This is a genomic window from Halomonas eurihalina (assembly GCF_008274785.1).
GTDB lineage: Bacteria > Pseudomonadota > Gammaproteobacteria > Pseudomonadales > Halomonadaceae > Halomonas > Halomonas eurihalina.
Window position 1 is genome coordinate 1 of the sequence record NZ_VTPU01000021.1, and the last position, 48641, is coordinate 48641.

The 48641-nt window shown below is 61.8% G+C and carries 39 protein-coding genes and 1 pseudogene; 24 read left to right on the forward strand and 16 right to left on the reverse strand.

The window, feature by feature from the left end; all coding sequences use genetic code 11:
* Positions 1-215: 215 nt before the first annotated feature.
* Positions 216-1235, reverse strand: coding sequence for a TRAP transporter substrate-binding protein (locus tag FZZ93_RS16265; protein ID WP_149323351.1), 1020 nt, complete (start codon positions 1233-1235; stop codon positions 216-218).
* A 175-nt stretch (positions 1236-1410) separates the two neighbouring features.
* On the opposite strand from FZZ93_RS16265, the gene FZZ93_RS16270 reads away from it, so the two are divergent.
* From FZZ93_RS16270 to FZZ93_RS16280, 3 genes are all read left to right on the forward strand, one after another.
* Positions 1411-3168 carry an IlvD/Edd family dehydratase gene (locus FZZ93_RS16270; RefSeq protein WP_149323352.1) on the forward strand — a complete coding sequence of 586 codons (1758 nt, stop codon included), beginning with the start codon at positions 1411-1413 and terminating at the stop codon, positions 3166-3168.
* A gap of 14 nt (positions 3169-3182) precedes the next feature.
* Positions 3183-4988, forward strand: coding sequence for an IlvD/Edd family dehydratase (locus FZZ93_RS16275; protein ID WP_149323353.1), 1806 nt, complete (start codon positions 3183-3185; stop codon positions 4986-4988).
* Between the two features lie 195 nt (positions 4989-5183).
* Positions 5184-6107: a Gfo/Idh/MocA family protein gene (locus FZZ93_RS16280; protein WP_149323354.1), complete on the forward strand. Its 924-nt coding sequence runs from the start codon at positions 5184-5186 to the stop codon at positions 6105-6107.
* 200 nt (positions 6108-6307) lie between these two features.
* Here FZZ93_RS16280 and FZZ93_RS16285 read toward each other — a convergent pair whose 3' ends face one another.
* Complete coding sequence (locus tag FZZ93_RS16285) at positions 6308-7264, reverse strand: LysR substrate-binding domain-containing protein (RefSeq protein WP_149323355.1); 957 nt, start codon at positions 7262-7264, stop codon at positions 6308-6310.
* Positions 7265-7527: 263 nt separating this feature from the next.
* Here FZZ93_RS16285 and FZZ93_RS16290 point away from each other — a divergent pair, with 263 nt between their 5' ends.
* The 11 genes from FZZ93_RS16290 (at position 7528) to FZZ93_RS16340 (ending at position 21283) form a co-directional block, all read left to right on the forward strand.
* Positions 7528-8670 carry an aldose epimerase family protein gene (locus FZZ93_RS16290; protein WP_246146244.1) on the forward strand — a complete coding sequence of 381 codons (1143 nt, stop codon included), beginning with the start codon at positions 7528-7530 and terminating at the stop codon, positions 8668-8670.
* Positions 8671-8942: 272 nt separating this feature from the next.
* Complete coding sequence (locus tag FZZ93_RS16295; protein ID WP_149323357.1) at positions 8943-10085, forward strand: carbohydrate porin; 1143 nt, start codon at positions 8943-8945, stop codon at positions 10083-10085.
* Positions 10086-10511: 426 nt separating this feature from the next.
* Entirely contained in the window at positions 10512-12038 is a 1527-nt protein-coding gene (gene arfA / locus FZZ93_RS16300; RefSeq protein WP_149323358.1) for an arabinosylfuranosidase ArfA, read from the forward strand.
* On the forward strand, positions 12035-13114 hold the full coding sequence (locus tag FZZ93_RS16305; RefSeq protein WP_149323359.1) for an ABC transporter ATP-binding protein: 1080 nt from the start codon (positions 12035-12037) through the stop codon (positions 13112-13114). The genes arfA and FZZ93_RS16305 overlap by 4 nt, the downstream gene beginning before the upstream one ends.
* Positions 13115-13185: 71 nt before the next feature.
* Positions 13186-14463 carry an extracellular solute-binding protein gene (locus FZZ93_RS16310; RefSeq protein WP_149323360.1) on the forward strand — a complete coding sequence of 426 codons (1278 nt, stop codon included), beginning with the start codon at positions 13186-13188 and terminating at the stop codon, positions 14461-14463.
* Positions 14464-14572: 109 nt separating this feature from the next.
* Positions 14573-15415 carry a carbohydrate ABC transporter permease gene (locus FZZ93_RS16315; protein WP_246146245.1) on the forward strand — a complete coding sequence of 281 codons (843 nt, stop codon included), beginning with the start codon at positions 14573-14575 and terminating at the stop codon, positions 15413-15415.
* Positions 15412-16314 carry a carbohydrate ABC transporter permease gene (locus FZZ93_RS16320; protein WP_223111800.1) on the forward strand — a complete coding sequence of 301 codons (903 nt, stop codon included), beginning with the start codon at positions 15412-15414 and terminating at the stop codon, positions 16312-16314. The genes FZZ93_RS16315 and FZZ93_RS16320 overlap by 4 nt, the downstream gene beginning before the upstream one ends.
* A gap of 369 nt (positions 16315-16683) precedes the next feature.
* Positions 16684-17670 carry an arabinose ABC transporter substrate-binding protein gene (locus FZZ93_RS16325; protein WP_149323361.1) on the forward strand — a complete coding sequence of 329 codons (987 nt, stop codon included), beginning with the start codon at positions 16684-16686 and terminating at the stop codon, positions 17668-17670.
* The gene (araG, locus tag FZZ93_RS16330; protein WP_149323362.1) at positions 17654-19201 is read left to right on the forward strand and encodes an L-arabinose ABC transporter ATP-binding protein AraG; all 1548 of its coding nucleotides are present in this window, start codon (positions 17654-17656) and stop codon (positions 19199-19201) included. Before FZZ93_RS16325 ends, araG begins: the two co-directional genes overlap by 17 nt.
* 36 nt (positions 19202-19237) lie before the next feature.
* The gene (araH, locus tag FZZ93_RS16335) at positions 19238-20251 is read left to right on the forward strand and encodes an L-arabinose ABC transporter permease AraH (RefSeq protein WP_149323363.1); all 1014 of its coding nucleotides are present in this window, start codon (positions 19238-19240) and stop codon (positions 20249-20251) included.
* Between the two features lie 147 nt (positions 20252-20398).
* Positions 20399-21283, forward strand: a complete 885-nt coding sequence (locus FZZ93_RS16340) for an SMP-30/gluconolactonase/LRE family protein (protein WP_246146246.1) — start codon at positions 20399-20401, stop codon at positions 21281-21283.
* Between the two features lie 122 nt (positions 21284-21405).
* On the opposite strand, the gene FZZ93_RS16345 is transcribed toward FZZ93_RS16340, so the two are convergent.
* Complete coding sequence (locus FZZ93_RS16345) at positions 21406-22005, reverse strand: NAD(P)H-dependent oxidoreductase (RefSeq protein WP_149323365.1); 600 nt, start codon at positions 22003-22005, stop codon at positions 21406-21408.
* A gap of 298 nt (positions 22006-22303) precedes the next feature.
* Here FZZ93_RS16345 and FZZ93_RS16350 point away from each other — a divergent pair, with 298 nt between their 5' ends.
* From FZZ93_RS16350 to yddG, 3 genes are all read left to right on the forward strand, one after another.
* Positions 22304-23197, forward strand: a complete 894-nt coding sequence (locus FZZ93_RS16350) for a LysR family transcriptional regulator (RefSeq protein WP_149323366.1) — start codon at positions 22304-22306, stop codon at positions 23195-23197.
* Positions 23198-23275: 78 nt separating this feature from the next.
* On the forward strand, positions 23276-23962 hold the full coding sequence (locus FZZ93_RS16355) for an AraC family transcriptional regulator (protein WP_149323367.1): 687 nt from the start codon (positions 23276-23278) through the stop codon (positions 23960-23962).
* Between the two features lie 75 nt (positions 23963-24037).
* Entirely contained in the window at positions 24038-24955 is a 918-nt protein-coding gene (yddG, locus tag FZZ93_RS16360; protein ID WP_149323368.1) for an aromatic amino acid exporter YddG, read from the forward strand.
* On the opposite strand, the gene FZZ93_RS16365 is transcribed toward yddG, so the two are convergent.
* The 10 genes from FZZ93_RS16365 to tmpA form a co-directional block, all read right to left on the reverse strand.
* Positions 24933-26381, reverse strand: a complete 1449-nt coding sequence (locus FZZ93_RS16365) for an aldehyde dehydrogenase family protein (RefSeq protein WP_149323369.1) — start codon at positions 26379-26381, stop codon at positions 24933-24935. The genes yddG and FZZ93_RS16365 overlap by 23 nt on opposite strands.
* Positions 26378-27133, reverse strand: a complete 756-nt coding sequence (locus tag FZZ93_RS16370; RefSeq protein WP_149323370.1) for an ABC transporter permease — start codon at positions 27131-27133, stop codon at positions 26378-26380. Before FZZ93_RS16370 ends, FZZ93_RS16365 begins: the two co-directional genes overlap by 4 nt.
* Position 27134: 1 nt before the next feature.
* Positions 27135-27848, reverse strand: a complete 714-nt coding sequence (locus FZZ93_RS16375; protein WP_149323371.1) for an ABC transporter permease — start codon at positions 27846-27848, stop codon at positions 27135-27137.
* A 165-nt stretch (positions 27849-28013) separates the two neighbouring features.
* A complete protein-coding gene (locus FZZ93_RS16380) occupies positions 28014-28784 on the reverse strand; it encodes a transporter substrate-binding domain-containing protein (RefSeq protein WP_246146249.1) in 771 nt (256 codons plus the stop codon).
* A 37-nt stretch (positions 28785-28821) separates the two neighbouring features.
* A complete protein-coding gene (locus tag FZZ93_RS16385) occupies positions 28822-29616 on the reverse strand; it encodes an ATP-binding cassette domain-containing protein (protein ID WP_223111801.1) in 795 nt (264 codons plus the stop codon).
* A gap of 7 nt (positions 29617-29623) precedes the next feature.
* Complete coding sequence (locus tag FZZ93_RS16390) at positions 29624-30823, reverse strand: pyridoxal phosphate-dependent aminotransferase (protein WP_149323373.1); 1200 nt, start codon at positions 30821-30823, stop codon at positions 29624-29626.
* Positions 30824-30899: 76 nt separating this feature from the next.
* Positions 30900-31838, reverse strand: coding sequence for a glycine betaine ABC transporter substrate-binding protein (locus tag FZZ93_RS16395; protein ID WP_149323374.1), 939 nt, complete (start codon positions 31836-31838; stop codon positions 30900-30902).
* 225 nt (positions 31839-32063) lie between these two features.
* The gene (locus FZZ93_RS16400; protein WP_149323375.1) at positions 32064-33659 is read right to left on the reverse strand and encodes a 5-guanidino-2-oxopentanoate decarboxylase; all 1596 of its coding nucleotides are present in this window, start codon (positions 33657-33659) and stop codon (positions 32064-32066) included.
* Positions 33656-34243 (reverse strand): HD domain-containing protein, encoded by a 588-nt coding sequence (locus tag FZZ93_RS16405; protein WP_149323376.1) that lies wholly within the window; start codon positions 34241-34243, stop codon positions 33656-33658. Before FZZ93_RS16405 ends, FZZ93_RS16400 begins: the two co-directional genes overlap by 4 nt.
* Complete coding sequence (gene tmpA / locus FZZ93_RS16410; protein WP_149323377.1) at positions 34240-35379, reverse strand: 2-trimethylaminoethylphosphonate dioxygenase; 1140 nt, start codon at positions 35377-35379, stop codon at positions 34240-34242. Before tmpA ends, FZZ93_RS16405 begins: the two co-directional genes overlap by 4 nt.
* Positions 35380-35517: 138 nt before the next feature.
* On the opposite strand from tmpA, the gene FZZ93_RS16415 reads away from it, so the two are divergent.
* Positions 35518-36516, forward strand: a complete 999-nt coding sequence (locus tag FZZ93_RS16415; RefSeq protein ID WP_149323378.1) for a GlxA family transcriptional regulator — start codon at positions 35518-35520, stop codon at positions 36514-36516.
* A 114-nt stretch (positions 36517-36630) separates the two neighbouring features.
* On the opposite strand, the gene FZZ93_RS16420 is transcribed toward FZZ93_RS16415, so the two are convergent.
* The 3 genes from FZZ93_RS16420 to FZZ93_RS16430 form a co-directional block, all read right to left on the reverse strand.
* Positions 36631-37821, reverse strand: a complete 1191-nt coding sequence (locus FZZ93_RS16420) for an MFS transporter (protein WP_149323379.1) — start codon at positions 37819-37821, stop codon at positions 36631-36633.
* A gap of 122 nt (positions 37822-37943) precedes the next feature.
* Positions 37944-39128 (reverse strand): acetyl-CoA C-acyltransferase, encoded by a 1185-nt coding sequence (locus tag FZZ93_RS16425; protein ID WP_149323380.1) that lies wholly within the window; start codon positions 39126-39128, stop codon positions 37944-37946.
* A 51-nt stretch (positions 39129-39179) separates the two neighbouring features.
* Positions 39180-41273, reverse strand: coding sequence for a 3-hydroxyacyl-CoA dehydrogenase NAD-binding domain-containing protein (locus tag FZZ93_RS16430; RefSeq protein ID WP_149323381.1), 2094 nt, complete (start codon positions 41271-41273; stop codon positions 39180-39182).
* A gap of 360 nt (positions 41274-41633) precedes the next feature.
* Between FZZ93_RS16430 and FZZ93_RS16435 the strand changes: the two genes are divergently transcribed.
* From FZZ93_RS16435 to FZZ93_RS18445, 6 genes and pseudogenes are all read left to right on the forward strand, one after another.
* The gene (locus FZZ93_RS16435) at positions 41634-43436 is read left to right on the forward strand and encodes an acyl-CoA dehydrogenase (protein ID WP_149323382.1); all 1803 of its coding nucleotides are present in this window, start codon (positions 41634-41636) and stop codon (positions 43434-43436) included.
* A gap of 61 nt (positions 43437-43497) precedes the next feature.
* The gene (locus tag FZZ93_RS16440; RefSeq protein ID WP_149323383.1) at positions 43498-44493 is read left to right on the forward strand and encodes an NADPH:quinone oxidoreductase family protein; all 996 of its coding nucleotides are present in this window, start codon (positions 43498-43500) and stop codon (positions 44491-44493) included.
* Positions 44494-44556: 63 nt separating this feature from the next.
* Positions 44557-45810, forward strand: a complete 1254-nt coding sequence (locus FZZ93_RS16445) for an acyl-CoA dehydrogenase family protein (RefSeq protein WP_149323389.1) — start codon at positions 44557-44559, stop codon at positions 45808-45810.
* A 105-nt stretch (positions 45811-45915) separates the two neighbouring features.
* Positions 45916-47112 (forward strand): acyl-CoA dehydrogenase family protein, encoded by a 1197-nt coding sequence (locus tag FZZ93_RS16450; protein WP_149323384.1) that lies wholly within the window; start codon positions 45916-45918, stop codon positions 47110-47112.
* Between the two features lie 11 nt (positions 47113-47123).
* Positions 47124-48254 (forward strand): acyl-CoA dehydrogenase family protein, encoded by a 1131-nt coding sequence (locus FZZ93_RS16455; RefSeq protein ID WP_149323385.1) that lies wholly within the window; start codon positions 47124-47126, stop codon positions 48252-48254.
* A gap of 292 nt (positions 48255-48546) precedes the next feature.
* A pseudogene (locus FZZ93_RS18445) lies at positions 48547-48641 on the forward strand (electron transfer flavoprotein subunit beta/FixA family protein); the annotation flags it as partial.

Genomic DNA, 48641 nt, shown 5'->3' on the forward strand with positions numbered 1-48641 from the left:
TAGACGCTGATCGCCATGGCGACGAACACCAGCCAGGCGGCAATACGACCGCAGGCCACCACGCCGCGGTCGAAGGCGTTGCGTACCGGGTCGGGGGGCGTCTCGTGGGTGGATGACATCTTGACTCCGTGCCGACGTCGTCGGGCGGTGTGGTGACAATGACAAGGGGCCGGCGAGGCCGGCCCGGAAGTGCGTGGGTTATACCGCGCGAGCCCTTAGAGCTGCCCGCGCGCTTCGAGGAAGCTGGTCGCGGCGTCGTAGACCTTCTGGGTCATCTCGTTGCGACCGGCCCATTCCTTCCATTCCTGTTCGGCGGCTTGTCGGAATTTCTTGCGCTCTTCCGCCGGCAGGTCGAAGGGATGCACATCGGGATTCTCGCGAAGCTTGGCGAGGGTCTCGATGTCCTGCTCCTTGAGGCGGGCGATCAGGTCATACGCCATGGCGTCGAAGGCTGTCTCGAGCGTGGTCTGCAATTCTTCGGGCAGGCCATCCCAGATGTCCTTGTTGATGGAGACGGCGATCATCGGCATGGAATGGAAGCCCGGGTAGAGCGGATAGGGCGCGAAGGCGTGCAGCCCCTGGGCATCGTTGTTGGAGAGTACCGTGGAATCGGCGGCGTCGATCACGCCCTTTTCCAGGCCGGTATAGACCTCGGAGCCGGGCAGGTTGACCGGCGTGGCGCCGATACGCTCGAAGATGTTGTAGACCATGCCCTGGGGCGCGCGGATTTTGAGGCCTTCGAAATCCTCGAGGCTCTCGATGGGCACCGTGGAGGGAACGGACTCGAGCGGAAAGGTGGCAGCACCGATCAAGTGGCTGCCATAGGGCTCGGAGAGCTCGTTGTAGAGTTCTTCGCCGCCGCCCTGTTTCATGAATTCCAGAAAGTCGTAGGGATCGTTCCAGGCGCCGACCAGGTTGCCCAGCATGCCGAAGGCGGGGTTTTGGCCGGAGAAGTAACTCGGATCGGTCATGTGGCCCTGCAGGATGCCGGAGCTGACGGCCTGCAGCGTTTCGGTGGGGCCGACCACGGCATTGATGGGCAGCAATTCGATCTGGACGCGGCCATCGGTCATGGTGCCGATGCGTTCGGCCCACTCCTGCTTGACCTTGAAACTCGGTTCGCCGGCGGTTTCCGAGGCCTGGAAGGTCCACTCGTACTCAGCGGCATGGGCGCAGGTGACGCTCAGCAGCAGGGCGGAGGCGCCCAGGAGCAGTTTAGGGGTCAGGTGTGGCATCGAATCTCTCCGTAAGGGAGTTTGTTGTTGACGAGGGAAATGTTGCTCATTGACTAGATATGTTCAACATATACTTTCGTATGTGTGTACTTTGGGCGCATCTCGTCGTAGTGTCCATGACACATCATCGGTGGGCCTTGCCCATCGCCCAGGAATGCCGCGAGGAGTCACCTCAATGTCGTCATCGAAGACTTCCAGCAAGCCGACGCTGCGCAGTGCCGAGTGGTTCGGTACCGCCGACAAGAATGGCTTCATGTATCGCAGTTGGATGAAGAACCAGGGCATCCCCGACCATGAGTTTCAGGGCAAGCCGATCATCGGCATCTGCAATACCTGGTCGGAGCTGACGCCCTGCAACGCTCACTTCCGCAAGATCGCCGATCACGTGAAGAAGGGGGTTCTCGAGGCGGGCGGTTATCCGGTCGAGTTTCCGGTGTTTTCCAATGGCGAATCCAATCTGCGCCCGACGGCGATGTTCACCCGCAACCTGGCGAGCATGGATGTCGAGGAGGCGATTCGCGGCAATCCGATCGACGCGGTGGTGCTGCTGGTCGGCTGCGACAAGACCACGCCGGCGCTGTTGATGGGCGCGGCGAGCTGTGACATCCCGACGATCGTGGTCACCGGTGGGCCGATGCTCAACGGCAAGCAGGAAGGGCGCGACATCGGCTCGGGCACGGTGGTCTGGCGCCTTTCCGAAGAGGTCAAGGCCGGCAAGATCTCGATGCACGACTTCATGGCCGCCGAGGCGGGCATGTCGCGTTCGGCAGGCACCTGCAACACCATGGGCACGGCTTCGACCATGGCCTGCATGGCCGAGTCGCTGGGCGTGTCGCTGCCGCACAACGCCGCCATTCCGGCGGTGGATTCGCGTCGTTATGTGCTGGCTCACCTGTCGGGCAATCGCATCGTCGAGATGGTCGACGAAGATTTGCGCCTCTCGAAGGTCCTGACGCGAGGAGCCTTCGAGAACGCCATTCGCACCAATGCGGCGATCGGCGGTTCCACCAACGCGGTGATCCACCTCAAGGCCATTGCCGGACGCATCGGCGTCGACCTGGCACTGGACGACTGGACGCGCATCGGTCGTGGCACGCCTACACTGGTGGACTTGCAGCCCTCCGGGCGTTTCCTGATGGAAGAGTTCTACTATGCTGGCGGACTGCCCGCCGTGCTGCGCCGCCTGGGCGAGGCCGATCGCCTGCCGAACAAGGATGCCCTGACCGTCAACGGCAAGACGCTGTGGGACAACGTCGTCGAAGCGCCGCAGTACAACGACGAGGTGATCCGGCCGCTGGACAACCCGCTGGTCGAGGATGGCGGCATGTGCGTGCTGCACGGCAACCTGGCGCCCAAGGGCGCGGTGCTCAAGCCGTCGGCGGCGACCCCCGAGCTGATGACGCACCGTGGGCGTGCCGTGGTGTTCGAGGACTTCGATGACTACAAGGCGCGCATCAATGACCCCGACCTGGACGTGGACGCCGACAGCGTACTGGTGATGAAGCATTGCGGGCCACGTGGTTATCACGGCATGGCCGAAGTGGGCAACATGGGCCTGCCGGCCAAGCTGCTCGAACAGGGCGTCACCGACATGGTGCGGATATCGGACGCGCGAATGAGCGGCACCGCCTACGGCACCGTGGTGCTCCATGTGGCGCCCGAGGCGGCGGCCGGAGGGCCGTTGGCGGCGGTGCGCAACGGCGACTGGATCGAGCTGGATGCCTACGCCGGCAAGCTGCACCTGGACATCGGCGACGAGGAACTCCAGGCGCGCCTGGCCGAGCACGATCCCACCCAGGCCTCGCGACAGATCGCCAGCAGTGGGGGATATCGTCAGCTCTACATCGAGCACGTGCTGCAGGCCGATGAAGGCTGCGATTTCGACTTCCTGGTGGGCTGCCGGGGTGCCGACGTACCGCGCCATTCTCACTGAACACTGGAGATGCCATGACGACCCAGCGACCCCGCATGACGTCCGACCGGCTGCGTTCGCGCGACTGGTTCGACAATCCCGAACATCCGGGCACCACGGCGCTGTGCATCGAGCGCTACATGAACTACGGCATGACGCTGGAGGAATTGACCTCTGGACGGCCGATCATCGGGATCGCCCAGTCGGGCTCCGACCTGACGCCCTGCAATCGCCATCACGTCGAGCTGGTCAAGCGCGTCAAGGACGGGATTCGTGCCGCCGGCGGGGTGCCGTTCGAGTTCCCGTTGCATCCTATCCATGAGAATGTGCGTCGGCCCACGGCCGCGCTGGATCGCAACCTGGCCTATCTCGGGCTGGTCGAGGTGCTGCACGGCTACCCGCTGGACGGCGTGGTGCTGACCACCGGCTGCGACAAGACCACTCCGGCTTGTCTGATGGCGGCGGCCACGGTGAATATCCCGGCCATCGTGCTTTCCGGCGGGCCGATGCTCAATGGCTGGCACGGCGCGGAGCGGGTGGGCTCCGGTACCATTGTCTGGGAGATGCGCAAGCGCCTGGCTGCCGGCGACATCGATTACCCCGAGTTTCTGTCGAGGATTGCCGACTCCGCACCTTCCGTGGGGCACTGCAACACCATGGGCACGGCCTCGACCATGAACTCCATGGCCGAGGCGCTGGGCATGAGTCTGCCCGGTTCGGCGATGATTCCCGGCCCCTACAAGGAACGGGCCATGGTCGCCTATCAGACCGGCGAGCGCGTCGTCGACATGGTCTGGGAGGATCTGCGACCGAGCGACATCCTGACCCGGGAAGCCTTCGAGAACGCCATCGTGACCTGTTCGGCGCTGGGCGGCTCCTCCAATGCGCCCGTGCATGTCAACGCCATCGCACGTCATGCCGGCGTCGCGCTCGACAACGACGACTGGCAACGTCTCGGGCATGCGGTCCCGCTGCTGGCCAACGTGATGCCGGCGGGTGCCTATCTCGGCGAGGAATTCCATCGTGCCGGGGGCGTACCGGCAGTGATCGCCGAACTGCTGGCCAATGGCTTGATTCACGGCCACGCCTTGACCGCCAACGGCCGGTGTCTGGCCGACAACGTGGCGGGACGCGAGACTCAGGATGCCGAGGTCATTCGGCGTTTTGACAATCCGCTGGTAAAGAAGGCGGGCTTTTTGAACCTCAAGGGCAACCTGTTCGACTCGGCGCTGATGAAGACTAGTGTGATTTCCGCCGATTTCCGCCAGCGCTTCCTCGAGGACCCTGACGATCCCGAGGCCTTCGAGGGCAAGGTGGTGGTATTCGACGGTTCGGAGGACTATCACGCACGCATCGACGACCCGGCGCTCGGCATCGACGAGCGCACCATCCTGGTGATGCGCGGGGCCGGGCCGGTGGGCCATCCCGGCGGTGCTGAAGTGGTCAACATGCAGCCGCCGGCGGCCTTGATTCGCCAGGGCATCGAGTCGCTGCCGTGCCTCGGTGACGGTCGTCAGTCGGGCACGTCGGGATCGCCCTCGATCCTCAATGCCTCGCCGGAGGCTGCCACCGGCGGCCCCTTGGCATTGCTCGAGACCGGCGATCGGCTGCGCGTCGACCTGGGGCGCTGCGAAGTGACTCTGCAGATGGACGAGAACGAGCTGGCGAAGCGTCGCGAGCGTCTCGAGGCCGCCGGTGGCTATGACTTCCCGGCGCATCAGACGCCCTGGCAGGAAATCCAGCGCACGCTGGTGGAGCCGCTGGCAGATGGCATGACGCTGCGCGGTGCGCCCGGCTATCGGGATGTGGCGCGGCTCAGCCCGCCCCGCGACAACCACTAGGTCTTTACGAAACTAGGTCTGTACGAAAAGCGACGGCGCCCGGTGATTACGGCGTTAAGCCTCAACTCACAATGCCCATTTACCTCTTGTAAACTGCGCTTCTTCTTCACTGATGTTTGCCCGGTCTGAGCGTCGCTCGTCGACGTTCAGGCCGCATTTGGCAAACCCTACTCCATTCGTCGGTCAGGAGGTTTCATGTCTTCATTTCGCCTGGGGCTGGTCGGTGCCGGCAAGATCGTTCGCGACCAGCACCTCGCCGCCATTCAGGCCACGCCGGGTCTCGAGCTCGTCGCCGCGGCCGATCCACATACGTCGCTCGAGGGTGTGCCCGGTTATGCGTCGCTGGAGGCGATGCTGTTCGGGGAGCCGTCGCTGGATGCCGTGGCGATCTGCACGCCAACCCATCTGCGCCATGGCCTGGCCCGCCAGGCGCTGGAACATGGCAAGGCCGTCTTGCTCGAGAAGCCGCCCGGGGCGACCCTCGCCGAGGTCGAGGACCTGAAGGCCCTGGCCGAAGCGCGTGACAGCGTGCTCTTTGCCGCCTGGCATTCGCGCTTTGCTCCCGCCGTGCCGCTGGCCCGGCAGTGGCTGAGCGAGCGTCGGGTCACGGGTATCGAGATCGTCTGGCACGAGGACGTCAGGGTCTGGCATCCCGGTCAGACCTGGCTCTGGGAAGCCGGCGGCATGGGCGTGTTCGATCCCGGTATCAATGCCTTGTCGATCGTCACCCGGCTGTTCGACACCGCTTTCTTCCTGAAGCATGCCAGACTCGAAGTGCCCGACAACTGCCAGACGCCGATTGCCGCCAGGTTGCATCTGCGCGATGGCACGGGGGTGCCTCTCGACGCGGATTTCGACTTCCGCCACGAGGATCCGCCTCGCTGGGAGATGGCCATTACCACCGAAGAAGGGCGGCTCGAACTGTCGGGTGGCGGATGTCGCCTGGTGCTCGATGGCGAGGTGGCGGTCGACGAGCCGGAGCGCGAATATCCGGAGCTTTATGCCCATTTTCACGAACTGCTGACCACGGGGCGCAGCGATGTGGATATCACGCCGCTACGGCATGTGGCGGATGCCATGATGCTGGGGCATCGGGAGTCGGTGGCACCGTTCTCTTGAGAGCCCCTGTACTTTCGTTCGCCGGCCTTCCGTGCAAAGCCTAGGCACTGTCCGAAAAGTGCCTACGCTCGGTTATACGACGTTGAAAATCCGCTCAAATGCTCATTTACTCCTTGTAAACTCCGCATTTTCGCAAATTTTCGCCTTGTCTAACCTTCGCTCGTCGACTTTTCAGACAAGGCCTAGCCAGGCGCTCCGGCCTACCCCTCGGCGATCACCTCGCGCAGCAGGGTGGTCAAGGCGGCGGCACCGGGAGAGAGCCGCTTCTGGCGGAGGGTGATGAGGCCATAGGGCTGGACGCTCAAGGCCTCCTCGGTGGGCAACACTCGAAAACGCTGTGGGTCGCAGAGCAGCTCGGCGACTTCCCGACTGGTGACGGTCAGGGTGTCGGAGTTGGCCACCAGGGCCAGCGATACCAGAACGTCGGAGGTGTTGATGATGCGCGTCGGTGGCGACAGGTCCTGATACATCAGGAGATGGTCGACACGCTGCCGCATCAGGGCCCCCGGTGGCTGGAGCGACCAGGGGTAGGCCGTCATCTCGGCGAGCGTCGGCGAGGCGACATCCGCCAGGGGATGTTCGCGGCGGCACACCACGCTGATGGCTTCCTCGCCGATCTCCTCGAAGACGAAGTGACCGGGGTCGAAGCCCGCGGGAATGCGCGAGATGACCATGTCGAGCTCGCCTTCCAGCAGCCTGGGCACCAGGGCCGGACTGACATCCACATCGACGTTGACCTTGAGCCCCGGCAACTGGCGATGGACGCGCTCCAGGGCCCGGGAGAGCAGTGTCACCGCCGGTGCCATCACGGTGCCCACGGAGACTGCACCGGCATTGCCGGCATTCAGGGCATTGAGTTCATCGCCGGTCTGTTGCAGCGAGGAGAGGATGTTGCGGGCGTGACGCACCGCCACCTCGCCATACCAGTTGGGCTCGACGCCTCGCGAGTGGCGCTCGAACAGGCGCACGCCCAGGCGTTCTTCCAGCTCGCCGAGCAGCTTCGAGGCGGCGGGCTGACTCATGGAGAGGCTGGCGGCCGCGCGGTGCAGGTTGCGGTGATCGTCCAGGGCCAGGAACAACTGCAGGTGGCGTAACTTTAGTCTTACCTTGAGAAACCAGTCGGGTGGTAACTCACCCATGGCGGAGCGACGTGTCATATTGTGATAACCAAATGGGTATGGATAGCTCGATAAGTCATTATTAGCGGTTAATGTCTCGTCTGTCTAATGTGGTCGACATTCAGTGGGATGTTACAGCAAGGAGACAACAACAAATGACGGCATTCGACCTCTTCTCAGGTACCTCGACAGCACGTGGCTCAGGGGCTGAAATTCGAAACAGAGCATGGGCCTTGTTGGCAGCCTTGCCGCTGGTGGCCGGTATCGCTTTCGCTCAGGAGACAAACCAGGACGGAGTGGGAATGGAGCAACAGCGAAGTATCGAGCAAGGTGTTTTCGGCACCCTGCCGGATGGTAGCGAGGTGGCGCTGTACACCTTGACAAATGCTCAGGGAGCGCGTCTATCGGTGACGCCTTACGGAGGGATCATCGTCGCCCTCGAGGTACCGGATGCCGAGGGGGAATTCGAGGATGTCGTGTTGGGATTCGACCGATTGGAGGACTATCTGTCACCGGCCTATCGTCAGGTCAATCCTTATTTCGGGGCTCTGATCGGACGCTATGGGAACCGTATCGCCGGTGGTGAGTTCACCCTCGACGGCAAGGTGCATGCCTTGCCCACCAATGACGGCGACAACCACCTGCATGGTGGAGATCAAGGCTTCGATCGACGCCTCTGGAAGGCCGAAACCGTCGAGGATGAGCGTGGCGTTGGATTGATCCTGACACTGACCAGCCCCGATGGGGACCAGGGCTATCCGGGCGAACTGCAGGCCCGGGTTCGCTATACGCTGAGCGATGACAATGCCGTGATCGTCGATTATCAGGCGACCTCCGACGCCACCACGCCCGTCAATCTCACCCAGCACAGTTACTTCAATCTCGATGGCGTGTCCGGTGGACGGGCCGACGGCGCTGATATTCTCGATCACCGGCTGATGATCAATGCTGATGCCTTCACGCCGGTGGATGAGGGGCTGATCCCGACCGGTGAGCTGCGTTCCGTGGCGCAGACCCCCTTCGATTTCCGGGAGTCCATGGCCATCGGTAAGCGTATCGAGGCCGACAATACCCAACTGGCCAGAGGGCAGGGTTATGATCACAACTTCGTGCTCGACCGGGACGGTCTGGACGAGAACGAACTGGTGACGGCAGCTCGCCTGGAGGCTGGGCATAGTGGCAGAGTAATGGAGGTACTCACCACCGAGCCGGGGCTCCAGTTCTACTCGGGCAATTTCCTCGATGGCTCCTTGACCGGCAAGGGAGGGACGACCTACGGCCATCGCTTTGGCCTGGCCCTGGAAACCCAACATTTCCCGGACTCTCCTAACCAGCCTGATTTCCCTTCGACACTACTGCAGTCAGGGGAAACCTACCAAAGTCAGACCCGGTACGTTTTTTCTACCAACTCGACGACTGATAGTTCAGAGACGACTTTAAACTAACTTTTTAGCTCTGTACTACCCACGAACCAGTACGGTGATGGCGCCTTGAATCGAGAGGTTCAGGGCTAGCCAGCACAGCTGGATAGACTCTCGAGTGTGGTAAGTGCTGATAAAAATAATGTTCTCTTTTTTGAGGGCTTGACTGCCCCTCATGGGGAAGTTGTGTCGTTAATAAGCGTAAGGAGGTATTTGGGACAAATTGGCTGGAATGGATGCGATGCAGATGATCATCCAGGGAATGTAATAAATCCAAACGATGAAAGAGGTATCTAGTGCAAGTACAATTAAAACCATGTGTTGGAGTTCTGGCCGCTCTTTTGGCAAATTCAGCATTTGCTGATGTGGTCCATGAGTATGAGTCGGGAAAATTAACCTTTGGCGGCGATGTTGAGCTTGATGTCAATGCTCAGAACTCCCAGGAGGGGCCGATCTTCCTGGAGGGGGAGTTCGATAGCAACGACGAATACAACCAGACCGGACGTATCCTGCTCGAGGCCGCCGGCGAGCACACCAGCGGCCAGAACTATGCTGGATTCAAGGTACAGCCTCTGGTCGGCACCGACGGCGGGATGGGAGTCGATGATGCCTGGTTGGCCCTTGGTAATCGTGATAATGGCCTCGAGCTCAAAGTGGGGCGCTTCGAAGCCTTCGATCTCTTCCCGCTAGGCCAGGATGTATTCGTCGAATACAGCGGTGATACTGCCAATGACCTCTACTCCGATGGCCACGGTTACATCTATCAGGCCAAGGAAGGGCGGGGCCGTGGCGGAGACTCCGGCCAGGTACTGCTCAGCCAGACGCGCGGAGACTTCTATGCTGAAGTCTCGACTCTGTTTGGTGATCGCACCAACCTTTTTGCAAGCGATACGTATCATGGCTATGCCATCGATCCCGAGAACGAGGCCAAGAACTCCTTCATTGTACGACCGGTAATGGCCTGGACGCCGGGGCCCTGGACATTGGCAGCGGGGGTGGAAACTAACGTTGTCGATGATGCCATCGTCGATGAGCGCGGCGAGGATATTAGTGACCGTACTGGCTACGGCACGCGGCTCTCCTACTCCCTGAATGATTTCAGCGTCAACGCTAATCTGGCTTACCTGGACGCCCACGAGGAGGAGAACCTGACACTGGGGCTCAATACCCTGTGGCATGGCTTCGGTCTGGGGTATATCCATGCTCGCAACGAGATCGACAGTGTCAAGGAAAGCGCTGTAGCAGACGATGTTGTCAGTGTGCCCGGGACCTATACCTCCGACACACTGTACGCTTCTTATCGATTTGCCCAGGTAATGGGTATCGATAACTTTGATATCTACCTTGGAACTTATTATAGCAAAATCGATCAGGAAGATGGCGACAGTGGAGACGCCGATCGCTATGGTGGACGGCTGCGTTTCAAATATTATCTATAACCCTTTGTTGTCAATAAAACACCATGTTGGTCTATAGTATTGACCTGCCAGTAAACGTTAAGTGGTGAGTTAATGCTAACATGATGATTATGGCCCGGTCTCTGTGGTTCACAGGGATCGGGTCTTTTTGTTTTCTGTTCGACAGGCCTCTTAAGTGAGAGTTTTGTAGTCATGGTGGATGATAACAATATGTCGATAAACTTTAGTCGCAGTGTAGCTATTTACATGCTGATGAGGGTCTCATTGATTCGGTGATTTTTGTGCATTTGATATGTGTAAGTATATCGATCACTGACGATAATGGTATTGGATGGTTATGTCGTGGAACTGTAGTAATAGGGGGAGAGGCTAAAAAAGTGCGTAGGTCCGACGGTTTTAATGGGCCACGTGAGACCTGAATTGAATGTTGCCACTGGAGGAGCTTTTATGCTCGTTCGTGCGTCGCTGCACCGGGATTTTAAGATAAGTACTATCGATGATCGGCTTTATTCAGCGTTCATCGAACACATGGGCCGTGCAATCTATTCGGGAATCTATGAGCCCGGACACCCTGAGGCCGATTCGAACGGCTTTCGCCTGGATGTTCTTGATCTCGTGCGCGCTCTCAAGATTCCGGCGATTCGCTACCCGGGGGGGAACTTCGTGTCGGCGTATCGGTGGGAAGACGGTGTGGGCCCCAAGGAGCAGCGCCCCGTCCGTCTCGATCTTGCCTGGCGGTCCAAGGAGACCAACCAGGTTGGTATCAATGAATTTGCGCAATGGGCCGAGATGGCAGATATCGATATGATGCTTGCCGTCAACCTTGGCTCGAGAGGATTGGAAGATGCACGAAATTTTGCCGAATATGTACTCCATCCTTCCGGAACTTACTGGTCAGAACTTCGCCGAAGTCATGACGTAAATAAACCATATGATGTCAAGATGTGGTGCCTGGGTAATGAAATGGATGGCCCCTGGCAGGTCGGTCAAAAGAATGCCAGAGAATACGGCCATCTTGCCAATGAGACGTCCAAGGCGCTCAAGGCAATCAACGGGAACATCGAAGCAATCGTATGTGGCTCATCCAATGATGAGATGCCGACCTATCCCGATTGGGAGCGTGAGGTGCTCGAAGAGTGCTACGAAAATGTGGATTACATATCTCTGCATAAGTACTTCGGTAACTCGAGCAACGATACCCTTAACTACTTCGGGAAGATCGAGGAAACAGGGCGCTATATACAGGCTATCGGTGGCGTCATAGATTTCGTTAAGGCCAAGAAGCGTGCCAAGAACGATATCTATATTTGCTTCGACGAGTGGAATGTCTGGTATCACCAGCGTGAAGAGGATTCAAGACGCTGGAAAACATGGGATTGGCCAGAAGCGCCGGATCTTCTTGAAGAGGACTACAATTTCGAGGACGCATTATTCGTCGCCGGCCTGTTGAATGAATTTATTCGACGCAGTGACCGGGTTCGCATCGCCTGTATCGCCCAGCTCGTCAACGTCATTGCCCCGATTCGAGCTGAAAAGGGTGGGGTGGCCTGGTGTCAGACAATTTATTATCCCTATCAATTTGCATCTCTGTATGGGCGAGGAGTAGCGCTAAACGTCTCCGTCGATGGGCCTACCTATGATTGCAGTGTGGCTGATGATGTGAACTATCTCGATGTTGCCGCAGTGCATGATGAAAAGAATGAGAAGGTTACATTGTTCCTGGTAAATCGCCACCTGGAAGAAACTGCCGAACTCGATTTATCACTCCACGGATTCGATACGGCACAGGTGGTCGAACACAAGGTGATGGAGGGCTTCGGCTTGCGTGATACGAATGGGCCAGACAAGCCGTCTGCCGTTGCGCCCTTTGATGGCGTGGGGGTTGGTGTCGAGGGTTGTCAGGTCAAGGGCAAGCTTTCGCCATTGTCTTATCACGTTGTACGACTCGACGTGGGACGAGGAGTAATATCATGACCGGAGTTCGTCTTCATTCCGTTGATAAGTCATTTGGTGGTGATCAGATTATCGATGATGTGTCGATGAATATCTCCAAGGGGGAGTTTGCCGTCTTTGTCGGACCTTCCGGGTGTGGAAAGTCGACGTTGCTGCGCATGATTGCGGGACTCGAAGAGACAAGTGGAGGTGCCATCGACATAGAAGGGCGGGATATTACTCAGGTTGAACCTGCCAAGCGTGAAGTCTCAATGGTGTTCCAGTCCTATGCGCTATATCCGCACTTGAGCGTCTTTGAGAACATGGCGTTTAGTTTGCGCCTGGCGCGTACTCCCAAACAGAGGGTGGTTGAACAGGTTCGGGCGGCCGCCGATATTCTCAAGCTCGAAGGGCATCTGGACAAGAAACCATCCGCGCTTTCGGGCGGGCAGCGTCAGCGTGTAGCCATTGGACGGGCCATCGTTCGCCAGCCGAAAGTGTTCCTGTTTGATGAGCCACTGTCCAACCTCGATGCTGAGTTGCGAGTCCAGATGCGGCTCGAGCTATCACGACTCCACCAGAAAATCGGGGCGACCATGATCTACGTCACGCATGATCAGGTCGAGGCGATGACATTGGCCGACAAGATTTTCGTTCTGAACGAAGGAGTTGTTCAGCAGGCTGGGCCACCCCTCGAGTTATATGATGATCCTGACAACCAGTTCGTTGCCGGGTTCATCGGCTCTCCCGCCATGAATTTTCTTTCCGCCGTTGTCACCAGAAATACTGTGAAGGGCATCGTGGCCGAAATCGAGGGAACGAACGGTCAGTCGCTCGAAGCAGATATCACGCATAGTGTCATCGAAGAAGGACAGTCGGTGACGTTGGGAATCAGACCCGAGCATTTGTATATGCGTGATGGAGGTTTTACCTCCACTGTCGAGTTGACCGAGAACCTTGGTGGTGTCGCCTACTTGTATACACGACTGGCTGGTGGTCAGGAGGTCGTTATCGAGCGTCGTGGCGAGAGAGTTTTGCATGCCCGAGAGTCCGTTCAGGTCTGGGCTGATTCCAAGGATGTTTTGGTGTTTTCCGAGCGAGGAGAGCGCTTGCGGTAAAAGGCAGCCATATACGCAATATGCATGCCTGGGCTGACCAGGTAGTACGGAACTATTACAACGGAGGACGTATGAAAGCATTTAAATCCATGTTGATTGCCGCGATGGCATCTTCCATTGCCTCTCCAGCGTTTGCGGAAACCGAAGTCGTTTGGTGGGATTTTTTTGCTGGTGGAGATGGTGTGAGGATGAAGGCATTGATCGACCAGTTCAACGACGAGCATCCCGATATCACCATTGACGGTACGACATCTGAATGGGGGGTGCCGTTTTATACCAAGGTGCGTACGGCCGCTGCAGTTGGCCAGGGGCCGGATGTGGTGACCTATCACCTCTCTCGTCTTCCTCGTGCTCTTTCCGAAGGCGTTCTGACGCCGATTACCGATTCCGACCTCGAAGCCGTTGGCCTGTCACGCGGTGATTTCTTCGAGCGGGCGTCAAAGGCAGCATCTGACGAGGAAGGTACCCTTTATGCCGTACCCTTCGATATTCACTCGGTCGTTCTTTACTACAACAAGCGCTATCTCGAGGGCACCAAATATCTCGATGACAATGGAGAACTGACAGGCATCGAGAGTCTCGACGACTTCAATGCCGCTTTGAAAATTGCTCAGGAAAATGGTGCACAGCCTCCACTCTCTTACCAGACCGGGGGGCCTGGTGGTGTCTGGCGTATGTTCTATACGCTTCTCAGCCAGCAAGGAGGCACATTCATCGAGAACGGCGAGGTGTTGCCCGGCGACAACTTCGACAAGGCTGTGCAGGCAATCGAGATCATGCAGGACTGGGGAGATAAAGATTACCAGCCCGAGAATGCCGAGTATGAAGCTTCCGTAGCCCTATTTACATCGGGTAAATCGGCTTTCCAGTTCAATGGCGTGTGGGAGGTACCCACAATGGCCGATATGGAGAAGGCCGGAACACTCGGGTTCGAATGGGGGGCTGTACAGATACCGACCCTGTTGGATGAAGAGTCCGTATGGGCCGATAGCCATGCCTTCGCCATTCCTGTCCAGGGCGATGAAGAGATGTCGGAAGAAAAACGTGAAGCTGTGATGACGGTTATCGCCTGGATGGAAAAGCATGCCATTAGCTGGGCACGTGCCGGTCATATCCCGGCCTACACTCCCGTTGCTGAAAGCGATGAGTTCCGGCAGATGGAGCCCAATGCCACTTATTCCTCGCTCGTGGATATTGCCGCTTATGACCCCCGTTCCACTATCGCGGGTGTTGCTTCGCCGGTCTACGATGCGGCGCTCAACAACATAGCACCGGCGATTCATGGATTTCTCTCGCCTGAACAGGCTGCCGAGCAAATGAAGAGCGAGCTTCAATCATTGCGCGACTGATGAGTGTGGTACGTGTTCCGCGCCGACGTGAATGGCGCGGAACGGATGCTCAAGGGGAGTATTGACATTGGCTATGATAACAAATAGGCGCAGGCACATTGTGGTGGCGATGACACTCATTGCGCCCTTTGTCCTGATCTTTGGTCTTGTGTTTCTCTATCCCATGATCCGTGTGGTGGAGCTTAGCTTCACCAATGCGCCGCTGATCGGCTCTGGCGAGTGGGTAGGGCTGGAAAATTACAGACAACTGCTGACGGACAACCTTTTCTATACGTCACTCAAGAATAATGGCTATTTCGTTCTTCTGACGGTCATTCCCACGACGGTGATCGCACTGGCTATCGCGATAGCTGTTAACCGGCTGTCGGGAAGGATGCAGGCACTCGTCCTAGCGACCTTCTTTCTTCCTTACATTCTCCCAGTCTCGGTGGTAACCCAGATATGGGCATGGATGCTTGATTTTCAGTTCGGTATTTTCCAGCCGGTCATCGAGTATTTTGTCGGCGAACCGGTGGCTGTCTTTAAACAGCCTGCATGGGTGATGCCTACAATTGCAGTCGTCACTATCTGGTGGACCAACGGTTTCAATGTGCTGCTGTTTATCGCGGGACTACGCAACATTCCCAAGGAACTCTATGAAGCTGCGTCGCTTGATGGGGCCTCGCGACGTCAGTTGTTCATGAAAGTTACCTGGCCATTGTTATGGCCGGTTACTGCATTGGTCATGACCCTTCAGCTGATTCTGCAGCTGAAATTATTCGACCAGGTATATCTCCTCAGCGGTGGTGGCCCATTCAATTCATCGTATGTTCTATTGATGATGGTCTATCGCGAGGCCTTTCAGCTCAATAACGGCGGTTATGCTTCAGCAGTGGCGCTAGTGCTGTTCGTCATCATCATGGTTGTGTCGGTTCTACAGTTTCAACTCCTGAGAATGGGAGGGCGTAAATGAATGTCCGAAGGATGCAAGGCAGTGAACGGGCCGGTACGGCGCTGGCAGCTTCCAGAGGATGGAGGGTTAACCTCAATACGCGACGGATAGAGAACAAGATCCTGCTCGCTATTACGCTGATTGGTGCTGCGATCTGGATTTTTCCCCTTTATTGGGCCTTTGTCACATCGATTCGCGATGAAGACCATGTGGTAAGTGAGAACGCCGGCATTCTGCCTGATATGTTCAATCTGACGGCTTATGTCGAGTCGATTTTTAATACCAGTATTCTGAAATGGTACGTCAACTCGATCGGAACCTCGCTTATCATCACTATACTGGTGCTAATTTCGGGGATGATGTGTGCTTATGCGCTTTCACAGATGCGCTTCCCCGGTCGTCGGATACTCTATGCGGTAGTGATGGCCAGCTTCATGATCCCCACCCAGGCACTCGTTGTCACTCAGTTCGTGCTGATGAACGATATGGGGCTTGTCAATACCTGGGCGGGCATCATACTGCCGCAGCTCATCGTTCCGGTCGTTATCATCGTCTACAAGCAGTTCTTCGATGCGGTGCCCAAGGAGATGCGTGAAGCAGTATTACTTGATGGAGGGGGAGAATACACGCTTTTGTTCAAGGTCTATCTGCCACTCAATTGGGGGATCACCACTGCACTGGCAATCATCACCTTCATCATGGCGTGGAACCAGTTCTTCTGGCCTTTTCTTGTCATCACCTCGGAAGACATGATGACGATTCCGGTAGGTATCACCCAGGTCAGGGATACTTTTGGGGTCAGTTACGCGAGGGTCATGGCAGTGGCACTTCTTGGTGCGGCACCTGTCGCGATCGCCTACCTGATCTTTCAGAAGAAGGTGACGGAGGCGGTGATGATCTCCTCGGGGGTCAAGGGGTAGGCGCTGTCTAGCAAACGCTGGACGAAAATCTTCACTCCCTCGATCGTCGACGCCTCGGTAGATCCTTCTACCGGGGCGTCGTCGTATTCGTCATCGGCATATGGCGACACACTTTAGTCGCAGCGTGGTCGGCACCGTGGCGATGACGGCCTTGGTAGTCAGGTCCTTGCCGTGAAAGTGATATATAAATTTATATCGATTTACAACCATAAGCGCATTTGATGGTTATGTTGCAACGACATAGGGTAGTGGACGCACCCGGCACGAGGTAGACACGGCCGGAGACATCTTCCACAGCGCGCCACAACAACATGTCACAACGGCGCGTCACAACAACAAGTGCCCTCCCAGGGCGAAGGAGAGACGTCCATGTCCCGTTTTCCCGTCCTTGCTCCCCTCACGTTCGGTGTCTGCCTGGCACTGTCGCCACTGACGCAGGCTCAGGACGACGTCAAGCTGGGCTTCATCGTCAAGAAGCCCGAACAGGCCTGGTTCATCAACGAACAAGATGCCGCCACCCGGTTGGGTGAAGAGAAGGGCTTCGAGGTGGTCAGGCTGGCCGGTGAGGATGGCCAGGAGGTGCTCAGCGCCATCGACAACCTTAATTCCCAGGGCGCACAGGGGTTCGTCATTTGCCCACCTGATGTGCGTCTGGGGCCAACCATCATGCGTCGCGCCGAGCAATACGGCATGAAGGTGGTGACCGTGGACGATCGCTTCGTCAATGCCGAAGGTGAGCCCATGGAGTCGGTGCCGCATCTTGGCATGTCGGGCTATAAGATCGGTGAGCAGGTCGGTAATGCCATCGCCGACGAGATGGAAGCCCGCGGCTGGGATCCTGAAGAAGTCGCGGCATTGCGCATCACCAACTATGAACTGCCCACGGCCAAGAAACGCACCGACGGTGCCACCGAGGCCCTGCTCGAGCGCGGGTTCCAGGAAGACAACATCCTGGATGCTCCCCAGCAGAACACCGACACTTCCAGTGCCTTCTCGGCGGCCTCGCCAGTCTTCTCCAAGAATGGCGATTACGAGCATTGGGTGATCTATGCCCTCAATGAGGAGAGCGTGCTGGGTGGTGTGCGGGCTTCCGAACAGTATGGTTTGACCGCCGATGACGTGATCGGGGTTGGCATCAATGGTTCCGGCGCAGCCTTTGCTGAATTCTCCCGTGAGAAGCCGACCGGCTTCCATGGCACCGTGGCGGTCAGCTCCACCATGCATGGGCGTGAGACGGCGGAGAATCTCTACACCTGGGTCACCGAGGGTGAGAAGCCGAAGGCCAATACCGAAACCACCGGTACTCTGATGACCCGCGACAACTGGGAGGCGGTGCGCGATGAGCTCGGTCTCTGACAGTGCCGCGGCGGTCGTGCGGGAGGACGTCGGCGAAGCCGCCGACGCCTACCTGAGCGTGGAGAACGTGACGGTCGAGTTCCCCGGGGTCAAGGCGCTGGACGGTGTGAGCTTCTCTGCCCGGGCCGGCGAGGTGCACGCCTTGATGGGGGAGAACGGTGCCGGCAAGTCGACCCTGCTCAAGGTGCTGAGCGGCGTCAATCGGGTCAGCGAGGGTGCCCTATGGCTGGGGGGAGAGCGGCATGTCTTCGCCAATGCCCGCCAGGCACTGGCCGAGGGCATCGCCATCATCTACCAGGAGTTGACCCTGTCGCCCAACCTTTCAGTGGCGGAGAACTTGCTGCTCGGCCAGTTGCCGGAACGACGCGGCATGCTCGATCGTCGCCAACTCTACGCACGTGCCCGGGAGATTCTCGCCGAGCTGGGCGAGACCTCGGTGCATCCCGCTACCAAGGTTCGCGATCTTTCCATCGGCCAGCAGCAGATGATCGAGATCGGTCGGGCGCTGTTGCGCGACGCCCGGGTGATTGCCTTCGACGAGCCCACCAGCAGTCTCTCGGTGCAGGAGACCCGGCAGCTCAAGCGGATCGTCCAGCGGCTGCGTGACGAGGGGCGGGTTGTGCTCTATGTCACGCATCGCATGGAGGAGGTGTTCGAGATGTGCGATGCCGTGACGGTGTTCCGTGATGGCAAGCATATTCGCACCCACGAGAGCATGGCGAAGCTCGATCACGACGCCCTGGTCAGCGAGATGGTCGGCCGCGACATCGATGATGTCTATGGTTACCGGCCGCGAGCCACCGGCGATGTCTTGATGGAGGTCGACAGCCTGCGGGGCCGGGGTGTGAAGGCACCAATCAACTTCACGGTGCACCGTGGTGAGGTGTTCGGCCTGTTCGGGTTGGTCGGCGCCGGGCGCAGCGAGTTGATGCGGCTGGTGTGCGGCGTGGAATCGCCGGATGAGGGACAGGTGAGAATCGACGGCCAAGCGCGGCGTTTCGCGACGCCGGGCGAGGCGATCCGCGCCGGCATCGCCATGTGTCCCGAGGATCGCAAGTCCCAGGGGATCTTTCCCATCGCCAGCGTGACCGACAACCTCAACATCAGCTGTCGGCGTTTCTTCAAGCGGTTAGGTGGCTTTCGCAACCCCCGCCGCGAGTTGGCCAATACCGAGGATTACATCTCTCGGCTCAGCATCAAGACGCCGGGGCCGCGCACGCGCATCAGCAACCTGTCCGGCGGCAACCAGCAGAAGGTGATCCTGGGGCGCTGGCTGTCGGAACGCATCGAACTGTTCGTCATGGACGAGCCGACGCGCGGTATCGATGTCGGCGCCCGCCGCGACATCTACTCACTGCTATACGACCTGGCCGAGGACAACAAGGGCGTGGTGGTGATCTCCAGCGACCTGGCGGAGATCAGCGCCATCTGCGACCGCATCGGTGTGATGCGCGACGGTGAGCTGGTCGACATCGTGCCCCGTGACGAGGCCACGCCGGAACGCTTGCTGGGCCTGGCGCTGCCGGCCTGAGGGCCTTGACGAGAATAACGCTGGAGAGAGACTTCCATGACAACCCAAAAGACTGCCCAGGGCGATAGTGTCCAATCGCCCCTTCCCGAGGGACGCCAGGGGCTGGCCAAGCCATTGCGCACTCTGCTGGATACCTCGGGCCTGTTTGCCATCTTCGCGCTGCTGTTTATCGGTCTCGCGGTGATGATTCCCGACTTCCTGACCGGTCGCAACATGGTCGGGCTGCTGCTGTCGGTAACCCTGATCGGCACGATTTCCACCACCATGATGATGGTGCTGGCGCTCGGCGAGGTCGATCTATCGGTTGCCTCGATCGTGGCCTTTGCCGGGGTGGTGGCCGCCGTGGTCACCAGTGCCTCCGGTAGCGTGGTGATCGGCGTGCTGGGCGGCGTGGCCGCCGGCGGTGCGGTGGGTGCCTTCAACGGCTTCGTGGTGGCGCGTTTCGGCATCAATTCGTTGATCGCTACTCTGGCGGCCATGGAGTTCGTGCGCGGGCTGGCCTACATCACTTCGGGTGGCGACGCGGTAATGATCACCGTGCCGGCCTTCTTCGAGCTCGGCAGCGCCTCCTTCCTCGGCCTCACCCTGCCGGTGTGGACCATGATCGGCTGCTTCGTGGTCTTCGGCGTGCTGCTCAACATGACCTCCTTCGGGCGCAATGTGCTTGCTACCGGCGGCAATGCCGAAGCCGCGGCGCTGGCGGGGGTCAATGTGCGGCGTCTGAAGATCATAGTGTTCGGCCTTCAGGGCGTGGTTGCGGGTATCGCCGGCGTCTTGTTGACGTCGCGCATGGGCCTGGGTGATCCCAATACCTCGCTGGGCCTGGAGCTGGCCGTGATTTCGGCCTGTGTGCTCGGCGGCGTGGCGCTTTCCGGCGGGATCGCCTCGATCACCGGCGTGCTGGTTGGGGTGCTGATCATGGGCTGCGTGCAGAATGCCATGGGGCTGCTCAACGTGCCGACCTTCTATCAGTATCTGGTACGTGGCGCCATCCTGCTGCTGGCGGTGCTGTTTGATCGCTGGAAGCAGACGAGACGCAGCCGAGCTTAGTTTCGGACAGCGCCTGGTTTCTGGATCGAGGAGCCACCCCGGCGTTGATGATGCCGGGGTGGTTTTTTGTCGTCGGAGGCGGCCTGGATAGTGCGCTGTCGAGCAAGGATAATCGCCCCACTTTTGATGAGATGAATGGATGAAACGATGACAACGCCAGTGAACGTCGCCGTCGAGCTCGACATGAGCCTGGGCGAGAGCCCGGTCTGGTCCGCCGAGGACCACGTGTTGTACTGGGTCGATATCAATCACGGCCACGTCTATGCCTGGTCGCCGGATTCCCGGCAGGCGCCGCGGCGGCACGATTTCGAGCATACGATCGGTTGCGTGGCACTGACCGGAGAGGGGCTGCTGGTGGCCACCGCTCCCGGCTTGACGCACCTGGCACTGCCGTCCGGTGAGCGCCGGGAGCTGGGGACGCCCAACCCCGAATGGGGCAGCGACCAGGGCAACCGCTTCAACGATGGCCGCTGTGATCCGGCAGGGCGCTTCTGGGTCGGTACGCTGAATCCCGACGAGGGCGGCGCGTCCTTGTACCGTCTCGAAGACGGACGCCTGGTTGCCGCCAAGTGTGATCTGCACATTGCCAATGGTCTGGCCTTCAGCCCGGATGGTCGCTGGCTGTACCACACCGATTCACCGTCGCGCCAGGTAATGCGCCATGCCTTCGATGCCGCGACCGGCGAGATCGGCGTAGGCGAGATCTGGGTCGACCTGGAGGCTCACGACTTGCCCGGTGTGCCCGACGGCGCCGCAGTGGACCGCGACGGTCACTATTGGAGCGCGCTGTATGGAGGCGGCCGGGTGGCGCGTTTCGATCCCGAGGGACGCCTCGTGGCGCAATACCCCGTGCCGTGCCCGAACCCGACGATGGTGGCCTTCGGCGGTGCCGATCTGCAAACCCTCTATATCACCACCGCGACCCAGGACATGGACGAAGACGCGCGTCGCCGCCACCCGCTGGCGGGCAGCCTTCTGGCGCTCGAGGTGGCAACGCCGGGCCTGGCGGAGCCTTGCCTGACCCGGCGATGAGTGTCGTCAGGCAAGTACGCCTTCGAGCTGGAAGGTGCTGAAGCCCGGGGTGAACAGTGTGATGGTCATCATGTTCGCTCCTTGGGTCTTCGGCCCTTGCATGGGGGCTAGGCTCGTCGGGCTCAAGCGCCGGTCGTGGCGACGTCGACGAAGACCCCTTCCAGGTGCGCACGGTACTCGTCCTGATGGGTGTCGATGTCCGGTGCCTTGATCACATCGTTGGCCAGGTAGGTCGGCAGGGCACTCATTCCAAGAAACTCCATGGCCTTGTGCACGGGGAAATAAACGCCGTTGACGCCGCGCCCTTCGAAGAAGTTGCCGGGTTGGTCAAAGGCCTCACGCGGCGCATTCCAGGTCAGCGACAGCAGGTAATGCTTGCCCTGCAACAGGCCCCCGCTGCCGTACTGTAGGCTGGGGTCATGGCGCGAGCGACCGTCGCTGGCGTACAGGCTGCCATGGCCCTGGGTGAGTACCTCGTCCAGGTAGCGCTTGACGGTCCAGGGCGTGCCCATCCACCAGCCGGGCATCTGCAGGATGATGGCGTCGGCCCAGAGCCATTTCTCGACTTCGGCCTCGGTGTCATAGCCGTCATCGATGCGGGTCTCCTGCAGCCGGTGGCCCTGCTCGGCCAGGGTGCGGCGAGCCGTTTCGTGCAGGGTGTCATTGTAGCGACCGCCGGAGTGGGCAAAGGCCTTGGCACCGTTGAGTAGCAGAATATTCATAACATCCATTAAGTGGCTAATGAGTTGCGTGCCCGCTAGATGCGTGCGGAAGCGGTGGCCTTCAATGTTCGTCCAGCGAGAAACACCTTCTCGATGGACGCAAAGGTGTGGCTAAGGACGAGGCCATCACGCGAATATCACGGGCGATGATCGGGTCGTGGGTGGCTTGAGGGAGCGCCACGAAGCCTCGACGGTTGGGCAGTCTGCGCCGACTTTTCTGCATGATAAATGTAGGTAAAATGGAAACACTTTTACGGGAAGTGCAATAGCAAGCCATGCCCGGCGAGGAGAATCAGACTTGCGGAGTCGTACGGAAGATCTCGAGCTGCTCTTGGCGGTCGTCGACAGCGGTGGATTCAGTGCCGCCGCCCGACGGTTGGATATTCCGGTGGCGCGGGTGTCACGCGCCGTGCAGCGACTCGAGCGACGGCTCGATACACCGCTGCTTAATCGCACGACCCGTAGCGTGACGCTGACCAGTGAGGGCCGGGTGTTCGTCGATCAGGTCCGCGAGGGGCTGGGTCGGCTCGCCGAGGCCGAGGAAGCCATGCGCTTAAGCCGCGCTCGGCCGAGCGGGGCGCTGCGTGTCGATGCGGCCACCCCTTTCATGCTGCATCAATTGGTGCCACTGATCGGAGACTTCCGGGACTGCTACCCGGGCATCGAGCTGGAGCTGTCGGCCTCGGACGACATCATCAACCTGCTCGAGCAGCGCACCGACGTGGCGATCCGCATCGGTGGCCTGGAAGATTCCACCCTGCATGCCCGTTCGCTGGGGCGTTCGCCGTTGCAACTGGTGGCCAGTCCGCAGTATCTGGAGCGTCACGGCGTGCCGGTCAGCCCCGCGGCGTTGCGCGACCATCGGCTGCTGGGGTTTCTCAATGTCGACAACCTCAACCACTGGCCCGTGGAGGGCCTGTCCCGTCAGGGGGCCAATATCCAGCCCCAGTTGAGCACGTCCAGCGGTGAGGTCATGCGCCAGCTTTGCCTGGCTGGCGAGGGCATCGCCTGTCTGTCGCGCTTCATGATCCAGGATGATCTAGTCCAGGGGAGGTTGGTCAGCCTGATGGCTGATCGCATCATCAGTCCCAATCCGCGAGAGCAGGTCCAGGCGGTCTATTACCGCAACACGGCCCTGTCGGCTCGGATCAGCGCCTTTCTGGATTTCGTCGCGCCGCGGCTACGGCTGTAGACCGGCCGGTCGGCGGAGGGAAAGCCTATCCCTCACGGGCACTGGCATCCGCGTCGCGGCCCCGGCATCCTGTAGGGCATGACCATCGAGTTTCGCCATTGGCCTGGCAGCGTCGAGCGATGTTACCCGCCCGACTGCCTCAGCGACACCCATGACCACCACCAGTTGCTGGTGGGGCTTGACGGCCGCGTGGACGTCGAGGTGGAGGGGCGCGGTGCGGCCGTGGTACCTGGCGGTGTCTGCGTGATTCCCGCCGCCGCGACTCATCACTACCTGGGGCTGGGTATTGGCAACCGTTGCCGCGTGCTGGACTTGCCGGTCGGAGAGGACGCCGTCGATGCGTTGTTCGAGCGCATCCGTTTCCTGTGCCTGTCGCCGGAGGAGGCTCGCGGCCTGGACGATGATGCCCTGTTGGCACGGCTCGGTGGTGCGCCGCCCTGGTGTGGGCCGCGGCTCAATATGGCGCGGCTGACTCGGTTGGTGCGGGACGATCCGGCCGCGTCCTGGAGCCTGGCACGCCTGGCCGAGGCCGCCAGGCTTTCGGAACGCCAGTTGCGTCGCAGTATTCGCGACGCAACCAGCCAGCCTCCCTGGCAGTGGCTGCAGGGCCAGCGCCTGGCCCGGGCCGAACGTCTGCTGACAACCGGCGATGCCACGATCACCGAGGTCGCCTTGGCCTGCGGCTTTGCCGACGGGGCTCAGTTCAGCCGCCACTTCCGCCGTTGGCGGGGAATGACGCCAAGTGACTTGCGTCGCCGGCCATGATGGCCGAAATCGACAAGCCGTCGTCGTGTCGGGCGGCCACACTCGTCGGTCTATCCCGCGAATGGAGACATCGAGATGTCGGCCGCTTCCACCGCCGAGACGCATCGCGCCACCCTGTGGGGCGCCAGTACCGTTCTCAACTGGGCAACCCTGGCACTTTTCACCCAATGGGCCGGCCCGGTGCCGCCTTTCCTGCTCACCGCGCTGTGCTTCGGCCTGGCTGGCGGCCTGGCGCTGCTGGTATTCCTGGCTCGCGGCGATGGCCCGTCCCTGGCCGAGGCCTTCCGCCAGCCGCCAGCAGGCTGGCTACTGGGCGTCGGGGGGCTGTTCGGCTATCACCTTTGCTATTTCATCGCCCAGCAGAACGCCCCGGCCGCCAACGCCGGGCTTATCAGCTACCTCTGGCCCTTGCTGATCGTCATCCTGGCCGGGCTGGTGCTGCCGGGCGAACGCCTCAAGGCCATCCATCTGCTGGGCGGCATCTGCGGCTTCCTGGGTGCGGCGCTGCTGGTGGGCCCCGACGGTCTCGACTGGGCGGGGGAGTACACGCCGGGCTATCTGGCAGCGTTGCTGGCCGCCTTTATCTGGAGCGGTTATTCGGTGGCCTCGCGGCTGCTGGCGCGCATCCCCACCACGGCGGTGGCATGGAACTGCCTGGGCGCCGCAGCGCTGGCGCTCGCCTGTCACCTTGCCTGGGAACCGGTCGGCTGGCCGGAAGGCGCCAACCTGTGGGCCATCCTGGCCCTGGGGTTGGGCCCGGTGGGCAGCGCTTTCTTTACCTGGGACCTGGGCATGAAGCGCGGTCGGGTGCGCATGCTAGGGCTGCTCTCGTACGCCACGCCGCTGTTTTCCACCTTGGTGCTGATCGCCGCCGGCCTGGCAACGGCCAGCCCGACGCTGCTGCTCGCCGCATTGCTGATCTGCGGTGGCGCCTTGATCGGCAGTGGGGCGTTGGGACGCCGTGCGTCGGCTAGTCGGCACTCGACCGAGTGACGTAGCGGGTCTCCAGGTAGGCGTCGAGCCCCGATCGACCCAGTTCGCGACCGATGCCGCTGCCCTTCATGCCGCCCCAGCCGAGCCCCGGCGGGGCCACCTGATGGGTGTTGCACCAGACGTTGCCGGCGGTGAGTCGCCCGGCCAGCGCGTCGGCACGTGCCGGGTCGCCGGCGACCACGGTGGCGGCCAGGCCGAAGATACTGTCGTTGGCCAACGTTACCGCCTCGTCGTCGTCCTGAACGGTACGGGTGCATAGCACCGGGCCGAAGATCTCTTCTCGCCACAGGCGGCTGGTGACTGGTACGTCCCGATACACCCTGGGGGCAACGAAGTGCCCGTGCTCGGGCAGGGCAATCGGGGCCCTTGCGGTGGGTACGAGCCCTTCCGCTTCGGCCGTAGCCAGGTATTTCTCCACCCGCTCGCGCTGAGCGGCGTTGACCAGCGGACCCAGTGTGGTGGCGTCGTCCAGTGGGTCGCCGGCGACCAGTTCGGCGATGGCGGCGTCCAGCCGGGCATGCAGGTCATCGGCCAGCGATGCGTGTACCAGCAGCCGCGAGGTGGCCGAGCACATCTGGCCGGCGTTGTAGGCAAATCCCGCCAATACCAGCTCGGCGGCCAGCGCCGGATCGGCATCCTCGGTGACCAGGATCGGCGACTTGCCGCCGAGTTCCAGGGAAACGTTGCGCGTTCCCCGGGCGGCAGCGGCCATCACCGCCTCGCCCACGGCGTTGCTGCCGGTGAAGGACAGTTTGTCGACCCCGGGATGGGCTGTGAGCGCTTCGCCGACGTTGCCGCCGTCGCCGTGGACCAGATTGAAGACGCCGGGAGGCAGCTCGATCTCGAGGGCGATCTCGGCCAGTGCCTGCTCGGGCAACGGCGTGACTTCGGAGGGCTTGAAGACCACCGTGCAGCCGGCGGCGAGTGCCGGGGCGAGCTTCCAGGCGCTGCTGACCAGCGGAAAGTTCCAGGGCGTAATCAAGCCGGCCACGCCGACCGGGTCCTGGTAGCGACGCGACACCAGTCCCGTTTCGCCGGTGTCGACCGTCTCGCCCTGACGCGCGTCCAGCGCCCGTGCCTGGCCGGCGTAGTAACGGTAGCAGGCGATGGCGTCGGCCAGGTCCTGGTCGGCCTCGGCTCGTGGCTTGCCGTTGTTGCGGCTGGAAAGCTCGACCAGTGAGGTACGGCGCGCTTCGAGCTCCTCGGCGATGGCGTCGATGAAGGCACCACGACGCTTGCCCGAGAGCTCGCGCCAACCGGTCAGCGCACGACGGGCGGCGGCCACGGCGTCATCCACGTCCGCGGGATCGCCGACGGTGACCTCGGCGATGCGCGTCTCGCGGTAGGGATCGATGACGTCCAGGCATCGCGTGGCACGGCTTGCCACCCAGGCGTTGTCGATGAAGTGGCGTGTCAGTTTATTCATGAGGCTTCTCTCTGCCTGTGCGGGAGACGTCGAGGCAGCCATCCCCGGCCGCGCTCGGGCTGCATGCCGGGGAAGTGACGTTCCACCTGGCGCAGCACCAGGGTGAGCACCAGCGTCATGGCCAGGTAGATGCCGCCGATCAACAGCAGGGGCTCGTAGACCAGGAAGGTTTCGTCGCGGATGAGGTTGGCGGCCTGCAGCAGGTCCATCAGCGCGATGGTCGAGACCAGTGGCACGGACTTGAGCAGCAGGATCATCTCGCCGGTCAGGGTCGGCAGGCATAGCTGGATGGCGCGGGGCAGCCAGAGGCGCGTGAAGACCTGCAGGGGTGTCAGGCCGAAGGCGCGGCCGGCCTCGCGCTCACCCTGTGGCACGCTCAACAGGGCGCCGCGCAGGACCTCGCCGGAATAGGCACCGACACTGAGGATGAAGGTCAGGGCGCCGTAGAAGAAGGGATCGCGCAGCAGCGGCCAGATGACGCTGTCCTGAATGCCGGGAATACCTTCCAGCAATCGCCCCACGCCGTAGTAGAAGAAGAACAGCTGCACCAGCAGCGGCGTGCCGCGCATCACGATCGTGAAGCCCTGAACGGCCAGCGCCAGGGGGCGGGGCCCCTTGAGCCGCGCAATGGCGACGAGCACGGCCAGCGCAAGGCCGCCGATCGCGGACACGGCAATCAGCCACAGGGTGTTGATGAAGCCTTCGATCAGGTATTCCTGATAGAAAGGATCGCCAAGCCAGGAAAAGTCCATGTCAGGCCTCCTCGGTGTTCGGCTGGCCGCGACGCAGTCGGCGTTCCAGGCGCGCGAACAGCGCCGTGGACGACAGCGTCATCGCCAGGTAGATGACGCCGGCGGCGGCGTAGAACAGGAAATGCGCACGGGTGCTGGAGGCTGCCTGCTGGATGGTGAAGAACAGCTCGCTGTAGCCGATGACACTGATCAGGGCGGTATCCTTGATCAGGATCAACCAGAGATTCGACATGCCCGGCAGGGCATTGGGCAGCATGGCGGGCACGACGATGCGCTGGAAACGCGCCCAGGCCGAGAAGCCGAAGGCATCGGCCGCCTCGAGCTGGCCCCGTGGAATGGCCAGGATGGCGCCGCGTAGCACCTCGGTCATGTAGGCCCCCTGAACGAAGGCCAGCACACCCACGGCGGTCACGAAGCCGTTGATGGCCACCTGACCGGAAAAGCCCATGGCATTGGTCACGGCGGTGAGTGCCTGGGAACCGGCATAGTAGAGCAGGATGATCAGCAACAGCTCGGGCACGGCGCGCACCGCTGTGGAGTAGAGCGTGGCCAGGCCGCGTAGCGGCGCCCAGGGACTGAGACGCGCGCTGGCGCCGAGCAGGCCCAGCACCAGGCCGATGGCATAGGCCAGCACGGCGATCTCCAGGGTCGTCAGGGCGCCCTGTAGGATCGGGCCGGCCCAGTCGGCCAATCCTTCTTGAGAATGGTTGTTCATGGTCGAAAGCACCTTGTAAGGCACCGACTCAACGCCGGATCGGTGGATCTCCGTCCGGTGGCGTGGTCGGCGCCTCGCTTGTGATGACATGGTTGTGATGACATGGCAAAGCCGCCGGGGCGGTGTCGCTGTCCGGCGGCTCGGATCGCACGGGTAGCGGCGAGCTTAGCCAGTGCAGATGTCGGTGCCGAAGTACTCCTCGGAGAGCGAGCTGCAGGTGCCATCCTGCTCGACCCGTTCGATGGCCGCGTTGAGGCTGGCCTTCAGCTCGCTGTCGCCCTGGCGAATGCCGATGCCGACGCCTTCGCCGTAGGCCGCGTGATGCGGGGCGGTGCCCTTGATCGCGAAGCCTTCGGCCTCGTCGCGCTCGACAAGCTCGTTCATGGCGATCTCGTCGGCCAGGATCACGTCCAGGCGACCGGAGAGCAGGTCACGATTGACCTGCTCGGCCTGGTCGTAGAGGCGGATGTCGACGCCGGTGTCGCGCAGGGCGCGTCGGGCATAGGTGGCGTTGGTGGTGGCGCTCTGCACGCCGAGCACCAGGCCGTCGAGCCCTTCGGGCAGGCTCAGTTCCAGGTCGTCGGCGGCGACATAGGCACCGGGAGTGAAGTAGTAGGGATCGCTGAAGTCGATGACCTTCTGGCGGGCTTCGGTGATCGACATGGAGTTCATGATCATGTCGATGCGCCCGGCCTTGAGCGAGGGGATGATGCCGCTCCAGCCAGTGGGCTGGATTTCGCACTCGGCGTCCATGGCCTCGCAGATGGCCAAGCCAAGTTCCACTTCGAAACCGGTCCATTCGCCTTCGGACGAGGTGTAGGTGAAGGGCGGATAGGGTTCGGCGGAAATGCCGATCTGCAGCGGCTCGGCGGCCTGGGCGGTACCGCCGAAAGTGGCGATGGAAAGGGCGATGGCGGGGATGAGGGCGCGTTGCATGGTGTTCTCCTTGATCATTGTTGGAAAGGGAAGGCGATCAGGTGGCCGGCGCGGCGAAGCGCTGGCAGCGCGGATCGTCGAAAACCTCTTCGGGGGTGCCGGCGACGCCGATGACGCCGCGGTCGAGAAACACCACCTGATCGGAGACTTCCCGGGCGAAGGCCATCTCGTGGGTGACCAGCACCATGGTGCGGCCTTCGCCGGCCAGGCCGCGGATCACGCCGAGCACTTCATTGACGCGTTCCGGGTCCAGGGCCGAAGTCGGTTCGTCGAACAGCAGCAGGCGTGGCTCCATGGCGAGCGCACGGGCAATGGCCACGCGCTGTTGCTGCCCGCCGGAAAGAAAGGCCGGGTAGGCGTCGCGCTTGTCGGCCATGCCGACCCGCGCCAGATAATGCTCGGCCACCTCGGTGGCGCGTCGCCGCGAGAGCCCTTGGACTCGCATCGGGGGCTCAATGACGTTGCCGAGCACGCTGAAGTGTGGCCACAGGTTGAATTGCTGGAAGACCATGCTGACCTTGGCGCGCAGCCGTTGTAGCTGGCGCCGGTCCAGGCCAACGACGTCGCCCTGGGGATTGCGGTCGAAACGGATCGCCTCATCCGCAATCGCCAGGTCGCCCTGGTCGGGGCGTTCCAACAGGTTGAGGCAGCGCAGCAGGGTACTCTTGCCGGACCCGCTGGCGCCGATGATGGAGGTGACGCTGCCCTCGGGGACCTCGAGGGAGACATCGCGCAGTACCTCGAGGTCGCCGTAGCGTTTGACGAGGTGGCGCGCCTGCACCGCCGGGGCGGCGGTGGCGGTCGAAGTGTGATCGTCGAGCGATGATGTCATAGGCGACTCATTGAACGGTGGAAAGGGGGCCGGCCGTGTCGCGTGCCGTTTCGGCACAGCGGGCCAGGCGTCGGCAGGCGTCGGTCAGGCGGGCTTCGTCGACGGTCAGGCTCAGCCGGACGAAGCCGGCGGCGGAGGGGCCGAAGGCCTCGCCGGAGAGCACCGAGACGCCGTGGTCGTCGAGCAGCCGGTCGGCGAAGGCCTGGGACGACAGGCCGGTGGCGCGGATGTCGACCATCAGGAACATGCCGGCCGCCGGGGGGATGACCGCCACGGCCGGGCAATCCGCCAGGGCCGCGCAGACGGCATCGCACCGGGCCCGGTAGCTTGCGTGCATGGCCTCGAGTTCCGGGACCTCCCGAGTCAGGGCATCCCGGGCGGCGTCCTGGATGAAGTCCGGGCAGCCGTAGAGCATGCTCAGCGCCAGGTTGCCGAGGTGCGCGATCAGTTCCGGTGGGCCGAGAACCCAGCCCAATCGCCAACCGGTCATGGCGTGGGACTTGGAGAGGCTGTCGATCACCACGCTGCGCTCTTCCAGGCCGGGCAGGGCGGCGGCGCACTGGTGTGCTCCCTCGAAGACCAGGTTGGCGTAGACCTCGTCGGAGACCAGCCACAGGTCATGGCGACGGCACAGCTCGGCGATGGCGTGCCAGGTATCGGCGTCGATGAGCTGCCCGGTGGGGTTGTGCGGGCTGTTGAGCATGATCGCCCGGGTGCGCGGAGTGATCGCCGCCTCGATGTCGGCGGCGTCGAGGCGGAAGCCGGCATCGCTGCGCAGCGGGATGCGTACCATGGTTGCGTCGGTGGAGCGCAGCACGGCTTCGTAGGTGACGTAGCAGGGCTCGGGCACGATCACTTCGTCGCCGGGATCGAGCAGGCACTGGGCGACGGCATAGAGGCCGCACTGGGCCCCGGCCATGACGATGACACGCTCGGGATCGGCCTCGACGCCATGCCGACGGTAGCGTTCGACGATGGCCTCGCGCAGGCCGTGCTTGCCCTGGACGTCGGCATAGTGCGTCGCGCCGCCACGCAGGCTGGCCACGGCGCTCTCGACGATCGGCGTCGGGGTGTCGAAATCGGGATCGCCCACCGACAGCACGGTGATGTCCTCGCCGGCTTCCAGCCGCGCCAGGGCGCGGTAGTGGATATTCCAGGCGGCGGCACCTTCGCCGGCGATGCGATCAGTCAATCGGGAATAACGCATGGCAGTCTCACTGAATGGCCTGAGAGAGTGGTCTAATAGGTGGTGGCATCGGCTGTATCGAAGGCTCTGAGCCGTGTCACAGGCTGGCCTTGACGGCGTCGAGTGCATCGCCGCCGTCGCGGGTTTCGACGCCTTCGAGGAATTCGGCGACCCGCTCGGGGTGCGATACCAGCCAGTCATGGGCCACGGCCTCCAGCTCGCGCTCTTCGAGGCTGTAGTCGCGGATGAAGTCGCTCTGTTCGTCGGCGCTGAGCACGAACTGGTCGAGCAGTTGTATCAGGTTGGGGTTGGCCTCGGCGTAGGACTTGGCAACGATGGTCTTGACGTCGCTGCGGCCATTGTCGGGGCCGTAGACGCCTTCTGGGTCGTCGAGGATGCGGGTGTCGTACTCCGGCACCATCCAGTGGGGCGTCCAGCCGTAGAAGACGATCCAGCGATCTTCGTCCACGGCGGCTTCGACCTCGCTGAGCATGCCGGGCGTGGACGAGGACATGCTTTCCCAATCGCCGAGGCTGTAGGTGTCGGCCTCGATGGCCTTGTTCAGCATGTCGGTGACGGTGGAGCCGCTCTCGATGCTGTAGACGGTCTTGCCGAAGCGTTCGGCCACCTCGGGATCGGCGAGCTGTTCGGCGCTGGTGATGCCCGCCTCGTAGACGTAGCTTGGCACCGTGAAGCCCATGCGGGCGCCGTTGACGTTGTTGCCCAGGTCGACGATGGCGTCGGCCTGCATGGCGGCGTCGTAGCTTTCCTGCTGCGCGGGCAGCCAGCCGGCGAGAAAGGCGTCGCTGTCGCCGGTCTGTAGGGTGTTGTAGCCGACCGTGGAGCTGAGCTGCTGCTTGCTGGCGGTGTATCCCAGCGGCTCGATGAGCTGGGCGAGAAGCTCGCTCTTGACGGTCACGCCGGGCCAGGGCGGCACGACCAGGCGGAGTTCGTCGTCGCGATCGGCGGCCGTGGCGGGGCCGGCCAGGGTCAGGCCGGCGAGTAGTGTCAGGGTGATGGGGGGCCTGGTCGTCATATCTCGGATGTCTCCTTGGAAAACACTGATTTATTGCTGCGCTCGATATCCTGGCCGCCGGCGGTACTCAAAATCCTCATTTACGCCCGTGTAAACTGCGGTTTTTCTGTTCCGGCGGCGGCCAGCCTCTCTTCGCTCGCAACATAAATCAGCGCCTTCCTGATTGCCGGGAGGAGATGAAAACCATCTCCGCCTCAGAGGGAAAGGATCGGGACGTTCGGGTCGCTAAAGTGAGTCGGCCCAGCCGGCGGCGTCGACCTCGACGATCAGTGGCGAGGTGGTGTCGTTGAGGTTGGACAGGGCCTCGCCAAGCGTGGCCGGGTCGGCGACATGCCGGTAGCGACAGGCGAAAGCCTGGGCCAGGGCCTGGAAGTCGGGGGCGGCCAGGTCGACGCCGAGCTTGGGTATTTCGCTTGCGGCCATGTAGCGGCGTATCTCGTCGTAGCCATCATTGTTCCAGATCACTATCGCCACCGGGCGGCCCAGGTCGCGAGCGGTGCCCAGTTCGCCGAGCACGAACTGCAGGCCGCCGTCGCCGACCAGGGCGACCACCGGCCGATCGGGACAGGCCAGGGCCGCACCGAGGGCGGCGGGCAGGCCGTAGCCGAGGGTGCCGAAGCCGGTAGCGGCGTTGAACCAGCGACGCGGTGCCGGCAGCGAAGCCAGGAAGTTGCCGGCATAGACCGGGCCGGTGGAATCGCCGACGACAATGGCCTCGGGCAGCGCCTGGCGCAGCGTATCGAAGAGCGGTGCGTAGGAGACGAGTTCGGGATCCTCGGCGAGAGCCAGTTCCCGACGCACGGCCTCGGCGCGAGCGGCGCCATCGCGTGCTGCTGATTCGGGCAGTCGTTCGGTCAGGGCCGCCATGGTCTGGCCGGCGTCGGCGAGCAGGGCCAGGTCGGCGGCCTGGTTGCGACCGAGCTGCTGGGGATCGATATCGACCCGGATCAGACGGCCGTCGAGGACGAAGCCGCCATCGAATACCAGATCATAGTCGGTCTCGCCGAGCTCGGTGCCGATGGCCAGTACCACGTCGGCGTCGTGGGCCAGCCGACGGGCCGCGGGCAGGCTGGCGGTGGCGCCCAGATCCAGCGGATGGTCGAGCCCGAGCACGCCCTTGGCGTTAATGGTGGTGAACGTCGGGGCGTCGAGTCGTTCGACCAGGGCGCGGGCGGCACCCGGGGCATCGGCGGTGCCGCCACCGAGCAGCACCAGCGGACGGGACGCGGCGCCGAGCCATTCGGCGGCCTTCGTCAGTGCCTCGGGCGCCGGTGCCGGCGGGTAGCTGTGGGCCGGTGTGACGGGAGCATCGGATGACGGGGCGCCCATCACGTCCAGGGGAATCTCGATATGCACGGGGCCGGGACGGGCGCTGTCGAATATCGCGAAGGCGCGGGCCAGCACCTCGGGCAGTGCCTCGGGATCGTGCAGGGTGTGGCTGAACACGCTGACGCCGGCCAGTGTCTCGCGCTGGTGGGGCATCTCGTGCAAGCGCCCCTGACCGCGCCCCAGGCTGGCGCGCTGGTTGACGCTGGAGATCACCAGCATGGGCACCGAGTCGGCCAGGGCCTGGCCCATGGCGGTGGCGATGTTGGTCATGCCGGGGCCGGTGATGATGAAACAGGCGGCGGGCTTGCCGCTCGCCCGGGCATGGCCGTCGGCCATGAAGCCGGCTCCCTGTTCGTGACGCGGCGTGACATGGCGCAGCCGGCTCTCGCCCAGGGCGCGGTACAGTTCGATGGTATGCACGCCGGGGATGCCGAAGGCGGTGTCGACGCCGTAGGCCTCGAGGAGCTGGATCAGTCGCTGGGCACACGTCATTGGGGCTCGTTCTCCTCGATCGGGTCGGGCAGGCCGCCGAAGGGCGGGCGGCCCAGAACGCGCTCGACCATGGGCACGAAATGCTCGAGCGGCAGGGTGTCGTAGTCGGGATCGAAACTCGCCTGGTCCCAGTGGTCGCAGAAGCGCACCGTGCGGGCGTAGGCCGGGTGGTCGCGGAACTGCTCCCGGGCGTGGCGGTCCTGGCCGAAGAAGTGGCGGTAATGGTAACCCTGAAAGAGCTCGTGATGGCGGATCATCCAGGCGTTCAAGGGGTCGATGAACGGCTCGAGAATGCCCGCGGCGATCTCGGCATGATTGGCCGGTGCCAGGTCATCGCCGATGTCATGCAGCAGGGCGCACACGACCATTTCCGCGTCGGCACCGTCGCGCAGCGCTCGGGTGGCGGTCTGCAGGCAGTGCTCGAAGCGATCCACCGGATAGCCGTGATGGTCGCCGGCCAGGCGGTGGAGGTGCTCGAGCACGCGGCGCGGGGCGTCGGCCTGGTAGTCGCGGAAGCGGGCATCGATCAATTGCCACTCGTCGAGCCGGCTTTCGTCGAAACGGCGGAAACTGGCCTGGTTCATGCACTGGCCTCCTGCGATGGCTGGCTGGACATCTGGCGACGCAGTACCAGGCGGCGGCTGGCGGTGCTGTCGCGGTCGACATAGCCCTGGCGCAGGTGGCGCACGCCGCCGGCGAGCTGGTAGGCACGACGTCCGTGCAGCAGGCGATAGTTGTCCATGATCAGCATCTGGCCGGGATCGAGCTTGAGGTGAACGGTCAGCTCGTCTGAGGTGATCAGGCGATAGAAGGTGCGTCGCGCAGCGTAGTAGCGCTCGAGCGCATCGGCGGACAGGGCGCCGACACGCTCGGTGCGGTTGTTGAAGCGCACACGGGACAGGCGGCCTTGGCTGTCAAGCTCGATCAAGGGGCCTTCGCCTTCCAGGCAAGTGGTGTCGTCGTGGTAGCGAAAGCCCGGGGCGACGCGGGTCAGGCAGTCGAAGGCCTCGGGGTCGCGGGCCTTGAGCGTCAGCGCGGCCTGGTAGCCGTCGACCAGGGTGTTGTCGCCGCCATCGGCGGCATTGGTCAGGCAGTGCAGCCAGATGTAGCCGGGGATGGGGTCGCGATAGGGATTGTCGGTGTGCGGCTCGAGTCCGCGCTGGGTCATGGTCAGGTCATAGGCATTGGCCACCGACTTGACGTCGGCGATGCCACCCCAGTTGGTGCGACGCAGGGGGCCGATGCGGTCGATCAGCGCCTGCATGCCGTCTTCCTCGGTGGGCACGCCAGAGACCAGCACGAAGCCGAAGTGATGCAGGTTCTCGAGCATGTCGAGCAGGGCGGCATCGTCCTGGCGGGCGGCCGTGAAATCCGCCCTGGGTGGCTCGGCCAGGCTGGCATCCCAGAGGCGGCGGCCAGGCACGCTGGAGTCGATTTCGGCGCCGGCCTCGATCAGTTCGGCGAGCGGAAAGTCGGTGACGTGGCCGTCGCTGAAACGCAGCGCTACCCGCTCGCCGTTCAGTTCGGCGCTTTCCAGGGTCAGGTCGAGTGGCAGCTCGGCTGCCTCGATCAGGCGCTGGCCGGTGCGAGGGTCCAGAGTGTCGGGATCGGGCGCTCGCTCGCGCAGCCAGAGGGCGGCGAATTCGCGGGTCAGGCCCTGGGTTTCGAGGTTCAGGCGCTGTCCGGCCGAGGACAGCCACAGCTTGCCGCTTGCGGTCATGACGATCTATCTCCGGGTATTGCGTGGACCGTGACGAAGTGTCGCCACCGGCGCCGATGCGCGACTGGCTTTACCCTAACGCCGCTGCGCCGCTAGTATTTGCATAAATTCGCCTTTTATTTGATTTTTTTGGCCATCATGAGTGAGTTTGCCGATACCTGGCCCTATCCGCGGCCGGATTCACCGCCCTTGCTGGCGCCCGAACAGGCCGAGTACACCCTCGATGTCTGGCTGGTTCCCAAGTTCTCGATGCTGAGCCTGTTCTGCCTGCTGGAGCCGCTGCGCGTGGCCAACCGATTCGGCCGGGACCTGTTTGCCTGGCGACTCTTGTCCGCCGATGGCGAAGGGCTGGTGGCCAGCAACGGCGTGCGGATCGATGTGGACGGCGAGCTCGATGGCGTGGCCGATGACGCGCACCTGATGGTGGTGTCTTCCTATGAGGCAGAGGCCACCATCCGGGGGCAGGATCTCGCCGTGCTGCGGCGGGTGGCGGCGCACGGTGGCTGGTTGGGTGGGCTGGACACGGCACCCTTCATCCTGGCACGGGCGGGCGTGCTGGAAGGGCATCGGGTGGCGATGCACTGGGAAAGCGTGCCGGCGTTTCGCCGCGAGTTCCCGCATCTCAGGGTCAGCCCGGCGCGTTTCGAGCTGGATGCGTCGCGGCTGACCGGGTCGGGCGGTTCGGCGAGCATCGACATGATGCTGGCCTGGATGGAGCGGCTCTATGGTCCGGCGCTGGCCAATGCGGTGGGCCGTCAACTGGTACACCAGCGCGGCAATGACGATCCCTCGCCGAGCCGGGACGAGCGCTATGCGCACTTGCCGCGCAGCGTGCTGCGGGCCCTGGCGGTGATGGAGGCGAATCTGGCCCAGGCGCTGCCCATTCCCGAGATCTGTCGGCTGGTGGGACAGTCGCAGCGTCAATTGACGCGCCGTTTCATGGCGCATTTCGGCGAGACGCCCAAACAGTGCTATCTGGGCATGCGGCTGGATCAGGCTCAGCGCCTGCTTGCCGCCAGCCGCTGCCGGGTCACCGAGGCGGCGCTGGCCACCGGCTTCGCGCACCTGGCGCACTTTTCCCGGGCCTACCGGGCGCGCTTCGGGGAGGCGCCCAGCGTGACCGCCGAACGGGGCTGACGATTGACGAGCCGTTTGGGGCTGGCGTCGAACAAGCCTGCTCTATTCACCGGGTCGTGAGAGATGCGCCAGGCGTCTCAGGCGTGTGGTGAACCCCGGTTCTGCCCGTGAGGGTCATGGTGCGGCTACCCGGATGCCGGAAAGATGGTGGATGGCCAGCATGAGCGCCATGAGAAGTGCGGCAGCCATGAAGGGTGCGGTGGTGTGCAGTTGATATAGTGGCGCGGCAATCAAGGGGCCGACGATGAAGCCTACCGCCGGTGTGGCAGAAATTAGCCCGGTTGCCTTGGCCTGCTGCCGGGCACTCCCGGTCGCGGTTGCCGTGGCGGCGGCTGCCGGATAGCTCAATCCCATGCCGAGACCGATCAGCGCCATGGCAAGATGTACACTGGTCATGCTAGTGGCGAATGCCAGCAAGGCGTAGCCCAGCACCAGGGCTGGTAGCCCGAGCATCAGCATACGACCGGCCCCCCAGTGACTGCGCTGGACGAAACCGAATTGGACTGCGACCGAGACCAGGGCCAGCGTCATGAGGACGAAGCCGACCCGCTGGGCAGCATGCGAGGCCGAGAGTCCCCATACATCGATGAAGAAGAACCCTAGGGTCTGGTGAATCATGGCCATTGCCGAAAACAGGGAAGCCGCCACGATCAGATAGCACCAGGATGCCCAGGAGAGCCGCTCGCCGGTGGTATCGTGGTCGGTATGTTGTTCAGGCTGCCTGGGCAGGGTGCGATCGTCGGGCAGGTTACGCCATAGCCAGCCCAGTGCTAGAAAGGTCAGCAGCGCGACGGCATACAGGGGGACCAGCAGGCCAAGGGCTGCCAGCAAACCGCCGAAGGCCGGTCCCACGACCTGCCCCAGGCTGTTGGCCGAAGTGGTCCGACTGATCGCGGCCAGGCGCCTGTCGGGCGTCGTCAAGGCGATGGCATAGCCAAGTACGGCGGGCGGCGTGGCGGACATGACCGAGGATTGCAGCATGCGGCTGGCGAGGAGTGCGGCAAACAGCGGCAACCCGGCCAGGAACCCTCGCATGCCGAGTGAGAAGACGGTCGTGAACAGCAAGGTACCCAGTGTGTAGCCGGCTAGCCCGACAAGAATGATGCGGCGCCGGCCGAAGCGCAGGCTCACCCGTCCCCAGATGGTCGTCCCCAGGGCATAGATCAGCGCGGAAGAGGAAATGATGATGGCCACCTGGAATTCGCTTAGTGCGACCTCGCGGCCGAGCGGAGGCAGCAGCGTCATCACGACACCCTGGCCGGTGGCGGTGGCGAGTAAAGCGGTAAACAGTAACCAGAGAGTCATCCAGGATTACTCCAGCAAAGCGAGAGGCGCCTCGGTAACCAGAAAAAAGGGTTGTACCTGTTGGCACAACCCACAAAGCCCGTCAGGGCCGAGAGAGACGTTACGAGTGTGGCCGGCTGTCTTCAGGCGATCTCGAACAGGGCGGCCATGCCCATGCCACCGCCGATGCACATTGTCGTCACTACATGGCGAGCGCCACGGCGCTTGCCTTCGAGCAGGGCATGGCCAACCATTCTAGCGCCACTCATGCCATAGGGGTGGCCGATGGAGATGGCGCCACCATCGACGTTGAGCTTGTCGTTGTCGATCCCCAGTCGGTCGCGGCAATAGAGCACCTGCACGGCGAAAGCCTCATTGAGTTCCCACAGGTCGATATCATCGATCGACAGGCCGTGTCGTTTGAGCAACTTGGGGACGGCAAAGACCGGCCCGATGCCCATCTCGTCCGGCTCACAGCCGGCGACCACCATGCCGCGATAAATCCCCAGAGGGGAGAGACCGCGCTGCTCGGCCAACTGGCGGTCCATGACCACACAGGCCGAGGCACCGTCGGAAAGCTGGCTGGCATTTCCGGCACTGATCACGCCCTGCTCGTGCATGACGGGCGGGAGGCTGGCCAAACCCTCCAGCGTGGTCTGAGGGCGATTGCACTCGTCCTGGTCCAGTGTCACGTCGCGGTAGGAGACCGCTTGCGTCTCCTTGTCGACGACTGCCTGGGTGACCTCGATCGGTACGATTTCCTCGGCGTATCGCCCGGCTTGCTGGGCGGCGGCAGTGCGTTGCTGACTCTGCAACGCGTAGTGATCCTGCGCGTCCCGCGTGATGCCGTAGCGCTTGGCGACGACTTCAGCGGTTTCGATCATGGAGTAGTAGATCGCCGGATGGGCGGCCTTGAGCGTATCGTCCTGGGTGCGAAAGCGATTGAAATGCTCATTCTGCACCAGGCTGATGGACTCGATGCCGCCTGCGACCATGATCGGCACGTTGTCGACGACGATGCGCTGTGCCGCCAGGGAGATGGCCTGCAGGCCCGATGAGCAGAAGCGATTGATGGTGGCGCCGGCAGTGGTGACCGGCAGGCCGGCGGCCAATGCTGCCTGGCGGGCGATATTGCCACCGGTCGCCCCCTCGGGGAGGCCGCAGCCCAGGATGACGTCTTCGATCTCGTGCGGGTCGATGCCGGCGCGTTCGACGGCATGACGTATGGCATGTCCGCCGAGCTGGGCACCATGGGTGTTGTTGAGCGACCCCCGGTATGCCTTGCCGATGGGGGGGCGTGCGGTAGAGACGATAACGGCCTCTTTCATCTTTGAACTCCTTGTTGGCGACGGCTGGTGAGAGGCGTGGTCGAGGGCGACTCAGAGGTCGGCGAAGCACTTACCTTCGTTGACCAGCCGTTCCAGCAGCGGGGCAGGTTGCCAGATGTCGCCGTAGCGCTGTTGATACTGCTTGATAGTGTCGAGGATGGAGGCCAGTCCGATGCTGTCGGCATAGTGCATGGGGCCGCCCCGGTAAGTCGGGAAGCCATAGCCGTTGATCCAGACCACATCGATATCGCTGGGCCTTTGAGCAATACTTTCCTCGAGGATCTTTGCCGCTTCGTTGATCAGCGGATAGATCAGCCGCGGCAGAATCTCTTCTTCGCTGATGTCGCGGCGCTCGATGCCGAGATCCTTGGCGGCCTGCGCGATGATTGCCTCCACCTCCGGGTCGGGCAGCGGCTTGCGAGATCCAGGCTCGTAGCGGTAGTAGCCCATGCCGCTTTTCTGCCCCAGGCGCCCCTGTTCCACCAGACGGTCGGCCACGGCGCCGTCGGTGGGGGAAACGGCCTCCCCGCGCTGGCGGCGTTCTTCGCGCACTCGATAACCGATGTCCAGGCCGGCGAGGTCGCCCATCGTCATCGGCCCCATGGCCATGCCGAAGCGACTCATTGCGGCATCGATCTGGGCGGGACTGGCGCCCTCCATCAGCAGAATGCCGGCTTCACGGCCATAGCCCTTGAGCATTCGATTGCCGATGAAGCCGTCGCAGACGCCGGAGATGACGCCCACTTTGCCGATGGTGCCGAGCAACTTCATGGCTGTGGCCAGCACGTCGTCGGCGGTCTTGTCGCCACGCACGACCTCCAGCAAGCGCATGACATGGGCGGGGCTGAAGAAATGCAGGCCCAGCACGTCCTGCGGGCGAGAGGTGGCCTCGGCAATCTGGTTGACGTCCAGATAGGAGGTGTTGGTGGCCAGAATGGCCCCCGGCTTGCAGACGTCATCGAGCCTGGCGAAAACGTCGTGCTTGACGGCCATGTTCTCGAAAACGGCTTCGATGACCAAATCGACGTCGCCGAAGTCAGCATAGTCGAGCGTACCGGTCAGTTGAGCGAAGCAGGCATCGGCCTTTTGCTCCGATATGCGGCCCTTGGCCTTGCGATCGTCATAATAGGCCTGAATGGTGTTGATACCGCGCTCCAGAGCCTCGCCTTTCATCTCCAGCAGGGTGACGGGAATGCCCGCATTGAGGAAATTGATGGCGATGCCGGAGCCCATGGTGCCGGCACCGATGATCCCGACCCGGCGGATCTCCCGTTTCGGTGTGTCCCGCGGTAGGTCGGCCACCACGGGCGCTTGGCGCTCGGCAAAGAACACATGGCGCAGGGCGGCCGATTCGGCAGATGACAGGCGTTCCAGGAACAGCTCGCGCTCCTTCTTCAAGCCCTCGGCAAACGGCAGCCTGGTGGCCATTTCGATGGCTTCGATGCAGACTTGGGGCGCTTCGAGTCCTCGCTGTTTCTTGGCGATCTGGGCGCGATAGGTATCGAAAAAGCCTGACTCCAGTTCGACGGTATCTGCCTGCATTTCGCTGCAACGGCGAAGATGGGCCGAAGCGTCCACCAGTTCACGCGCATAAGCCAGGGCCTGTTCGGTCAGATCGCCTTCGGCGATTCGATCGATGGCCCCCAGCGACATGGCATCGGGAGCGGCAACCTGGCGACCCGATACGATAACGTCCAACGCTTCCTTGACGCCGATCAGTCGCGGCAAGCGCTGGGTGCCACCGGCGCCCGGCAGCAGCCCGAGCTTGACCTCCGGCAATCCCACTCGCGCCGATGCTTCGGCAATCCGATAGTGGCACGCCAGTGCCGTTTCGAACCCGCCCCCGAGAGGCGTGCCGTGTAGCGCGGCCACCACCGGTTTGGAAAGCGTATCGAGCTGAGCGAGAACTTCCGGCAGGGCCGGTGGCTGCATCGGCTTGCCGAACTCGGTGATATCGGCGCCGGCAATGAAGGTTCGTCCTTCACAGCGAAGAACGACTGCCTTTACGGAAGGTTCCTGCTCGGCGGCATCGAAGGCGTTGGTCAGTCCTTTGCGCACTGAGGCTGAAAGCGCATTGACCGGGGGGTTGTCGACGGTAATCAGCAAGATGCTGTCGTGCTGCTCATAGGTAACGGGTTCACTCATGGTGATCTCAAGCCCCTCTCTGGACGAATGACGATTGGCACCCAGGTTCTACAGGTCGATAGGCAGGGTCGCTGGGCCATCTTACGATACGCATGGTAAATTGCAAAACTTGATTTCGCATAGCGGTTCCGTGGTTTGAAAATGCATGGTTACAGCCAGGTCGCCGGCTAGCTCAGAGGGGCGTCGAGGGCGTTGTCAGGCACTCCCGCTGAGTGAGTAATGAAATATTTGAGCGCTATTGACTTTTGTTGTTTCGCTCTGCGAATGTATATTTCATTAAATCGCTCTGCAAGCCGCTGCCGCCTGACTGCCTTCTGTGCCTGGCACAGCTACCGCGGGACGGCATGAAGGGAAAATGAGATGAGTTCTAAGCTGATTTGTCGGCGTGACTTGGACTTCTTGCTCTATCAGGTAATGGGAGCCGATGGACTGGTATCGTTCGAGCGATTCGCCGAACACAGCCGCGAGACCTTCGACGCTACCCTCGATACGGCCGAGTCCATCGCTATCGATCACTTCGCTTCTCACGCGGCTGAGCTGGATGAGAACGAGCCTCGCTGCGTGGACCAGCAAGTGGCCTTGATTCCTCAAGTGAAGGCGGCACTCGCTCAGTACTACGACGCCGGCTTCGGAGCGGCGACTCAGGACTACGCCCTGGGTGGAATGCAGCTTCCTCTCACGATATCGGTTGCCTGCAAGGCGATCTTCAGTGCCGCCAATGTCTCGACATTGGCCTATGCCTCCCTCAGTGCGGCCAATGCCAATGTCATTGGCACTTTTGGGTCGGAGAGCCTGCGTCGTCTCTATCGTCAGCCACTGCTGGATGGGCGCTTCACCGGGACCATGGCGTTGACAGAACCTCAGGCCGGGTCGTCGCTTGGCGATATCGCGACCACGGCGCTACCCACGGATGACGGCCACTACCTCATGCATGGCAGCAAGATGTTTATATCTGCCGGCGACCATGAACTCAGCGAAAACATCGTTCATCTGGTGTTGGCGCGAATCAAGGGAGCACCGGCAGGCGTAAAGGGGCTGTCGCTCTTTCTGGTACCCAAATATCTAGTCGAAAAGGATGGCGCACTCGGGGCACGTAACGATGTGGTCCTGGGCGGTTTGATCCACAAGATGGGCTATCGCGGCACGACATCCACGATCCTCAATTTTGGGGAGCGCGGTGGAGCCGTCGCCTATCTCGTTGGCGAGCCTCACCAGGGCCTGGCCTATATGTTTCAGATGATGAATGAGGCGCGGATAGGTGTTGGCGTAGGAGCCGTGGGGCTGGGTTATACGGCCTATCAGCATGCGCTGGACTATGCGCAGGAGCGTCATCAGGGGCGCCCCGTCGGGAACAAGGATGCCTCGTCGCCGCCGCAACCGCTGATCGCCCATAGCGATGTACGGCGCATGCTGCTGGCGGCGAAGAGTTATGTCGAGGGCGGCCTGTGCCTGTCTCTCTATGGCGCCCAGTTGGCTGATCGAAAGGCCTGGAGCGGGGAGGCCGCTGAGCGGGAGAGAGCCAGAACCTTGCTCGATCTGTTGACGCCGGTACTCAAGTCCTGGCCGTCCCGCTATTGCCTGGAAGCCAATTCACTGGCGATCCAGGTGCATGGCGGCTATGGCTATACCCGCGATTACCCTGTGGAGCGGCTCTATCGAGACAATCGCCTAAACCCTATCCACGAAGGCACTGAAGGGATCCAGTCGCTGGATCTATTGGGCCGCAAGGTAATGATGCGTGAGGGGGAAGCCTTCGAGCTGCTCTGCGGCGAGATCGAACTCAGCATTCAGCACGCCCGCAGCTATGCACGAATGCGCGAGTTCTCCGATTCCCTGCACGCCGCTCTCGACATGCTCCGCGACACCACCAAAACGCTGTCGCGAGTGTTGCGCGCAGGCGATACGGAGCTTGCGCTTGCCAATTCGTCGCTTTACCTGGATGCCTTCGGTCATCTTGTCGTGGCATGGCTTTGGCTGCGTCAGGCCGAGGTCGCCTTGCGCGTGGAGGATACCTCCAATGATGAAGCTCGGGCCTTCTATCGAGGTAAATACATGGCCTGCCAGTATTTCTTCCGCTGGGAATTGCCCAGGATCGAACATGCCTGCCGGCTATTGAGTGCTCTGGATACCACCTGTCTTGAGGTGTCGGCCGACAATTTCTGAAACCTCGAACCACTCTTCTTCTGAAACCTTGACCCACCCTCCAATAGTAGGGAGCGAGCCCATGAAAGCTATCGTATGCGAGCAGTTTGCACCCGTAGAGCGCCTTCAGTATCGCGATGTCGAAGAACCTGTACCGCGTAGCGGAGAAGTACGGGTGGCCATTGAAGCCATCGGAGTGAACTTTCCTGATGGCTTGCTGGTGGAGGGCAGCTATCAGGCCAAGCCTGATCTCCCTTTCACGCCGGGCGTGGAGTTCGCCGGTACCGTGGATGCGGTGGCGTCGGACGTCACGGAATACACGGTTGGCATGCGCGTGATCGGCGTGAGCGATCACTACGATGCCTATGCAGAAAAGGTGTGTTGTTCGGTTCAACGGCTGATGGCGATGCCGAAGGACATGCCGTTTACGGATGCCGCCAGTCTGGTGCTGGCGCATGGGACGGCGCATCACGCGTTGAAGCAGCGCGGTCAATTGCAATCCGGCGAAACCCTGCTGGTGCTGGGGGCGGCAGGGGGCACCGGCCTGGCTGCGGTACAGATTGGCAAGGCCATGGGGGCCAGGGTCATCGCGGCCTGCTCCACCGATGCCAAGCTGGCGTTGGCAAAGGCCAATGGCGCCGATGAGCTGATCAATTATCAGACCCGGGAGCTGCGCGGGGAATTGAAGCGGCTCACCGATGGCAAGGGTGTCGATGTGGTTTACGACCCGGTAGGTGGCGCCCAGTTCGATACTTGTGCCCGCAGCATGGCGCCCTATGGCCGGCTGCTCGTCATCGGCTTTGCCAGCGGCGAGATACCCAAGCTTCCCGTCAACCTGGCGCTGGTCAAGGAATTCTCCGCCGTGGGTGTCTTCTGGGGCGCCTTCGTGCGTCGGGAACCAGCGACGTTCATGGCCAATATGCAGGAACTCTTCGCTTGGTACGAGCAAGGCAAGGTGCGTCTGCATATTGACCAGACATTGCCGCTGTCGCGTGCCCCGGAGGCCTTGCGTCGAGTACTCGATCGCCGGGTCAGTGGCAAGTTGGTACTGGTGCCCGACGCTGCCGAGCCGTGCTGACCTCCCTCTCACGTTTACGTCGGCCAGGCACATCGAAGCTGTTGGCCGTACAGGAGTCGAATGATGAACTTCGAATTCAGCGAGCGGACCCAGGCGCTGCGTACGCAACTGATGCAATTCATGGAGGAGCATATCGTTCCTCGCATCGGGCAACACCGCGACGAGGTTAGGGCCGGCCACTATCCGGTGTCCTTCATGGAGGATCTCAAGGCGCGGGCGCGTGCCGAAGGACTGTGGAATATGTTCCTGCCCGGGCTGCGCGACGATGAGCCCGGATCGCGGCTTTCCAACCTGGAGTACGCGCCCCTGGCAGAACAGATGGGCCGGGTGCCCTGGAGCGCCGAGGTATTCAACTGCAATGCGCCGGATACCGGCAACATGGAGCTGTTGCACATGTTCGCAACGCCGGCACAGCGCGAACGGTGGCTCGTACCCTTGCTCAACGGCGAGATTCGTTCGGCTTTCGCCATGACCGAGCCGGACGTAGCGTCATCCGATGCCACCAATATCCAGACGTTGATTACCCGCGAAGGCGGAGATTATGTCATCAACGGACGCAAGTGGTTCATCTCGAATGCCAGCCACCCCCGCTGTCGGCTCTTCATCCTGATGGGCAAGAGCGATCCGGACAATGTGGAACCTCATCGTCAGCAAAGCATGGTCCTGATTCCCCATGACACGCCGGGCGTGACGGTGGAACGCAATATTACGGTAATGAACCATACCAATCCCCATGGCCACTGCGAGATTACCTTTCGCAATGTCAGGGTGCCCGTCAGTTATTTGCTGGGTGAAGAAGGAGAGGGGTTTGCCATGGCGCAGGCACGCCTCGGGCCGGGCCGGATACATCACTGCATGCGCTCCATTGGCCAGGCGGAGCTGGCCCTGGAGCTGATGATCGAGCGTTCTGGGCAGCGCAAGGCTTTCGGCAAGCATCTTCATCAATACGGTGCGGTATCCGATTGGATCGCCCATTCCCGGCTCGAGATCGAGCAGGCCAGGTTATTGGTGCTGAAAGCCGCCTGGATGATCGACCAGGTCGGTGCCAAGGCAGCGGCTAAGGAGATCTCCCTGATCAAGGCGCTGGTCCCCAGTTTGCACACGCGGGTCGTGGATCGGGCGATGCAGACCTTCGGTGCCATGGGGTTGAGTCCAGACACACCGCTGGCGGATATGTGGTCTCAGGGGCGAGCGCTGCGTTTTGCCGATGGCCCCGATGAAGTGCACTTGCGCAAGATTGCGCGCATGGAAGTGAAGGAACGGCAGGCCTTGCAGGGCAAGGGGGCAGCGTATTTGACCCCGCCTCTGCGAAGCTGAATGAGTTTTTGTTTCGCTTTGCAGAACTTGATATCGCAATTTGATAGCGTGTTCTGTAAATGGTAGCGTTATTTCAATACTTGTCCTGAGAGGTTGCTGACGGCTATGAACATCGATTTGACAGACGAGGAGTTGGCGTTCCGTGACGAGGTGCGGGCCTTCTTTCAAAATGAGCTTCCTCCCCAGGTGAAGGAAAAGATCCAGCGGGGCCTGCGTATCAGCCGTGAAGACCAGATTGCTTATCAGCAGGCGCTCTATGCCAAGGGTTGGGCCGGGGCGAACTGGCCGGAGGAATACGGTGGTACGGGCTGGAGCGCTACGCAGAAGTACATCTTCAACAATGAGGCCGCAGCAGCCCGGGCACCACGCATCATTCCTTTCGGCCTCACCATGGTGGCACCGGTCATCTATACCTTTGGCAATGAGGAGCAGAAGCAGCGCTTCCTGCCCGACATTCTCGCCAGCAAGGTTTGGTGGTGTCAGGGGTATTCCGAACCCAATGCAGGCTCGGATTTGGCTGGGCTCAAGACCCGTGCCGTCCGAGATGGCGATCACTATATCGTCAATGGCACCAAGACCTGGACCACGCTTGGCCACTATGCCGATTGGATCTTCTGCCTGGTGCGAACCAGCGATACCGGCAAGAAGCAGGAAGGCATCAGTTTCCTGCTGATCGACATGAACTCCCCCGGTGTCAGCGTGACACCTATCATCACCCTGGATGGCCGGCGCGAAGTCAATGAAGTGAATTTCGATGAGGTGCGCGTACCGGTAGAGAACCTGGTGGGGGAAGAGGGCAAGGGCTGGACTTATGCCAAGGTTTTGCTGACCCACGAGCGCACCAACATTGCCGGTGTGGCGACATCAAAGCAGCGCCTGGAACGACTCCGCAACATGCTTGCCGAGCCGCCGGCCGGCATGCCCAGCCTTGTCGACAACAGCGTCTATATGGCCCGTGTCATGGAAACCGAGATCGAACTCAAGGCGCTTGAATTTACCGAGCTGCGAGTGCTTTCCGCGGTGGCGACGGGCAAGGCACCGGGGCCAGAGTCATCGATACTCAAGATCAAGGGAACCGAGGTACAGCAAATGATCGATGAGCTTTATCTCGAGGCTGCCGGCCACTATGCCTTGCCTTTCGTGCCGGAGCAGTACGAGGAAGGCGGCGAGGCGAACATGATAGAGCCGCACTTTGCCCCAGACACGGCACCCCATTACTACAACAATCGCAAGGTCACCATCTTTGGTGGCACCAATGAAATTCAAAAGAACATCATCGCCAAAGCGGTTCTGGAACTCTAAGGAAGACGACCATGGATTTTGCACTCAACGATATTCAGCAGATGCTCCAGGACAGTGCCGCGAAGTTCATTCAGAACGATTACGACTTCGAAACCCGTCGCCGTCTGAGCGAGAGCGAGCTTGGTTACAGTGAGGAAAACTGGAAGCTCTTTGCCGAACTGGGATGGCTGGCACTCCCTTTTGATGAGGAATATGGTGGCCTGGGCGGGAACCTGACCGACTTGATGGTGCTTCAAATCGAGCTCGGTCGTGGCCTGGTCGTAGAGCCCTTCTTTTCAAGCGTGGTGTTGGGCGGCAACCTGATCCAGCGCCACGGTAGCGCGAGCCAGCGGGCGGAGCTGCTTGAACCGCTTATTGCCGGTGAGCTCAAGCTGGCGTTTGCTTATATCGAGCCGCAGTCACATACGTCTATAACAGATATCGAAACATCGGCCGAGCGCAGCGAAGCCGGTTATCGCCTCACGGGGCACAAGGCCGTGGTGCTGGGAGGGCCAAGTGCCGATCTTCTGCTTGTGGCTGCCCGTACCAGCGGGAAGCGAGGCGATAGGAATGGGTTGTCACTGTTTTTGGTAGACCCCGCTCAGCCGGGTGTCACGCTGAAGAGCTACCCGACCAATGACGGTTTTCGCGCTGCTGATATTCATTTCGATGACGCTAAGGCGAGCCTTTTGGGGGAGGTCGACAGTGCCCATGGGGCCATTCAGGCCACGCTGGACGATGCCATTGTAGCGCTGTCTGCCGAGGCGGTTGGCGTCATGGAAAAGCTGCTCGATGCCACCGTCGAGTTTTGCAAGGTGCGTAAACAGTTCGGCCAGCCTATCGGCAAGTTCCAGGTACTCCAGCATCGCATGGCCGATATGTTCATGGAGTGTGAGCAGACACGCTCGATGCTCTATTTCGGCGCGATTACCGCCACCGCCGGTGGCGAGGAGGCCAGTCGTGCTGCTTCCATGCTAAAGGTGAAAGTGGGCAGTGCCGGTCGCTTGGTGGGGCAGCAGGCGGTGCAGTTGCATGGTGGCATGGGGGTGAGTGATGAACTCGATGTCGGCCACTTCTTCAAGCGCATCACCATGATCAATACCCTGCTGGGCTCCCGGGATGAGCACCTTCAGCGACTGATAGGTGACGCCCAGGTGGCGTGATGCCCCAGGGGCGGCAAAAGGTGTCTGCACTCGGTGATGTGATGGTGAAATCGATCTTGTGCGCGAGTCCGATCAAAATGCTCATTTACCCTCGTAAACTGTGCTTTTTGACTCGGGAGAGCCCTGTCGCGCGCGGGCCCGTTAGGAATGGGCCTGGCCATCACCTTCGCTCGTCGACCTTTCGTACAAGACCGCTGATCCGTTGCTCCCAAGACCGCAGAGGCCGGCACGATTTCGATCGTGTTGCGTCTCTGCGGCGTTGGTGTCAATAGCCGACAAGAGAGATCTGAAAATGAAAATAGTGGTATGTGTCAAACGCGTCATCGACTACAACGTCAAGATCCGGGTCAAGCCGGATAACTCCGACGTTGACCTCACCAACGTCAA

Bases quoted from the DNA above. Each gene is read 5' to 3' on its own strand.
- FZZ93_RS16265 (WP_149323351.1), bottom strand. From the start codon at position 1,235: ATGCCACACCTGACCCCTAAACTGCTCCTGGGCGCCTCCGCCCTGCTG.
- FZZ93_RS16425 (WP_149323380.1), bottom strand. From the start codon at position 39,128: ATGAAAGAGGCCGTTATCGTCTCTACCGCACGCCCCCCCATCGGCAAG.
- FZZ93_RS16385 (WP_223111801.1), bottom strand. From the start codon at position 29,616: ATGACATCATCGCTCGACGATCACACTTCGACCGCCACCGCCGCCCCG.
- FZZ93_RS16305 (WP_149323359.1), top strand. From the start codon at position 12,035: ATGACCGGAGTTCGTCTTCATTCCGTTGATAAGTCATTTGGTGGTGAT.
- FZZ93_RS16450 (WP_149323384.1), top strand. From the start codon at position 45,916: ATGAACATCGATTTGACAGACGAGGAGTTGGCGTTCCGTGACGAGGTG.
- FZZ93_RS16370 (WP_149323370.1), bottom strand. From the start codon at position 27,133: ATGGACTTTTCCTGGCTTGGCGATCCTTTCTATCAGGAATACCTGATC.
- FZZ93_RS16365 (WP_149323369.1), bottom strand. From the start codon at position 26,381: ATGAATAAACTGACACGCCACTTCATCGACAACGCCTGGGTGGCAAGC.
- FZZ93_RS16310 (WP_149323360.1), top strand. From the start codon at position 13,186: ATGAAAGCATTTAAATCCATGTTGATTGCCGCGATGGCATCTTCCATT.
- FZZ93_RS16345 (WP_149323365.1), bottom strand. From the start codon at position 22,005: ATGAATATTCTGCTACTCAACGGTGCCAAGGCCTTTGCCCACTCCGGC.
- FZZ93_RS16320 (WP_223111800.1), top strand. From the start codon at position 15,412: ATGAATGTCCGAAGGATGCAAGGCAGTGAACGGGCCGGTACGGCGCTG.
- FZZ93_RS16285 (WP_149323355.1), bottom strand. From the start codon at position 7,264: ATGACACGTCGCTCCGCCATGGGTGAGTTACCACCCGACTGGTTTCTC.
- FZZ93_RS16430 (WP_149323381.1), bottom strand. From the start codon at position 41,273: ATGAGTGAACCCGTTACCTATGAGCAGCACGACAGCATCTTGCTGATT.
- FZZ93_RS16290 (WP_246146244.1), top strand. From the start codon at position 7,528: ATGGAGCAACAGCGAAGTATCGAGCAAGGTGTTTTCGGCACCCTGCCG.
- FZZ93_RS16415 (WP_149323378.1), top strand. From the start codon at position 35,518: ATGAGTGAGTTTGCCGATACCTGGCCCTATCCGCGGCCGGATTCACCG.
- FZZ93_RS16420 (WP_149323379.1), bottom strand. From the start codon at position 37,821: ATGACTCTCTGGTTACTGTTTACCGCTTTACTCGCCACCGCCACCGGC.
- araH (WP_149323363.1), top strand. From the start codon at position 19,238: ATGACAACCCAAAAGACTGCCCAGGGCGATAGTGTCCAATCGCCCCTT.
- FZZ93_RS16400 (WP_149323375.1), bottom strand. From the start codon at position 33,659: ATGACGTGTGCCCAGCGACTGATCCAGCTCCTCGAGGCCTACGGCGTC.
- FZZ93_RS16380 (WP_246146249.1), bottom strand. From the start codon at position 28,784: ATGCAACGCGCCCTCATCCCCGCCATCGCCCTTTCCATCGCCACTTTC.
- FZZ93_RS16405 (WP_149323376.1), bottom strand. From the start codon at position 34,243: ATGAACCAGGCCAGTTTCCGCCGTTTCGACGAAAGCCGGCTCGACGAG.
- FZZ93_RS16280 (WP_149323354.1), top strand. From the start codon at position 5,184: ATGTCTTCATTTCGCCTGGGGCTGGTCGGTGCCGGCAAGATCGTTCGC.
- FZZ93_RS16440 (WP_149323383.1), top strand. From the start codon at position 43,498: ATGAAAGCTATCGTATGCGAGCAGTTTGCACCCGTAGAGCGCCTTCAG.
- FZZ93_RS16355 (WP_149323367.1), top strand. From the start codon at position 23,276: ATGACCATCGAGTTTCGCCATTGGCCTGGCAGCGTCGAGCGATGTTAC.
- FZZ93_RS16315 (WP_246146245.1), top strand. From the start codon at position 14,573: ATGACACTCATTGCGCCCTTTGTCCTGATCTTTGGTCTTGTGTTTCTC.
- FZZ93_RS16325 (WP_149323361.1), top strand. From the start codon at position 16,684: ATGTCCCGTTTTCCCGTCCTTGCTCCCCTCACGTTCGGTGTCTGCCTG.
- FZZ93_RS16445 (WP_149323389.1), top strand. From the start codon at position 44,557: ATGAACTTCGAATTCAGCGAGCGGACCCAGGCGCTGCGTACGCAACTG.
- FZZ93_RS16455 (WP_149323385.1), top strand. From the start codon at position 47,124: ATGGATTTTGCACTCAACGATATTCAGCAGATGCTCCAGGACAGTGCC.
- araG (WP_149323362.1), top strand. From the start codon at position 17,654: ATGAGCTCGGTCTCTGACAGTGCCGCGGCGGTCGTGCGGGAGGACGTC.
- FZZ93_RS16435 (WP_149323382.1), top strand. From the start codon at position 41,634: ATGAGTTCTAAGCTGATTTGTCGGCGTGACTTGGACTTCTTGCTCTAT.
- FZZ93_RS16275 (WP_149323353.1), top strand. From the start codon at position 3,183: ATGACGACCCAGCGACCCCGCATGACGTCCGACCGGCTGCGTTCGCGC.
- arfA (WP_149323358.1), top strand. From the start codon at position 10,512: ATGCTCGTTCGTGCGTCGCTGCACCGGGATTTTAAGATAAGTACTATC.
- FZZ93_RS16340 (WP_246146246.1), top strand. From the start codon at position 20,399: ATGACAACGCCAGTGAACGTCGCCGTCGAGCTCGACATGAGCCTGGGC.
- FZZ93_RS16375 (WP_149323371.1), bottom strand. From the start codon at position 27,848: ATGAACAACCATTCTCAAGAAGGATTGGCCGACTGGGCCGGCCCGATC.
- FZZ93_RS16390 (WP_149323373.1), bottom strand. From the start codon at position 30,823: ATGCGTTATTCCCGATTGACTGATCGCATCGCCGGCGAAGGTGCCGCC.
- FZZ93_RS16395 (WP_149323374.1), bottom strand. From the start codon at position 31,838: ATGACGACCAGGCCCCCCATCACCCTGACACTACTCGCCGGCCTGACC.
- tmpA (WP_149323377.1), bottom strand. From the start codon at position 35,379: ATGACCGCAAGCGGCAAGCTGTGGCTGTCCTCGGCCGGACAGCGCCTG.
- FZZ93_RS16270 (WP_149323352.1), top strand. From the start codon at position 1,411: ATGTCGTCATCGAAGACTTCCAGCAAGCCGACGCTGCGCAGTGCCGAG.
- yddG (WP_149323368.1), top strand. From the start codon at position 24,038: ATGTCGGCCGCTTCCACCGCCGAGACGCATCGCGCCACCCTGTGGGGC.